Origin of the sequence: Streptomyces sp. FIT100, assembly GCF_024584805.1 — a bacterium.
Classification (GTDB): Bacteria; Actinomycetota; Actinomycetes; order Streptomycetales; family Streptomycetaceae; genus Streptomyces.
The window spans coordinates 5,981,197-6,038,867 of sequence record NZ_CP075715.1; the positions used below are offsets into that span (position 1 = coordinate 5,981,197).

39 protein-coding genes and 1 pseudogene (2 of these 40 only partly in view) are annotated in these 57,671 nt (G+C 70.8%); 30 read left to right on the forward strand and 10 right to left on the reverse strand.

Features of this window, described 5'->3' with window-relative positions:
* Nucleotides 1-1,359 carry the 3' portion of a GTPase HflX gene (gene hflX, locus KK483_RS27005; protein ID WP_262007809.1) on the forward strand. Its footprint begins 135 nt before the window's first position, so the window shows 1,359 of its 1,494 coding nt (coding positions 136-1,494); its start codon lies beyond the left edge, outside the window; the stop codon is at nucleotides 1,357-1,359.
* Nucleotides 1,360-1,466: 107 nt separating this feature from the next.
* Here the strand turns inward: hflX and KK483_RS27010 are convergent, their stop codons facing one another.
* On the reverse strand, nucleotides 1,467-2,633 hold the full coding sequence (locus KK483_RS27010) for a serine protease (protein ID WP_262007810.1): 1,167 nt from the start codon (nucleotides 2,631-2,633) through the stop codon (nucleotides 1,467-1,469).
* A gap of 294 nt (nucleotides 2,634-2,927) precedes the next feature.
* Nucleotides 2,928-4,139: a serine protease gene (locus tag KK483_RS27015; RefSeq protein ID WP_262007811.1), complete on the reverse strand. Its 1,212-nt coding sequence runs from the start codon at nucleotides 4,137-4,139 to the stop codon at nucleotides 2,928-2,930.
* A gap of 348 nt (nucleotides 4,140-4,487) precedes the next feature.
* On the opposite strand from KK483_RS27015, the gene KK483_RS27020 reads away from it, so the two are divergent.
* From KK483_RS27020 to KK483_RS27040, 5 genes are all read left to right on the forward strand, one after another.
* Nucleotides 4,488-5,864, forward strand: a complete 1,377-nt coding sequence (locus KK483_RS27020; RefSeq protein WP_262007812.1) for a diaminobutyrate--2-oxoglutarate transaminase family protein — start codon at nucleotides 4,488-4,490, stop codon at nucleotides 5,862-5,864.
* 29 nt (nucleotides 5,865-5,893) lie between these two features.
* Complete coding sequence (locus KK483_RS27025) at nucleotides 5,894-7,978, forward strand: IucA/IucC family protein (protein WP_262007813.1); 2,085 nt, start codon at nucleotides 5,894-5,896, stop codon at nucleotides 7,976-7,978.
* Nucleotides 7,979-8,022: 44 nt separating this feature from the next.
* Nucleotides 8,023-8,820, forward strand: a complete 798-nt coding sequence (locus tag KK483_RS27030; protein ID WP_262007814.1) for a GNAT family N-acetyltransferase — start codon at nucleotides 8,023-8,025, stop codon at nucleotides 8,818-8,820.
* 59 nt (nucleotides 8,821-8,879) lie between these two features.
* On the forward strand, nucleotides 8,880-10,715 hold the full coding sequence (locus KK483_RS27035; RefSeq protein WP_262007815.1) for an IucA/IucC family siderophore biosynthesis protein: 1,836 nt from the start codon (nucleotides 8,880-8,882) through the stop codon (nucleotides 10,713-10,715).
* A 157-nt stretch (nucleotides 10,716-10,872) separates the two neighbouring features.
* Nucleotides 10,873-12,846, forward strand: coding sequence for an ATP-dependent DNA helicase (locus KK483_RS27040; RefSeq protein ID WP_262007816.1), 1,974 nt, complete (start codon nucleotides 10,873-10,875; stop codon nucleotides 12,844-12,846).
* A gap of 165 nt (nucleotides 12,847-13,011) precedes the next feature.
* Here the strand turns inward: KK483_RS27040 and lexA are convergent, their stop codons facing one another.
* Nucleotides 13,012-13,800, reverse strand: a complete 789-nt coding sequence (gene lexA, locus KK483_RS27045) for a transcriptional repressor LexA (protein ID WP_262007817.1) — start codon at nucleotides 13,798-13,800, stop codon at nucleotides 13,012-13,014.
* Nucleotides 13,801-14,373: 573 nt separating this feature from the next.
* Between lexA and nrdR the strand changes: the two genes are divergently transcribed.
* Nucleotides 14,374-14,886: a transcriptional regulator NrdR gene (nrdR, locus tag KK483_RS27050; protein ID WP_262007818.1), complete on the forward strand. Its 513-nt coding sequence runs from the start codon at nucleotides 14,374-14,376 to the stop codon at nucleotides 14,884-14,886.
* Nucleotides 14,887-15,046: 160 nt separating this feature from the next.
* Complete coding sequence (locus KK483_RS27055) at nucleotides 15,047-17,956, forward strand: vitamin B12-dependent ribonucleotide reductase (protein WP_262007819.1); 2,910 nt, start codon at nucleotides 15,047-15,049, stop codon at nucleotides 17,954-17,956.
* Between the two features lie 191 nt (nucleotides 17,957-18,147).
* On the opposite strand, the gene KK483_RS27060 is transcribed toward KK483_RS27055, so the two are convergent.
* The gene (locus tag KK483_RS27060; RefSeq protein WP_262007820.1) at nucleotides 18,148-18,678 is read right to left on the reverse strand and encodes a TerD family protein; all 531 of its coding nucleotides are present in this window, start codon (nucleotides 18,676-18,678) and stop codon (nucleotides 18,148-18,150) included.
* Between the two features lie 266 nt (nucleotides 18,679-18,944).
* On the opposite strand from KK483_RS27060, the gene KK483_RS27065 reads away from it, so the two are divergent.
* The 4 genes from KK483_RS27065 (at nucleotide 18,945) to KK483_RS27080 (ending at nucleotide 23,586) form a co-directional block, all read left to right on the forward strand.
* Complete coding sequence (locus KK483_RS27065; protein ID WP_262007821.1) at nucleotides 18,945-19,550, forward strand: YdbC family protein; 606 nt, start codon at nucleotides 18,945-18,947, stop codon at nucleotides 19,548-19,550.
* A gap of 152 nt (nucleotides 19,551-19,702) precedes the next feature.
* Nucleotides 19,703-20,362: a histidine phosphatase family protein gene (locus KK483_RS27070; RefSeq protein ID WP_262007822.1), complete on the forward strand. Its 660-nt coding sequence runs from the start codon at nucleotides 19,703-19,705 to the stop codon at nucleotides 20,360-20,362.
* A gap of 12 nt (nucleotides 20,363-20,374) precedes the next feature.
* Nucleotides 20,375-21,319, forward strand: coding sequence for an ADP-ribosylglycohydrolase family protein (locus tag KK483_RS27075; protein ID WP_262007823.1), 945 nt, complete (start codon nucleotides 20,375-20,377; stop codon nucleotides 21,317-21,319).
* A 212-nt stretch (nucleotides 21,320-21,531) separates the two neighbouring features.
* Nucleotides 21,532-23,586, forward strand: coding sequence for a DUF4153 domain-containing protein (locus tag KK483_RS27080; RefSeq protein WP_399015034.1), 2,055 nt, complete (start codon nucleotides 21,532-21,534; stop codon nucleotides 23,584-23,586).
* Nucleotides 23,587-23,762: 176 nt separating this feature from the next.
* On the opposite strand, the gene KK483_RS27085 is transcribed toward KK483_RS27080, so the two are convergent.
* A complete protein-coding gene (locus KK483_RS27085; protein ID WP_262007824.1) occupies nucleotides 23,763-23,888 on the reverse strand; it encodes a hypothetical protein in 126 nt (41 codons plus the stop codon).
* 7 nt (nucleotides 23,889-23,895) lie between these two features.
* On the opposite strand from KK483_RS27085, the pseudogene KK483_RS27090 reads away from it, so the two are divergent.
* The 3 genes and pseudogenes from KK483_RS27090 to KK483_RS27100 form a co-directional block, all read left to right on the forward strand.
* Nucleotides 23,896-24,042, forward strand: a pseudogene (locus KK483_RS27090) (TetR family transcriptional regulator); the annotation flags it as partial.
* Between the two features lie 85 nt (nucleotides 24,043-24,127).
* On the forward strand, nucleotides 24,128-24,835 hold the full coding sequence (locus tag KK483_RS27095) for a ribonuclease HII (RefSeq protein WP_262007825.1): 708 nt from the start codon (nucleotides 24,128-24,130) through the stop codon (nucleotides 24,833-24,835).
* Between the two features lie 155 nt (nucleotides 24,836-24,990).
* Nucleotides 24,991-25,611, forward strand: a complete 621-nt coding sequence (locus KK483_RS27100; RefSeq protein WP_262007826.1) for a hypothetical protein — start codon at nucleotides 24,991-24,993, stop codon at nucleotides 25,609-25,611.
* A 216-nt stretch (nucleotides 25,612-25,827) separates the two neighbouring features.
* Here the strand turns inward: KK483_RS27100 and KK483_RS27105 are convergent, their stop codons facing one another.
* Both KK483_RS27105 and KK483_RS27110 read right to left on the reverse strand, forming a co-directional pair.
* Complete coding sequence (locus KK483_RS27105; protein ID WP_262007827.1) at nucleotides 25,828-26,457, reverse strand: hypothetical protein; 630 nt, start codon at nucleotides 26,455-26,457, stop codon at nucleotides 25,828-25,830.
* Between the two features lie 214 nt (nucleotides 26,458-26,671).
* Nucleotides 26,672-28,843, reverse strand: coding sequence for a RecQ family ATP-dependent DNA helicase (locus KK483_RS27110; protein WP_262007828.1), 2,172 nt, complete (start codon nucleotides 28,841-28,843; stop codon nucleotides 26,672-26,674).
* A 110-nt stretch (nucleotides 28,844-28,953) separates the two neighbouring features.
* Between KK483_RS27110 and KK483_RS27115 the strand changes: the two genes are divergently transcribed.
* The 5 genes from KK483_RS27115 (at nucleotide 28,954) to KK483_RS27135 (ending at nucleotide 36,246) form a co-directional block, all read left to right on the forward strand.
* Nucleotides 28,954-30,744, forward strand: a complete 1,791-nt coding sequence (locus tag KK483_RS27115) for a DUF4192 domain-containing protein (protein WP_262007829.1) — start codon at nucleotides 28,954-28,956, stop codon at nucleotides 30,742-30,744.
* 190 nt (nucleotides 30,745-30,934) lie between these two features.
* The gene (locus tag KK483_RS27120; RefSeq protein WP_262007830.1) at nucleotides 30,935-31,696 is read left to right on the forward strand and encodes an NUDIX domain-containing protein; all 762 of its coding nucleotides are present in this window, start codon (nucleotides 30,935-30,937) and stop codon (nucleotides 31,694-31,696) included.
* 625 nt (nucleotides 31,697-32,321) lie between these two features.
* Nucleotides 32,322-33,221, forward strand: a complete 900-nt coding sequence (locus KK483_RS27125) for a FadR/GntR family transcriptional regulator (RefSeq protein ID WP_262007831.1) — start codon at nucleotides 32,322-32,324, stop codon at nucleotides 33,219-33,221.
* Nucleotides 33,222-33,675: 454 nt separating this feature from the next.
* Complete coding sequence (locus tag KK483_RS27130; protein WP_262007832.1) at nucleotides 33,676-35,247, forward strand: RNA polymerase sigma factor; 1,572 nt, start codon at nucleotides 33,676-33,678, stop codon at nucleotides 35,245-35,247.
* Nucleotides 35,248-35,403: 156 nt separating this feature from the next.
* A complete protein-coding gene (locus KK483_RS27135; RefSeq protein ID WP_262007833.1) occupies nucleotides 35,404-36,246 on the forward strand; it encodes a serine protease in 843 nt (280 codons plus the stop codon).
* A gap of 212 nt (nucleotides 36,247-36,458) precedes the next feature.
* Here KK483_RS27135 and KK483_RS27140 read toward each other — a convergent pair whose 3' ends face one another.
* Nucleotides 36,459-36,689: a hypothetical protein gene (locus KK483_RS27140; protein WP_242330288.1), complete on the reverse strand. Its 231-nt coding sequence runs from the start codon at nucleotides 36,687-36,689 to the stop codon at nucleotides 36,459-36,461.
* Nucleotides 36,690-37,125: 436 nt separating this feature from the next.
* Here KK483_RS27140 and KK483_RS27145 point away from each other — a divergent pair, with 436 nt between their 5' ends.
* The 3 genes from KK483_RS27145 (at nucleotide 37,126) to KK483_RS27155 (ending at nucleotide 41,472) form a co-directional block, all read left to right on the forward strand.
* Complete coding sequence (locus tag KK483_RS27145) at nucleotides 37,126-39,243, forward strand: type IIA DNA topoisomerase subunit B (RefSeq protein ID WP_262007834.1); 2,118 nt, start codon at nucleotides 37,126-37,128, stop codon at nucleotides 39,241-39,243.
* 145 nt (nucleotides 39,244-39,388) lie between these two features.
* Nucleotides 39,389-39,883 (forward strand): DUF485 domain-containing protein, encoded by a 495-nt coding sequence (locus tag KK483_RS27150; protein WP_262007835.1) that lies wholly within the window; start codon nucleotides 39,389-39,391, stop codon nucleotides 39,881-39,883.
* The gene (locus KK483_RS27155) at nucleotides 39,880-41,472 is read left to right on the forward strand and encodes a cation acetate symporter (RefSeq protein ID WP_262007836.1); all 1,593 of its coding nucleotides are present in this window, start codon (nucleotides 39,880-39,882) and stop codon (nucleotides 41,470-41,472) included. Before KK483_RS27150 ends, KK483_RS27155 begins: the two co-directional genes overlap by 4 nt.
* A 104-nt stretch (nucleotides 41,473-41,576) precedes the next feature.
* Here KK483_RS27155 and KK483_RS27160 read toward each other — a convergent pair whose 3' ends face one another.
* Nucleotides 41,577-43,235 (reverse strand): sensor histidine kinase, encoded by a 1,659-nt coding sequence (locus tag KK483_RS27160; RefSeq protein ID WP_262007837.1) that lies wholly within the window; start codon nucleotides 43,233-43,235, stop codon nucleotides 41,577-41,579.
* Between the two features lie 301 nt (nucleotides 43,236-43,536).
* Between KK483_RS27160 and KK483_RS27165 the strand changes: the two genes are divergently transcribed.
* The 7 genes from KK483_RS27165 (at nucleotide 43,537) to KK483_RS27195 (ending at nucleotide 55,263) form a co-directional block, all read left to right on the forward strand.
* A complete protein-coding gene (locus KK483_RS27165) occupies nucleotides 43,537-47,829 on the forward strand; it encodes a discoidin domain-containing protein (RefSeq protein WP_262007838.1) in 4,293 nt (1,430 codons plus the stop codon).
* 88 nt (nucleotides 47,830-47,917) lie between these two features.
* A complete protein-coding gene (locus KK483_RS27170) occupies nucleotides 47,918-48,925 on the forward strand; it encodes a LacI family DNA-binding transcriptional regulator (protein WP_262007839.1) in 1,008 nt (335 codons plus the stop codon).
* Nucleotides 48,926-49,119: 194 nt separating this feature from the next.
* Complete coding sequence (locus tag KK483_RS27175) at nucleotides 49,120-50,541, forward strand: extracellular solute-binding protein (protein WP_262007840.1); 1,422 nt, start codon at nucleotides 49,120-49,122, stop codon at nucleotides 50,539-50,541.
* A 5-nt stretch (nucleotides 50,542-50,546) separates the two neighbouring features.
* Complete coding sequence (locus tag KK483_RS27180; protein ID WP_262007841.1) at nucleotides 50,547-51,521, forward strand: carbohydrate ABC transporter permease; 975 nt, start codon at nucleotides 50,547-50,549, stop codon at nucleotides 51,519-51,521.
* A 19-nt stretch (nucleotides 51,522-51,540) separates the two neighbouring features.
* Complete coding sequence (locus KK483_RS27185; RefSeq protein WP_262007842.1) at nucleotides 51,541-52,416, forward strand: carbohydrate ABC transporter permease; 876 nt, start codon at nucleotides 51,541-51,543, stop codon at nucleotides 52,414-52,416.
* A 77-nt stretch (nucleotides 52,417-52,493) separates the two neighbouring features.
* A complete protein-coding gene (locus KK483_RS27190; protein WP_262007843.1) occupies nucleotides 52,494-54,113 on the forward strand; it encodes a glycoside hydrolase family 13 protein in 1,620 nt (539 codons plus the stop codon).
* 13 nt (nucleotides 54,114-54,126) lie between these two features.
* The gene (locus tag KK483_RS27195) at nucleotides 54,127-55,263 is read left to right on the forward strand and encodes a GTP-binding protein (protein ID WP_262007844.1); all 1,137 of its coding nucleotides are present in this window, start codon (nucleotides 54,127-54,129) and stop codon (nucleotides 55,261-55,263) included.
* A gap of 66 nt (nucleotides 55,264-55,329) precedes the next feature.
* On the opposite strand, the gene KK483_RS27200 is transcribed toward KK483_RS27195, so the two are convergent.
* Nucleotides 55,330-57,671 carry the 3' portion of a DNA topoisomerase (ATP-hydrolyzing) subunit A gene (locus KK483_RS27200; protein ID WP_262007845.1) on the reverse strand. It continues 109 nt past the right edge of the window, so 2,342 of the gene's 2,451 nt are visible here — the last part of the coding sequence; its start codon lies beyond the right edge, outside the window; its stop codon occupies nucleotides 55,330-55,332.

The following is a 57,671-nucleotide window of genomic DNA, read 5'->3' on the forward strand; positions in this document are numbered from 1 at the left end:
GAGCAGTTCGACCGCTCCGAGCGCGCGGCGCTGCGGCGTGTGGCGGGCCTCTCCACCGAGCTCGAGGACGTCACCGAGGTCGAGTACCGGCAGCTGCGACTGGAGCGCGTGGTCCTCGTCGGCGTGTGGACGTCCGGGACCGTGCAGGACGCGGAGAACTCCCTCGCGGAGCTCGCCGCGCTCGCCGAGACGGCCGGTGCGCTCGTGCTCGACGGCGTCATCCAGCGCCGTGACAAGCCGGACCCGGCGACGTACATCGGCTCGGGCAAGGCGACCGAGCTGCGCGACATCGTGCTGGAGTCCGGAGCCGACACCGTGGTCTGCGACGGTGAGCTGAGCCCCGGCCAGCTGATCCACCTCGAGGACGTCGTCAAGGTCAAGGTGGTCGACCGCACCGCCCTGATCCTCGACATCTTCGCGCAGCACGCCAAGTCCCGTGAGGGCAAGGCTCAGGTGGCGCTGGCACAGATGCAGTACATGCTGCCCCGGCTGCGCGGCTGGGGTCGGTCGCTGTCCCGGCAGATGGGTGGCGGCGGCAGTGGCGGCATGGCCACCCGAGGCCCCGGTGAGACCAAGATCGAGACGGACCGGCGCCGGATCCGCGAGAAGATGGCGAAGATGCGCCGGGAGATCGCGGAGATGAAGACCGGCCGCGAGATCAAGCGGCAGGAGCGCCGGCGGCACAAGGTCCCGTCGGTCGCCATCGCCGGGTACACCAACGCGGGCAAGTCCTCGCTGCTCAACCGTCTGACCGGCGCCGGAGTCCTGGTGGAGAACGCGCTGTTCGCCACCCTGGACCCGACCGTGCGCCGGGCCGAGACCCCGAGCGGCAGGCTGTACACGCTGGCGGACACCGTCGGATTCGTCCGGCATCTGCCGCACCACCTGGTCGAGGCGTTCCGGTCCACCATGGAGGAGGTCGGCGAGTCCGATCTGATCCTGCATGTCGTGGACGGCTCGCACCCGGCGCCCGAGGAGCAGCTCGCCGCCGTGCGCGAGGTGATCCGCGATGTCGGCGCGGTGGAGGTGCCCGAGATCGTCGTGATCAACAAGGCGGACGCGGCCGATCCGCTGGTGCTCCAGCGGCTGCTGCGGATCGAGCGGCACGCGATCGCCGTCTCCGCCCGCACCGGCAGCGGTATCGGTGAGCTGCTCGCGCTGATCGACGCCGAACTGCCGCGGCCCGAGGTCGAGATCGAGGCCCTCGTGCCCTACACGCAGGGGGCACTGGTCTCGCGGGTCCACGCAGAGGGCGAGGTCCTCTCCGAGGAGCACACCTCCGAGGGCACGCTGCTCAAGGCGCGTGTCCACGAGGAACTCGCCGCGGCTCTCGGTCCGTACGTGCCGGCGACGCGCTGACACCGAGCTCCCCAGAGGCTCCCAAGAGCTCTCCGGAACAGCCCGAAGGCCCGCCCCCTCGCGTGGAGGGGGCGGGCCTTCGGGCATGTGCGGTACGGCTCCGGGCCTTACCGGGCAGCGAACTTGCCGCTCATCGACGTGTAGATCTCCCGGGCACCCGCGCCGAGGCGCGGTCCTGCGAGCCAGCCCGCCGTCACCGGTCCGATGGAGGTGTTGGAGACCAGCGCCAGCTTGCCGTTCGGCTGCTCGGCGAACCAGCCGCCGCCGGAGGAGCCGCCGGTCATGGTGCAGCCGATGCGCCACATCGTCGGTGTGCCCGGGCTGATGGACAACCGGCCCGGACGGTCGACGCACTTGTGCATGATCAGCCCGTCGAACGGCGGCGCCGCCGGATAACCCCAGGCGCCCATCGCGTCGATGTCCTTCGCCTCGGGGGCGTCGAAGTCGACGTCGAGAGCGACACCGACCGTCTCCTCCAGCGACTTGGTGCCCTTCTCCGGCCGTACGTGCATCACGGCGTAGTCGTACGGGGCGCCCGCGCCGCCCGTCGGGCCGCCCTGGGTGATCCACTCACCGGAGGTCGAGACCCAGTCCGCCCAGTAGACGCCGTACGGGGCGATCTCCTGCGGCTGCGCGTTCTGGAGCTGCTCGGGGGACTTGCCCAGGTCGTTGTAGGCGGGCACGAAGGCGATGTTGCGGTACCAGCCGCCTTGCGCACCGGCGTGCACACAGTGACCCGCGGTCCAGACGAGGTTGGACCTGCCCGGGTTGGCGGGGTCCTTGACGACGGTCGCCGAGCAGACCATCGAACCCTCGGGGGCGTCGAAGAACACCTTGCCGACCGGCGCCGCGTTCTTGTGGTACGGCTTGTCCTCCGGCTCGGCCTGGACGGGCCTCGGCTCCGGGTCGGTGACGCCCTGGTCGCCCGAGATGTCACCCGCGGCCATCGTCTTCTGCGGAGACTCGGCCTCCTTCATCCGCTCGGGCTTCCACAGGCCCTCGATCATCGGGTTGACGAAGTCCTTGGCCTCACGCAGCCACTTGTCCTTGTCCCAGTTCTTCCACTCGCCGTTCTTCCACTTGTCCGGGTCGACGCCGTGCTCCCGGAGCTTGTCGGCGAGGTCCGCGGGAAGGGCGGCGCCGCCGGTGTCCCCGGCGGCGGAGGCGGCGGGCTTGTCGGCCGCGTCGGTCTCACCGGGGCCGCAGGCCGTGGCCGTCAGCGAGAGGGCCGCGGCAAGACCGGTCGCGGCCAGCAGCGGACGTATGGATCGCATGGAACAAGTCCCCCTGAAGTGAATTGCCGTGAAGATGAACTGCCATGAACGTGTCACGCGCATGGGCGTGCGAAAGGGCGGTCCTCCGGTGGACCGCCCGTTCGGTGTCCCCACTCTAGGCCCCGGGCGCGGACGGGCATCGGCACGTGATCTCACCTGCACGGAGTCTCCACGCGTGCCGCCCCGGGCCGGAGCGGGGGAGCGAGAGGGGCCTCCGGCTCACTCCGGAGGCCCTCAAGGCCCTTGTGAGGGCCGGGAGTCGGGCGCCGAGCACCCGGCCGTCGGCCGCGGCGGCTACCGGCCCGCGAACTTCTTGCTGACCGCCTCGTAGATGCCCTTCGCCTCCGCACCGAGCCGCGGGCCGGCCAGCCAGCCCGCCGTCACCGGGCCGATGGAGGTGTTCGACACCAGCGCCGGCTTGCCGTCCCGGCCCGCCGCGACCCAACCGCCGCCGGAGGAGCCGCCGGTCATGGTGCAGCCGATGCGGTACATCGTCGGGTCGTTCGCCTTGAGTGACAGCCGGCCCGGCTGGTCCTCGCACTGGAACATCCGCTCACCGTCGAACGGCGGTGCGGCGGGGTATCCGGTGGCCTTCATGCTCTCGATCTCCGGCACGGCCGGGGCGTCGAAGTCCACCGGGAGGGCCGAACCGACCGTCTCCTCCAGGGACTTGCCGTTGCCGCCCTTCTCCGGGGTCACATGGATCACCGCGAAGTCGTACGGCGCCCCCTGGCCGCCGGTCGCGGCGCCCTGGGAGATCCACTGCTCGGACGTCTGCGCCCAGTCGCCCCACCAGACACCGTAGGGAGCGATCTCGTCCTTCGTCGCGCTCCGGCTGGGCGGCTCGGCACCGTTGTTGTACGAGGGCACGAACGCGATGTTGCGGTACCAGCCGCCCTCCTTGCCCGCGTGCACACAATGGCCCGCGGTCCACACCATGTTGGACCTGCCGGGGTTCGCCGGGTCCTGGACGACGGTGGCGGAGCAGACCATCGAACCCTTCGGGCCGTCGAAGAACACCTTCCCGGCCTCGGGGACGCTGTCGTGGTACGGCGCGGCGACCGCCCGGGCCTCGACCGGCCGCGGCGTCGGGTCGGTGACACCCTCGTCACCGGAGATGTCCTCCTCCGCGACGGGCTTGTCGGGCTGCTCGGCCTCCCGCATCCGGTCCGGGTCCCAGAGGTCCTCGATGATCGGGTTGACGTAGTCCTGCGCCTCACGCAGCCACTTGTCCCGGTCCCAGTTCTTCCACTCGCCGTTCCGCCACTTGTCCAGATCGATCCCGTGCTCCTTGAGCCGGTCCTTGAGATCGTCCGGAATCGTGATCTTGCCGTCCGCGGACGGGACGCTCGGGGTGGGCAGGCCGCCCGCGTCGTCCTCGCTCGGGCCGCAGGCCGTCGCGGTCAGCGCGAGCGCCGCGGCGACAGCGGCCGCCGCGAGCACCGGAGTTCTGCGACCGGCGCTCCTCCCACGGCGTGCGGCGAAGGTCGGGCGGTTGAGTCGCATGTCGTGATCCCCCTGGGACTTCATGAGTTCCGTTGCTGCTCGGACGAACTGCCGCCGGGCACTTCGAACCGACCGGGTCCGTCACCCGGCCCGCGGACGGTGCCGGTGCCGGTGCCCGAATGCGGCCCTCCACTATGCCGGTGCCGATGGGGACGGTGCGCGGCAGGGCTCCGGTTCCCGCCGCAAGATCTTCCGGAATGACCGTGATCCTCCGCTTCCGGCGTCGTTGGTTCGTACGGGGGACGGAGGGGCGGCGTTCACCCCCGAGGGCTGGGGAGACGAGCGCCCCACCGAGGTGCAACACGCCTGTGACACCTGTGACATCCGTGAGCGGGAGGACCGAGATCCGTGGCCGTGACCGAACCTGCCCCCCTGGCGCAGCCCGCCGCGCACGAAGGGATCCTGCGGCGGCAGTCGCTCCGTGAATCGGCGGCGAGGACCTATGCGCGGTCGCTCCCGATCGTCCCGGTCCGCGCGCGCGGGCTGACCATCGAGGGGGCCGACGGGCGCCGCTACCTCGACTGTCTCTCGGGTGCGGGAACCCTGGCCCTCGGGCACAACCATCCCGTCGTGCTGGAGGCCATCAAGAAGGTCATCGCCTCGGGGGCCCCGCTGCACGTCCTCGACCTGGCCACCCCGGTCAAGGACGCCTTCACCACCGAGCTGTTCGCCACCCTGCCGCGGTCGCTCGCCGACGACGCCCGGATCCAGTTCTGCGGACCCGCGGGCACGGACGCGGTCGAGGCGGCGCTCAAACTCGTGCGCACCGCCACGGGCCGCACCGGGCTGCTCGCCTTCACCGGCGCGTACCACGGCATGACCGCCGGCGCGCTCGCCGCCTCGGGCGGGGCCACCGATGTGCGCGTAACCCGGCTGCCGTACCCGCAGGACTACCGCTGCCCCTTCGGGATCGGCGGCGACCGCGGAGCCGAACTCGCCGCCCGCTGGACCGAGAGCCTCCTCGACGACCCCAAGAGCGGAGTCCCCGCCCCGGCCGGGATGATCGTGGAGCCCGTGCAGGGGGAGGGGGGAGTGATCCCGGCCCCCGACGCCTGGATGCGCCGGATGCGTGCCCTCACCGAGGACCGCTCGATCCCGCTGATCGCCGACGAGGTGCAGACCGGGGTCGGCCGCACCGGCACCTTCTGGGCGGTCGAGCACAGCGGGATCGTTCCCGATGTGATGGTCCTGTCCAAGGCCATCGGCGGCTCCCTTCCCCTGGCCGTCGTCGTCTACCGCTCCGAGCTCGACGCCTGGCAGCCCGGCGCCCACGCCGGTACCTTCCGCGGGAACCAGCTCGCCATGGCCGCGGGCGCCGCCACCCTCGCGTTCGTCCGCGAGAACCGCCTGGCCGAACGTGCCGCCACCCTCGGCGCCCGGATGCTCGGCCGCCTCCAGGGACTCGCGGCGAGCCACCACTGCATCGGCGACGTACGCGGTCGCGGCCTCATGATCGGCGTCGAACTCGTCGACCCGGAGACCGACGACCCCAGGGCGGACGTGCCACCGCCCGCCCCCGGCCTCGCCGCCGCCGTGCAGCAGGAATGCCTCCGCCGCGGCCTCATCGTCGAACTCGGCGGACGCCACTCGGGTGTCGTCCGGCTGCTGCCTCCCCTCACTCTCACCGACGAACAGGCCGCCGCGGTCCTCGACCGCTTCGCCGACGCCCTGGCCGCCGCCGCACGTTCCCCCTACCGCCGGACCCACACCAGCCCGGCGCACTGATCCCGGACGACATCACAAGGAAGTCCCCCGTGAACCCCACCCCCACAGCTGACGCTCCCGAGCCCGACGGCCGTCCCGCCGCCCGCCCCGCAGGGCACAACGGGACGTGCGGCCCCCTCACGGTCGAGCAGGCGACGGTGCCGCGGCAGCTGTCGGGGTGCCCCGACAAGCGGTCCTCTCCCGTCCCCACGCCAGGCGCCGCGATGCCACCCGCCGCCGTGGGCGTCCGGCCCGGCGCCGAGGCACCGGATCCGCTGGACCATCCCGATCCGCACAGCGTGGCGGACGCGGCCGCGACCGAGAACCTGCTGCGCTGCTGGGTCCGGGAGAACGATCTCGCCCGGCCGGCAGGCCAGACGCTGCGCATTCCCCTGGACGCCAGCGGCACAGCCCTGCTCGTCCCCGTCCGCTACTGGTCGACCGCCGGCTGGCACCGCTTCGGCCCGCCCGCCCTCGAGGGCGCGCCCCACGGCGCCCCGGCCGCCGACGCCGTCACCGTCGCCGCGCTCCTCACCCGCGAGCAGAACGCCGAGGGTCCGGCCTCCTACGGTCCGGCCGCCGAGGGTCCGGCCACCTACGGTTCGGCCGCCGCCGGGATCGCGAACGTCCCCGACGAGTACGCCCGGGACGAGGCCGGCCAGGAGGAGCCCGGCCTGGACGAGCCCCGCCGTGCGCGCCATTCCGAGGGAGCCGATCTCGTCGGCAGGGTTGCCGACTCCGTTCGGCGGACGGCCGACTTCATCACCGACCGCCGACGGCACCCCGCCCCGCCCGCCCACGCCGACCTGTTCCTCACCGCCGAACAGTCGCTGCTCCTCGGGCACCCGCTCCACCCCACACCCAAGAGCCGCGAAGGACTCTCCGAGGCCGAGGCCCGTCTCTACTCACCCGAGTTGTACGGCTCCTTCCCGCTCCACTGGCTGGCCGCCGACCGCAGGGTCCTTGCCACCGACTCGGCCTGGACGGAGGAAGGGCGTCCCGTCCCCGCCGAGCTGCTCGCGCTCCGTCTCAGTGACGGGCTCCAACTGCCCCCCGGCACCGTGCCGTTGCCGCTCCACCCATGGCAGGCCAGGGAACTCTCCCACCGGCCCGCGGTCGCCGCCCTCCTCGACGCCGGCCTTCTCCACGACCTCGGTCCCGGCGGCGCCCCCTGGCACCCCACCTCGTCGGTCCGCACCGTCCACCGGCCCGGCACCCCCGCCATGCTCAAGCTCTCGCTCGGCGTACGCATCACCAACTCCCGTCGGGAGAACCTCCGCAAGGAACTCCACCGGGGCGTGGAGGTCCACCGTCTGCTGCGCAGCGGACTGGCCGACCAGTGGCGCGCCGCCCACCCCCGCTTCGACATCGTCCGCGACCCCGCCTGGCTCGCTGTCGACACCCCCGACGGGACGCCCGTACCGGGACTGGACGTCATGGTGCGCCACAACCCGTTCGCCCCGGGCGACGACGCCGTGTGCATCGCCGGGCTCACCGCCCCCAGGCCCTGGCCCGGCCGGTCCCGGATGCACTCGCGCCTCGCCGACATCGTGAACCGGCTGGCCGTCCGCACCGGCCGGCCCGGCGGGGCCGTCGCCGCCGAGTGGTTCCTGCGCTACCTCGACCAGGTCGTGCGCCCGGTGCTCTGGCTGGACGGCACGGCCGGAGTCGCCCTCGAAGCCCACCAGCAGAACACGCTGGTGATCCTCGACCCCGACGGCTGGCCGGTCGGCGGCCGCTACCGCGACAACCAGGGCTACTACTACCGCGAGTCCCACCGCGCCGCCCTCGAACTCCGGCTCCCCGGCATCGGCTCCGCCAGCGACACCTTCGTCCCCGACACCGTCACCGACGAGCGCTTCGCCTACTACCTCGGCATCAACAACGTCCTTGGCCTGATCGGCGCCTTCGGCTCCCAGCGCCTCGCCGACGAGCGCGTACTCATCGCGGCCTTCCGCCAGTTCCTCACCTCCGCCACGCCGCTCGGCTCCCCCTTGCCGGCCCTGCTCCTGGACGCCCCGACCCTGCGCTGCAAGGCCAATCTGCTCACCCGGCTCCACGGCCTCGACGAACTCGTCGGCCCCGTGGACACCCAGTCCGTCTACGTCACCATCGCCAATCCCCTCCACTCCTGACCGGCTTCGGTCCTTCCGAACCGCTGAGAGGAGCGCGCCATCCCATGCCTCCCACCGAATCCGGCACCGAATCGAGCACTGACTCGGGCACCGACGCGGGAGCGTCTCCCGGCACCCCTTCCGACGGGGACGCCGAAGACACACTGGACCTGCGGCTGCCGGACGAGTTCATCGCACTGTTCGGAGAGGACGCCGACCAGGCCGGCCTCCCCGCCGCCGGTGCGGGCGCCGGGCTGCTCGCCGCGGTCGCCGGTGAGGCAGTCGACCGTGAGGGCCTCCTCGACGCCCCGGCCGACTGGGGTGCGGTCACCACCCCCCTCGGCGCCTTCCAGCTCGTCCCCGTCCGCATCGAGCGGGACCTCCAACTGATCAGCCGCTGGATGAACGACCCCGCCGTCGCAGCCTTCTGGCAGCTGGCCGGACCCGAGTCGGTCGCCGAGACCCATCTCCGCTCCCAGCTCGACGGGGACGGCCGCAGCGCACCCTGCCTCGGCGTACTCGACGGCGTGCCCATGAGCTACTTCGAGATCTACCGCGCCGACCTCGACCCTCTCGCCCGTCACTACCCGGCCCGTCCCCACGACACCGGCATCCACCTCCTCATCGGCGGTGTCGCCGACCGCGGCCACGGCGTCGGCACCGCACTGCTCAGGGCCGTCGCCGACCTCGTCCTCGACCAGCGCCCCCGCTGCTCACGCGTCGTCGCCGAACCCGACCTGCGCAACACCCCCTCCGTGTCCGCCTTTCTGAGCGCCGGCTTCCGCTTCTCCGCGGAAGTCGATCTCCCCGACAAGCGAGCCGCGCTCATGGTCCGCGACCGTGCGCTGAGCAATCTGCTCTGAACGACCCGCTGACTCACCTACACCGCTCGCCCCGCATCGGTTCCATTCGAGGAGTCCCCGTGCCGAAGCCCCCTTCCAGCCCAGACTCCGACGAGCCGCCCGCCCAGCCCGAGACCCCGGCGGCCCAACCCGCCCAGCTGCTCACCCCGGCCGAGCTGAATCCGGAGACCTGGCGCCGAGCGGCCGCCCGCCTCCTCGCCAAGACGATCGGCGAGTTCGCGTACGAGGAACTGGTCGAGCCGGTCCCGCAGGGCCCCGGCGACCGCTACACCCTCCGCCTCGACGACGGCGAGACCCTGACCTTCCGGGCCCGGCGAGGCGCGTACGGCAGCTGGCAGGTCGTACCGGACTCGATCGAGAGGGAGGGCGAGCCCTTCGCCGACCCGCTGGACTTCCTCGTCGGGGCCCGCCGCCTCCTCGCCCTCGACGGAGCGACCCTCGGCCACCTCATCCGCGAGCTCAACACCACACTCGCCGCCGACTGCAGGCTCGACCACACCGCCCTCCCCGCCGCCAGGCTCGCCGACCTCGACTACGCCGCGCTCGAAGGGCACCAGACGGGCCACCCCTGGCTCGTCCCCAACAAAGGCCGCATCGGTCTCTCCGCCCGCGACACCGCCCGCTGGGCGCCGGAGGCCCGCACTCCGGCCCGTTTCCCGTGGATCGCCGTCAACAGCACGCTCGCCAGCTACCGCGGAGTCCCCGGACTCGACACCCCCCACCGGCTCTACGCGCGGGAACTCGACCCCGGCACCCGTGACGCCTTCGCGGCCCGACTGCGCTCCCGCGGCCTCGACCCGGCCGGCTACCTCCTCCTCCCCGTGCACCCCTGGCAGTGGGACCAGGTGCTGCTTCCTCTCTACGCCGAGTCGATCGCCCGCGGCGACATCGTCCCGCTGGGCCAGGACGGCGACCTCCGGACCCCTCAGCAGTCGGTCCGCACCTTCCTCAACACCAGCCGGCCCGACCGGCACACCGTCAAGCTCCCGCTGTCCGTGCTCAACACCCTCGTCTGGCGCGGGCTGCCCACGGAACGCACCCTCGCGGCCCCGGCCGTCACCGCATGGGTGCAGGGCCTGCGCGACGCGGACCCCTTCCTGCGCGACGAGTGCGGTGTGATCCTGCTCGGCGAGGTCGCCTCCGTCACGGTCCAGCACCCGCACTACGACCGACTCCCCGAGGTCCCGTACCAGTACAGGGAGCTCCTCGGCGCGATCTGGCGCGAACCCCTGCGGCTGCCCCCGGGAGAGCGGGCACGTACGCTCGCCTCGCTCCTGCACACCGACCCGGACGGGCGCGCCTTCACGGCCGAGCTGGTCGAGCGCTCGGGACTCGCCCCCACCGCGTGGCTGCGGCACCTCTTCGCCGCACTGCTGCCGCCGCTGCTGCGTTTCCTCTACCGCCACGGCACCGTGTTCTCCCCCCACGGAGAGAACGCCATCGTCGTCTTCGACGCCCACGACGTGCCCGTACGGCTCGCGATCAAGGACTTCGTCGACGATGTGAACGTCAGCGCCCGGCCGCTCCCGGACCACGACTCCATGCCCGACGACGTACGGGCGGTCCTGCTCACCGAGGAGCCCGCCTTCCTCACCCAGTTCATCCACTCCGGGCTCTTCGTCGGCGTCTTCCGCTTCCTGGCCCCGCTGTGCGAGCAGCAACTGGGTGTACCCGAAGGCGACTTCTGGTCCCTCGTACGGGCGGAGATCCTGCGCCACCAGGCCAGGTTCCCCGACCTCAAGGACCGCTACGAGATGTTCGACCTGCTCACCCCGCGGATCGAGCGGCTCTGCCTCAACCGCAACCGGCTGCATCTCGACGGCTACCGGGACCGCTCCGAACGTCCGCACGCCGCCGTCCACGGCACGGTCCCCAATCCGCTCGGCTCGGTCTGACGCCTGCCCTCGGCCCGCCTTCCACCTGCCTCCCACCTGCTTCCCATCTGCCTTCGACCGGGACACCCTCGACCTCCTTGTGACCGGATCGAACAGCGCGTAACAAGATCTCGACCCGTCCGGGGCTGTCAGTGCGACGGATTAGGGTGGACGGCCTATGACGAAGCCATCCCTCCCCGAGCTCCTCCACGCCGCCGTCACAGCCGTCGGCGGGGTGGAAAGGCCTGGCCAGGTCGCCATGGCCGAGTCGGTGGCAGCAGCCATCGACGACAGCTCCCATCTGCTCGTCCAGGCCGGCACCGGCACCGGAAAGTCCCTCGGATATCTGGTGCCCGCCCTGGCCCACGGGGAGCGCGTCGTCGTGGCCACGGCGACGCTCGCACTGCAGCGCCAGCTCGTGGAGCGGGACCTTCCGAGAACGGTGGAGGCACTGCATCCGCAGCTGCGCCGCCGCCCGCAGTTCGCCATGCTCAAGGGCCGGTCGAACTACCTCTGCCTCCACCGGCTCCACGAGGGCGTTCCGCAGGAAGAGGAGGAAGGGCTCTTCGACCCCTTCGAGTCGGCGACGCCCACGAGCAAGCTCGGCCAGGACCTGCTGCGCATGCGGGACTGGGCGGACGAGACGGAGACCGGCGACCGCGACGACCTCACCCCCGGCGTCTCCGACCGGGCGTGGTCGCAGGTTTCCGTGTCCTCCCGTGAGTGTCTGGGCGCGAGCAAGTGCGCCTACGGGGCGGAATGCTTCGCGGAGATGGCCAGGGAGCGCGCCAAGCTGTCCGACGTGGTGGTCACCAACCACGCGCTGCTCGCCATCGACGCGATCGAGGGCGCTCCGGTGCTGCCGCAGCACGAGGTGCTGATCGTCGACGAGGCGCATGAGCTGGTCTCCCGGGTCACCGGAGTCGCCACGGGTGAGCTCACGCCCCACCAGGTCAACCGTGCGGTGCGCCGCGGCGCCAAGCTGGTCAACGAGAAGGCCGCCGACCAGCTCCAGACTGCCGCCGAGGGCTTCGAGCGGCTGATGGAGCTCGCACTCCCCGGCCGCCTGGAGGAGATCCCGGAGGACCTCGGGTACGCACTGCTGGCGTTGCGCGACGCGGCCCGTACGGTCATCTCCGCGCTCGGGGCCACCCGCGACAAGTCGGTCCAGGACGAGGACGCGGTGCGCAAGCAGGCGCTCGCCTCGATCGAGAGCATCCACGACGTGTCCGAGCGGATCACCAACGGCTCGGAGTACGACGTCGTCTGGTACGAGCGCCACGACCGCTTCGGCGCCTCGCTGCGGGTCGCGCCGCTCTCCGTCTCCGGGCTGCTCCGCGAGAAGCTCTTCGCCGACCGGTCGGTGGTCCTGACGTCGGCGACGCTCAAGCTCGGCGGCGACTTCAACGGGGTCGGTGCCTCGCTCGGACTCGCCCCGGAGGGCACCGAGGGCGAGGACCTGCCCGTGTGGACGGGCCTCGATGTGGGTTCGCCCTTCGACTATCCGAAGCAGGGGATCCTGTACGTCGCGAAGCATCTGGCCCGCCCGGCGCGCGACGGCGACCGCGGCGACATGCTGGATGAGCTCACCGAGCTGATCCAGGCCGCCGGTGGACGCACACTCGGCCTGTTCTCCTCGATGCGGGCCGCTCAGCTGGCCGCCGAGGAACTGCGCTCGCGCATTCCGGAGTTCCCCATCCTGCTCCAGGGCGAGGAGACGCTCGGCGAGCTGATCAAGAACTTCGCGGCCGATCCGAAGACCTGTCTGTTCGGCACGCTCTCGCTCTGGCAGGGCGTCGATGTCCCGGGTGCGAGCTGCCAGCTGGTCGTCATGGACAAGATCCCCTTCCCGCGCCCCGACGATCCGCTGATGAGCGCTCGCCAGAAGGCGGTCGAGGATGCCGGGGGGAACGGCTTCATGGCCGTCGCCGCGACGCACGCGGCGCTGCTGATGGCCCAGGGGGCGGGGCGTCTCGTCAGGGCGACGGGCGACCGGGGCGTGGTCGCCGTGCTGGATCAGCGACTGGCCACCGCCCGCTACGGCAACTATCTGCGGGCGTCACTGCCCGACTTCTGGTACACGACGGACCGTAATCAGGTGCGCCGCTCACTGGCCGCGATCGATGCCGCGGCGAAGAAGGACGAGGCATAAGGGGCTGGAGCGTTCCTGGCCTGCGTCCGTCTGCGAGATGTGGGCATGCGGGATGTGGGCATGGCGGGCCAGGCCGTAGGCACAGCAGGGCCCCGGGACCGGCGCAGTGGGTCCCGGGGCCCGGTCAGAGCCGACGAGGTGAGGCGACGAGGTGAGGCCGCGAGGTCACACCCGCCGAAGCACCGCCACCACCTTGCCGAGGATCGTCGCCTCATCGCCGGGGATCGGCTGGTAGGCCGCGTTGTGCGGAAGCAGCCAGACGTGGCCGTCCTCCCGCTTGAAGCGCTTGACCGTGGCCTCGCCGTCGAGCATGGCCGCGACGATGTCACCGTTCTCGGCGACCGGCTGACGGCGGACCGTCACCCAGTCGCCGTCACAGATGGCGGCCTCGATCATCGAGTCACCGACGACCTTCAGCACGAAGAGCTCACCGTCGCCGACCAGCTGCCGAGGGAGAGGGAAGACGTCCTCGACCGACTCCTCGGCGAGGATCGGGCCACCGGCCGCGATCCGGCCGACCAGCGGCACATACGAGGCGGCGGGCTTGCCGCTCGTGTCGGTCGGCTGCGTGGTCGGCTGGTCGGAGCCGCGCACCTCGTAGGCGCGCGGCCGGTGCGGGTCGCGGCGCAGGAAGCCCTTGCGCTCCAGGGCCATCAGCTGGTGGGCGACCGACGACGTGCTCGACAGGCCCACCGCCTGGCCGATCTCGCGCATCGACGGCGGGTAACCCCGACGCTGGACGGAGTCGCGAATGACCTCGATGACCCTCCGCTGCCGGTCCGTGAGCCCCGAGCTGTCCGCGCGGATCCCTGGAGGTCGGCCGGGCAGCGAGCGCGTGGGCTTCGGCCCCTCCGGGTTCGTGACTGCGTCATTCATGGCATGCACCGGCTCGAATCGGGTCTGGGAGCGGTCCTGGGCAGTGATGGTGGCGGCACTGTCTGCGGTGGTGGTCACGTCGGCCCCTCTCGAAATGGTCTCCCTAGCTGGACAACGGTAGTGGGTTTCGAAAGGTTGCGCCAAACACACGTTCGAGTGAAAAATCGCAGATCGCCTGACTTCTGCGTGTGACGGGTGTATAGGCGGGTCGCTGAGGGTGGGGGCGGGCTCGGGGGAGAGGTCTCGACGGCTACGGTACCTGCGCGCCGCCGCGCGGGCCCCACCTCGTCGCCGAAATGGTCGCCACCGAGTCGGGGCCGCGTGCCGCCGGTGGACGCGTACCGCGCTGTCCGTGGGCGTGCCCCTCCAGTGTGTCACCCAGGACCCCCGGAATCCCGTCTGCGGCGCGTCTCCCGTACCCTCGTGGCCGACCCGGAACGGCCGCGCCTGGCCGCGCCACGCGACACGCGCTGGGGAGGGTCTTGGCAACCAAACCCCAGATCTAGTGGTTGGATTGTCGAAGCCACCCACAAGTTGTGGTCCCGGTCCATCAAGACCGTGGCCATCGCCTATGCTTGTGGCTGCCGCGAGGGGGGCCGGATCGCCCTTCTCGGGGCTATTCAGTCGTGCTGTGAAGGAGGGTTGGGAGCCATGCACTGCCCCTTCTGCAGGCACCCCGACAGCCGTGTCGTCGACAGTCGGACCACCGATGACGGTACGTCGATCAGGCGTCGCCGCCAGTGCCCCGACTGCTCCCGTCGCTTCACGACGGTGGAGACCGCCTCGCTGATGGTGATCAAACGCAGCGGGGTGACCGAACCCTTCAGCCGTACCAAGGTCATCTCCGGCGTGCGCAAGGCATGCCAGGGGCGACCGGTCACCGAGGACGCTCTCGCTCAGCTCGGCCAGCGGGTCGAGGAAGCGGTGCGCGCCACCGGCAGCGCCGAGCTGACCACCCACGACGTGGGGCTGGCCATACTCGGCCCGTTGCAGGAGCTCGACCTCGTCGCGTACCTGCGCTTCGCGTCCGTGTACCGAGCGTTCGACTCGCTCGAAGACTTCGAGGCCGCCATCGCGGAGCTCCGCGAGCGGCGGCCGACCGCAGAGGAAGGCGGGCCCGGTGTGACCCACGAGGTCCCCGTGCCCGCCAGAGCCGCCGACTGACCGACCGGCCCGGCGAGCGGGCCGACCGGTCGAGTGCAGAGCGGCAGGAGACCTGTCACGGGCGCGGCGCGCGGCGCGGCGCCCGGGGCATCAGACAGAGACTGTGCCACGGGAAGAACTGGGCACTTCAGGGCGTTTTTGCCCGTATATGGGAGGCGGCATGACAGAGACGACGAGCGGCCCGGCACGGGGGTCCCGCGCCAAGGGGTCCAAGGCCGCGGCGGTCCGGCAGGGCCTGCGTATCGAGCGCGTCCACACCACGCCCGGCGTACACCCGTACGACGAGGTCGTCTGGGAGCGCCGTGACGTCGTCATGACCAACTGGCGCGACGGCTCGGTCAACTTCGAGCAGCGCGGCGTCGAGTTCCCCGACTTCTGGTCGGTGAACGCGGTCAACATCGTCACCAGCAAGTACTTCCGGGGTGCCGTCGGTACCCCGCAGCGCGAGACGGGCCTCAAGCAGCTCATCGACCGCATCGTGAAGACGTACCGCAAGGCGGGAGAGGACTACAACTACTTCGCCTCGCCCGCCGACGCGGAGATCTTCGAGCACGAGCTGGCGTACGCCCTCCTGCACCAGATCTTCAGCTTCAACTCGCCGGTGTGGTTCAACGTCGGCACGCCCCAGCCGCAGCAGGTCTCCGCCTGCTTCATCCTGTCCGTCGACGACTCCATGGAGTCGATCCTCGACTGGTACAAGGAAGAGGGCATGATCTTCAAGGGCGGCTCCGGCGCCGGCCTGAACCTCTCCCGCATCCGCTCCTCCAAGGAGCTGCTGTCCTCCGGCGGCAACGCCTCCGGCCCGGTCTCCTTCATGCGCGGCGCCGACGCCTCCGCAGGAACGATCAAGTCGGGTGGTGCGACGCGCCGCGCCGCCAAGATGGTCATCCTCGACGTCGACCACCCCGACATCGAGGACTTCATCGAGACCAAGGTCAAGGAAGAGGAGAAGATCCGCGCGCTGCGCGACGCGGGCTTCGACATGGACCTGGGCGGCGACGACATCACGTCCGTCCAGTACCAGAACGCCAACAACTCGGTCCGCGTGAACGACGAGTTCATGAAGGCCGTCGAGTCCGGCGGCAAGTTCGGCCTGCGCGCCCGCATGACCGGTGACGTCATCGAAGAGGTCGACGCCAAGGCCCTCTTCCGCAAGATGGCCGAGGCCGCCTGGGCCTGCGCCGACCCCGGCATCCAGTACGACGACACCATCAACCACTGGCACACCTGCCCCGAGTCCGGCCGGATCAACGGCTCGAACCCGTGCAGCGAGTACATGCACCTGGACAACACGTCCTGCAACCTCGCCTCGCTGAACCTGATGAAGTTCCTGAAGGACGACGGCGAGGGCAACCAGTCCTTCGACGCCGAGCGCTTCCAGAAGGTCGTCGAGCTCGTCATCACGGCGATGGACATCTCCATCTGCTTCGCCGACTTCCCGACCGAGAAGATCGGCGAGAACACCCGCGCCTTCCGCCAGCTCGGCATCGGCTACGCCAACCTCGGCGCCCTGCTGATGGCGACCGGCCACGCGTACGACTCCGACGGCGGCCGCGCCCTGGCGGGCGCGATCACCTCGCTGATGACGGGCACGTCCTACCGGCGCTCCGCCGAACTCGCCGCGGTCGTCGGCCCGTACGACGGCTACGCCCGCAACGCCGAGCCGCACCAGCGCGTCATGAAGCAGCACTCCGACGCCAACGCCACGGCCGTCCGCATGGACGACCTGGACTCCCCGATCTGGGCCGCCGCGACGGAGGCCTGGCAGGACGTGATCCGCCTCGGCGCGAAGAACGGCTTCCGCAACGCCCAGGCGTCCGTCATCGCCCCGACCGGCACCATCGGTCTCGCGATGTCCTGCGACACCACCGGCCTTGAGCCCGACCTCGCCCTGGTCAAGTTCAAGAAGCTGGTCGGCGGCGGCTCGATGCAGATCGTCAACGGCACCGTGCCGCAGGCGCTGCGCCGCCTCGGCTACCAGCCGGAGCAGATCGAGGCGATCGTCGCCCACATCGCCGACCACGGCAACGTGGTCGACGCCCCTGGCCTGAAGCCGGAGCACTACGAGGTCTTCGACTGCGCCATGGGCGAGCGCTCCATCTCCGCGATGGGCCACGTCCGCATGATGGCCGCGATCCAGCCGTGGATCTCCGGCGCCCTGTCCAAGACGGTCAACATGCCGGAGTCGGCGGCCGTCGAGGAGGTCGAGGAGATCTACTTCGAGGCGTGGAAGATGGGCGTCAAGGCGCTCGCGATCTACCGCGACAACTGCAAGGTCGGACAGCCCCTCTCCGCGAAGAAGAAGGACACCGACGCTGCGGCGAAGGCCGAGATCACCGAGAAGGCCGAGGAGACCATCCGTACCGCGGTCGAGAAGGTCGTCGAGTACCGACCGGTCCGCAAGCGCCTCCCGAAGGGCCGCCCCGGCATCACCACGTCCTTCACGGTCGGCGGCGCCGAGGGCTACATGACCGCCAACTCCTACCCGGACGACGGTCTCGGCGAGGTCTTCCTGAAGATGTCCAAGCAGGGCTCCACCCTCGCGGGCATGATGGACGCCTTCTCGATCGCCGTCTCGGTCGGTCTCCAGTACGGCGTGCCGCTGGAGACGTACGTCTCGAAGTTCACCAACATGCGCTTCGAGCCGGCCGGTATGACCGACGACCCGGATGTGCGGATGGCGCAGTCGATCGTCGACTACATCTTCCGCCGCCTGGCGCTGGACTTCCTGCCGTTCGAGACCCGCTCGGCGCTCGGCATCCACTCCGCCGAGGAGCGCCAGCGCCACCTGGAGACCGGCTCGTACGAGCAGTCCATGGACGAGTCCGAGGTCGACGTCGAGGGCCTGGCCCAGTCCGCCCCGCGCCAGCAGGAGACCCTGAAGGCGGTCGCCGCCCCGAAGGCCGAGGTCCCGGCCCCGAAGCAGGCGCACACCTCGGCCGAGCTGGTCGAGATGCAGCTCGGTATCAGCGCGGACGCGCCGCTGTGTTTCTCCTGCGGGACGAAGATGCAGCGCGCGGGCTCCTGCTACATCTGCGAGGGCTGCGGCTCGACGAGCGGCTGCAGCTGACACTCGGCGGCACCGCGTCGGATGCCAGGTCCGACGTAGGTCCCGCGAGGAGCTGAACGGCAGCTCACGAAGGGGACCGACCCTGGGTCGGTCCCCTTCGTCGTTCCCGTGACCGGGCCTGCTACTGGCCGGGCCTGTTACGGGCCGAGGGCAGCCGATGGCTGCGGGCGCGGTTCGGGAGATGCCGCGGCTCAGGAGGACGCGGAGCCCATCAGCTCGGCGAACTCCGCAGGGTCGGCGGCGAAGCCGCGGACGCCGGTGCGCAGTTGCCATGAACCGGCGGCGTCGCGGGTGAACTCCGCGACTGTCGCCGCGGTGGCGTCGGGCACGGCCGCGAGGTCGTCGTTCGCGAGCTCTACGGGGCCTTCGAGTATCCGGACGCCCATGTTCTTGATGTCCGAGAACGTCAGGGCGTCATCGCGCTGCTGGATGACGACGCCGACGACGACGCGGGCGTAACCCTCCGACAGCCGGTCGAGCTCCAGCGTCATGACCTCGTCCGCGCCGAAGCCCTGACCGGTGCGGCTGTCCCGGTTGAGGGTGATCGTCCCGTCGGGGGAGCGGCTGCCGAAATGGACCAGATAGGCGGGTTTGCCGTGCGGGGCGTCGGCGAGGTACACCGCAGCGACGATATCGAGGTCGGTGGCGGGGGCACCGACCGGGCTGGGGTCCCACCTGAGCGTGACCTGGACCTTCCGGAGTCCCTTGCTGAGACTGCTCACCGTGCTTCCCTCGCTTCCCTGCTCGCGGACGGCCCCTGCGCACGGCCCGTGCGGATGGCCCTCGCGGACGGCCCTCGCGGACCTCAACGCCCCTGCGGAAAGCCCATGTTGTCACGCGGGGGAGTCCGCGATCCGCCGACTTTCGGTCGTATGGCGCCCGGATGACGCCCTGATCACTGCGGCAGTCCCGCCGCGGGCGTCACCGGGGGGTGCCGCCTTCTGCCGGAGAGTGACCATGGCCTCGTCCCGGGCCGTACGATGGCGCGGTGCTAGTCAAGTGGATTCGCTGCACCGTCGTGGACCGTCGAGGTTTCGAGCGTGGGCAGCGGAGGTGGGCGGGGCTGCTGGGTGAGCCGGGATTCCGGGGACAGGGCGGAGGGTGGAGCCGCGGACGGCATGACGTCGCGCATGTCTTCGCGTTCTGGGAGACCCGGGCGTTCTACGACTCGTTCATGGCGCGCTCGCACGACCGCCTGGCGGCCGCGCAGTCGGGTACGTACAAGAACCACCAGGTCAAGCTCTTCGACCACCGCTTCGATGTGAAGACGGGCTTCGAGCCCCGCTTCACTGACGCCGATGTCGTGCGCGTCGCGCACTGCAGGGTGCACGAGCACAGGGTCGAGCACTTCTCGCTGATGCAGGAGAAGGTCTGGAACCCGGCCATGGCGGGATCGCCGGGGATGGTGCGAGGGCTCTTAGGAGAGGCGCCCGGCAATGAGTTCATGATCCTTTCCATGTGGCGGTCCGCCGCTGAGCACGGCAAATACCGCGTGGAGCGCGTGGAGCGGCTGTCGCTGCGCGCGCAGACGGAGGCCGACGTCGCCGCGCTCACGGGCGATGTCGTGGAGCTCGAACCCTCCTGGACGGTGTGACCCGAACGGCAGCGCCCGGTGGCCGCGGCGCGGCGAGGCCACGCGCCCGCGGGGGCGCCCTCGCCGCGGGAATCAGTCCCGCGCAGGACACGCCGGGTGAGAGAGGGGGCCGCGTTGCTCGGTCGCACGTCACCCGATCTAGTGTTTGTCGTATGGCACGACCGCGGCGCATCGTCCTTGTCCGGCACGGCGAGTCGGTGGGCAACGCCGACGACTCGGTGTACGAGCGTGAGCCCGACCACGCACTGCGGCTGACCGAGCGCGGATGGCGGCAGGCCGAGGAGACCGGGGAGCAGCTGCGCGGACTGTTCGGGCGGGAGCGGGTCAGTGTCTACGTCTCGCCCTACCGCCGCACCCACGACACCTACCGCGCGTTCCACCTGGACCCGGCGCTCGTACGGGTGAGGGAGGAACCGAGGCTGCGCGAGCAGGACTGGGGGAACTGGCAGGACCGCGATGACGTACGGCTCCAGAAGACCTACCGCGACGCCTACGGGCACTTCTTCTACCGGCTGCCACAGGGTGAGTCGGGCGCCGATGTGTACGACAGGGTGGGGGCGTTCCTGGAGAGCCTCTACCGGAGCTTCGAGGCGCCGGACCATCCGCCGAACGTGCTCATCGTCACCCATGGGCTGACGATGCGGCTCTTCTGCATGCGCTGGTTCCACTGGACGGTGGCCGAATTCGAGTCGCTGTCGAATCCCGACAACGGTGAGTCGAGAACGCTGCTGCTCGGGGACGATGGCCGATATCGATTGGACAGGCCGTTCGAGCGCTGGTGTACCCCCGAGTCCTATGGGGTCACCGGATAGAGTGGCCGTGCGATGACCGCTGATTCCTCTGCCGGCTCCTCCGGCTCTCCGGGTGCGCCCGGCTTTGTCGACCGGCGCCTCGAACGCGCCCTGGCCAGCCTGCGCGGGCTGGCCGTGGGAGACGCCCTGGGCTCCCAGTACTTCGTACCTGTGAACTATCCACTGCTGAAGCGGCGGGACGTACCGTCCGGACCGTGGCAGTGGACCGACGACACCGAGATGGCCTGTTCCGTGCTGGCCGTCCTCGTCGCCCACGGCAGGATCGACCAGGACGCGCTCGCCCGCTCCTTCGCCGACCACCACGACTTCGACCGCGGCTACGGGCCGGCGGTGAACCGGATGCTCCGGCTCATCCGCGAGGGCGGCGACTGGCGCGAACTCGCCTCGGGCCTCTTCAACGGCCAGGGCTCGTGGGGCAACGGTGCGGCGATGCGGATCGCCCCCCTCGGCGCCTGGTACGCGGACGATCCGGAACAGGCCGTGCACCAGGCCGAGATCTCCTCGTACACGACGCACCAGCACCGTGAGGCCGTGGTGGGAACCATGGCCGTCGCGGCGGCCGCGGCGCTCGTCGCCTCCCCGGACGGGCCGCCGGCCCCCGGGGCGCTGCTCGACGGCGTCGTCGCACTCGTGCCGCGCAGCGCGGTGGGGGCGGGGCTGCGGCGGGCGCGGGACATGCTCGACTACGGCGACGCGGCGACGGTCGCCGCGGTGCTCGGCAGCGGGCGGCGGACCAGCGCGCACGACACCGTGCCCTTCGCCTTGTGGTCGGCCGCCAGGGCGCTCGACGACTTCGAGCGGGTCTTCTGGACGACCGCCCAGGTGGGCGGGGACGTGGACACGACGTGCGCGATCGCCGGGGGAGTCGTCGCGGCGGCGGAGGGCGGGGCTCCGCCTGCTGCATGGCTCGAACGGACCGAGGAACTGCCGGACTGGGTGCCCACGCGGGCCCTCTGACCGACAAAGCCGGGACGGGGTCCCCTGCGGTCACGGTCCTGACTGTCACGGTCCTGCCACAGCGTGGCCTCGTCCGACCGCACCGCAGGGCGGAGAGCTACCCTTTCGGCCACACCGCCGCCCTTGATCATGACGGGTGGGGTGCCGACGAGACGCCGGGACCGACGCGTGGCCGCATGGCCGGCCCGGGGACCCGGCCGGGAGGGGGTCCCGTGTCCGATGCACCATCCGCACCGCCAGGCCGCGAGCCGGAGCCGGAGGACCGGCGCCGGAGTGATCCGAAGGGCTCGGCCGAGGGCGGACCGGAGCGTTCCGCGGCCGAGCCGGGGGGCCCGACGGCCGAACGGGAGCAATCGGAGGCCGAGCCGGAACGTTCTACGGCCGAGCCGGAGTCCGAGGGCCGAGCTCAGGAGGCGGAGGCCGAGGGCCGCCCTCATGAGCCAGAGGCCGAGGGCCGAACTCAGGAGGCGGAGTCCGAGGGGAAGCCGCACGACCCGGAGCCCGAGGCGCTGCGCCAGGCGGCCGTGCCGGCGGGCTCGGCCGGATCGCCGCACCCGGCGGAGCCGCCCCCACCCGGGCAGGTGACGGGGCCCGGGCACGCATCGTCGTCGCCTTGGCCGCAGCACGCGCCGCAGTACGCGCACCACCACGCGCCGCAGTACGCGCCGCCGCCCTGGCGAGGGCCCGCCCCGCCGTCCGAGTCCTGGCTCGACGGGATACGTCCGGAGCCACCCGCCCCCGTGCGTATGGCCACGCTCTGGTCCACTATCGCCGCCGCACTGCTCAGCGCCCTGCTGCTCGGCGACGGACTCGGTGTGAACCTGCTGATCGTGGCCGTACCGGCCGCCCTCGCCGCGTTCTTCGCCGCGCGGGCGGCGGACCGCCGGCTCAGGCCCTGGACGGCGGTATGGGCGATCGGCGCCCTGGCCCTGCTCCTCGTGCCCGCGCTCTCCGACGCGAGCTGGCCGACCTTCCTCGCTGTCGTCGCGGCGCTCGCGGCCGGTTCGCTCGCCCTGCACGGTGGCCGCACCTGGCCCGGCGTGGTCTTCGGTTCGGTCGGCATCCTCGACTCCCTCGTCACCGGACCGGCATGGGGCTGGCGAGGGCTGCGCGAGCGCGCGGACGGCTCCCGCGGCCGCTGGGGACCGGTGGTCCGGACGGTCGCCGTGGCGGCGGGCCTGCTCGTCGTGTTCGGAGCGTTGTTCGCGGGCGCCGACGCCGCCTTCGCCGATCTGCTCGGCGAGTTGATCCCCGACGTCTCGCTCGTCGACGGCCCCTGGCGGTTCTTCCTCTTCCTCCTCGCACTCGCCGGCACGCTCGCCGCGGCGCGCACCGCCGCCGCCCCGCTGCGCTGGGACCGCCTCGCCCGGGGGAGCGGCAAGGCCAGAGGCCGCGTCGAATGGGCGCTTCCGCTGATCGTCCTCAACCTGCTCTTCGCCGCCTTCATCGCGGTGCAGCTCGCCGTCCTCTTCGGCGGATACGACAAGGTCCTGAGCGAGACCGGCCTGAGCTACGCCGAGTACGCCCGGCAGGGTTTCTGGCAGCTCCTCTGGGCGACGCTGCTCACCCTGATCGTCATCGGGCTCGCGCTGCGCTGGGCCCCGCGTGACGGCGCCCGCGACCGCTCGCTCGTACGCGCGGTGCTCGGCACACTGTGCGTGCTCACCCTGGTCGTCGTGGCCTCCGCGCTGCGCAGGATGGACCTCTACGTCGACGCGTACGGGCTGACCCGGCTGCGTATCTCCGTGGCCGCGATGGAGCTGTGGCTCGGCCTGGTGATCGTGCTGATCATCGCCGCCGGACTGCTCGGGAGCCGCTGGCTGCCGCGGGCCGTCGCGGGCAGCGCGGCGGCTGCCGTGCTGGTCTTCGGCCTGGCGTCGCCGGACGCGCTGATAGCGGAGCGGAACGTGCAGCGCTACGAGAGGACCGGCAAGATCGACGTCGACTACCTGCGTGATCTCTCGGCGGACGCCGTACCGGCTCTCGACCGGCTGCGCGAGCCGCTGCGTTCCTGCGTCCTGAGGACGGTCCAGGACGATTTCGCGATGACCGACAGCCCTTGGTACGCCACCAGTTGGGCCGAAGTGCGTGCCCGGTCGATCCTGGAGGAGCGGCCCGCGGACACCGACCGGGCGGGCTGCCCGCGGAGCGAGCTGTACGGGGACGAGCGCGACGAGTACGACGGGGACGCCGAGTTCGACATCCCCGTCGGGCCCGACGGCACGGACGACACCGACGGCTACGACCCGGGCACCGGCATGGACTGAGCGGATGTGTCGAGCGAGCCGGACCTGCTGCCGCCAGCCCGCGGGTCCGGCCGCCCCCGCCTTGCCGCTCAGCGACTCCAGATCGCTCTTGCGGACCCGTACCACCACGACGGCTGTGATGAGCGCCAGCAGCACCATCCCCACGGCCGCCAGGAACGAGGTCGCGATCCCTTCGGTCAGCACCTCGCGTCCCCCGAGGCGGCGGCCGGCGTCAGCGTCACGAAGGTGAAGCCCATGCCGAAGCCGAAGAGGACCATCTGCCGGAACAGGCCGACGCCCGTCAGCACGGAACCCGTGACCATGACCGGCGACGCCGTCGACGACCTCGTCCTCGATGTGATCCCGGCCATGATGATGTACCGCTCCAAGGTGTGCGGAAGCGAATGGCGCGATGCGGATATCGCGGCGATGATCGATCGGATCATGCAGCCGCTGCTGCGCCCGCGGACCGGCTGAACGCCGGATTCCGCCCGGGTCCGGGGGCGGGTCCCGGGATCCGGGGTGTTGTGGCCTGCCGGAGCGGCGTAATCTGTCAGGCGCCATGGCGTACGAACCACCCACCCACACCGTCGAGCGCTCCCTCCGGGCGACCACCGGTGCCAAGATCATTGCCGGAGTCGACGAGGTCGGGCGAGGGGCGTGGGCCGGTCCCGTCACGGTGTGTGCCGCCGTCACAGGGCTGCGCAGACCTCCCGCCGGGCTCACCGACTCCAAGCTGATCCCTCCTCAGCGCCGTACGGAGCTGGCGGGTGCGCTGGAGGAATGGGTCACGTCGCACGCCCTCGGGCACGCCTCTCCGGAGGAGATCGACGAGCTCGGCATGACCGCGGCACTGCGGCTGGCGGCCGTACGTGCGCTGAGCGCACTGCCGGTCCAGCCGGACGCGGTCATCCTCGACGGCAAGCACGACTATCTCGGTCGGCCCTGGCGCGTTCGCACGGTCATCAAGGGCGACCAGTCCTGTGTCGCGGTCGCCGCCGCCTCGGTGATCGCCAAGGTGCACAGGGACCGGCTCATGGCCGAGCTGGGGCTGGAGCCGGTGTGCGAGCCCTTCGGGTTCGGCGACAACGCCGGCTACCCCTCGCCCGTGCACAAGTCCGCGCTGCGGGAGTTGGGGCCCACGCCGTACCACCGGCTCTCCTGGGCCTTCCTGGACACACTGCCGCAATGGCGGCATCTCAAGAAGGTCCGGATCCCAGTGGAGGCGGCCGAACTCGAAAGCGGGGGCCAACTCGGCTTCGACTTCTGATCCGATCCGCCGCCTTGTCCGCCGGTCTGCCGGTCTGCCGGTCCACCGGCCTCCCGTCCCTCTGACCGACGAAGCGCAGGGGCCGAGCAGTCCCGTCGCACTTATGTGCCCACCCGCCGATGCCAGACGCACCGGCGTTTGATAGATATCCACCCATGCCTCTCATCCCCGAGGAGCCTCAGATTCACGAGAGTGCCCAGGGTCCCCGCGCCACGCCGGCCGCCGGCCGCACCGCGCCGACCCCCCGCCCCGTACCCGGTCCGCGCACCGCGGCAGCGCCCCGTCCCGGACGTCCGGGCCCCGGCCCGGCCCGGCCGACGCCTTCTGCACAGCGCAGCCACACCTCCGCCGGGCAGGCCGCGCCGCCCCGGCCGGAGAATCGTTCCGTTCCGCAGATCCAGCTGATCCCCGCCCCGGTGGAAGGCGCGCTCGACGCCGCCGACGAGGCCGTCGACCTGCTGCTCGACTCCGGTGGGGCGCCCGGCGACGTCCTGGTCCTCACCACCGGCGAACAGCACCCCTGGGCGGCACACGAACTGTCCTTCGGCGAGACCGCCTACTGGGCGCAGCACGAAGCCGGTGACGACGTCTTCTACGCGGACGCCGTCTCGGCAGGCCGAGCTTCGGTCCGTCCGGTGGTCGTCGTCGCCGTCAACGGCGGCAGCGACGAGGACGCGGCACAGGCCCTGCCATTGGCCATGAGCCGTGCCCGGTCGCTGCTCATCGTGTGCGGCGACCCCCAGCGCATCAACGCCGTTCTCGGCGCGGGCGTCTGAGCCCACCTCCGCCGAGTCCGCGCCGCGCCGGACCGCGGCGCCGCCCACGCCCCGGGTGTGGTGCGGCAGTCGCGCCAGGCCGGCCGCGCACCACGCGGCCGGTCGCTCCGACGTACCCGCGGAGGTATACGGGGGAGACGCGGGAAGCCGGGCTCGCGGAACCACCGGCCGACTGTCTTGCCCGGACGTCCCTGGTTGGTGTCGCCGCCCGGTGGTTCAGCGCGCCGCCGTGCGGCGCAGCACCTCGGCCGCCCCGCTCGCCGTACGCAGCGGAAGCACCGCCGGATCGGCCACGACGTCGCCGAGACCTTCGGGCTGGGACTGGGAGCTGGGCCGACGTCCGCCACGTCCCTCGCCGAACACCTGCCAACCGGCCTTCGTGAGCGTGATGTACGCGCCGCAGCGCAGCCCGTGCAGTGTGCAGGCGTCACGCAGGCCCCACATCCACGCCCCGTCCTCCTCCGTCCAGCGCTCGTCGCCCTCACGGCAGTAGAGGAGCACGGCGGTGCGGACGGGGGTGCGGCGGCGCAGATCATGGGGGATGACCCGGCGCAGGCTCGCCAGCAGGGCGTTGCGGAACTCCCAGCCGTCGGCAGGGGTGGCCCGTCGGGCGAACGACGCGCTGGCCGCGAGCCGTTCCTCGTGGTCGAGCACGGCGATCACAGCCGTTGAGGGGGTGGGCCGGTGGCGTGTGTGCAGACCGCTGACGACCTCACGGGGGTTGCGCAGCAAGGGAATTCCGGCTGCTGCCCACTCGGCTGGTTCGAGCATCCGGGCGAGACGGCTGGCGGAATCTGCCGGACCGTTGATCGAAGCGGCTGCGGACGAAGCGGATCCGAAGGTCACGTTCCTCCCTTCGCATACGCGCCCACTGAGCGGGCAGGGTCGGTGGGCGCACCGCGGCACGACCCTTCCGAACCCAGAACGGGCCGTGCGGGGGGGCGTGCCCAATTCTTGCGGGCACGCGGGCGGGCGGCAACGAGCAATTGAGCACGCTGACTGGAATGGGCAGGTATGACGCTCATATCCCTGCCCAATCGGGCCAACTGTCACGCGCGCTTCATGCGGATACGGCGAGCACCAGCGGAAACACCCCCTCGGCTCCGGCTCGGCGCAGCAGCCGTGACGCGACGGCGAGTGTCCAGCCACTGTCCGAGAGGTCGTCGACGAGCAGCACGGGTCCGCCAGCCGACGCGACCGCGGCGGCCAGCTCGGGTGGCACGGTCAGCGCGTCGTGCAGTCCGCGCACTCGTTGGGCGCTGTTCGTGCGGGAGAGGTGTCCGTCCTCCCACCCCGGCGCGTACTCCACCGCACCGAGCAGGGGCATACGCCCGACCTCGGCGATCCGCGAACCGAGTGACGCGACGAGCCGGGGCTTGGTGCGTGAGGCGACCGTGATCACCCCGGCCGGGCGGGGCGGTGCGTCTGCGCTCCCCGAGGCCCAGCCGCCCGGCCCTCTGGCCCAGTCCGCCAGCACGCTCACCACGGCGTTCACCACATCGTCCGGAATTGGCCCGTCGGGAGCCTGCGGGGCGAGCATCGGACGCAGCCGGTTGCCCCACCCGATATCGGAGAGCCGCCCGAGCGCGCGGCCGGCGAACGACTGCTCCCCAACCGGAATACGGCCTTTCAGATCGACGCCGACCGCGGGCAGTCCGGTGGGCCACATCTTGCGCGGCTCCACCTCCACGCCGGGCCGGCCGAGCTCCCCGCGCGCCGCGTCCAGCGCCGCTGCCGTCACCCCCGAGTCGAAGCGGGCGCCGGTGCAGTTGTCACAGCGGCCGCAAGGGGCGGCCTCCTCGTCGTCGAGCTGGCGCCTCAGGAACTCCATCCGGCAGCCGACCGCCGACGCGTAGTCGCGCATCGCCTGCTGCTCGGTCTCCCGCTGACGTGCCACCCACGCATAGCGCTCGGAGTCGTACACCCAGGGCTGGCCGGTCGTGGTCCAGCCGCCCTTCACGCGGCGCACGGCGCCGTCCACATCGAGGACCTTGAGCATGGTCTCCAGGCGCGTACGCCGCAGCTCGACCAGGGGCTCCAGGGCGGGCAGCGAGAGCGGTCGGTCCGCCTGCGCCAGCACATCAAGGGTGCGGCGCACAAGCTCCTCCGGAGGAAAGGCGACCGACGCGAAGTACTGCCAGATCGCCTCGTCCTCCTTGCCGGGCAGGAGAAGCACCTCGGCATGGTCCACGCCGCGACCGGCACGGCCCACCTGCTGGTAGTAGGCGATGGGGGAGGACGGGGAACCGAGGTGAACCACGAATCCGAGGTCGGGCTTGTCGAACCCCATGCCCAGCGCGGACGTGGCCACGAGTGCCTTGACACGGTTGGCGAGGAGGTCGTCCTCGGCCTGCTGGCGGTCCGCGTTCTCCGTGCGTCCCGTGTAGGACAGCACGGTGTGTCCGCAGTGCCGAAGGTAGGCCGTGACCTCCTCGGCCGCCGCGACCGTCAGCGTGTAGATGATCCCGGAGCCGGGCAGGTCGCCGAGGTGGTCGGCGAGCCAGGCCAGGCGGTGTGCGGCGTCCGGGAGCTGAACGACGCCGAGACTCAGGCTCTCCCGGTCGAGGGGGCCGCGCAGCACCAGTGCGTCGGTGCCCGCACCGGTGCCCAACTGCTCGGCGACATCCGCGGTCACGCGGGCATTGGCGGTGGCAGTGGTCGCCAGCACCGGCACACCCGCGGGCAGATCGGCGAGCATGGTCCGCAGCCGCCGGTAGTCGGGCCGGAAGTCATGGCCCCAGTCGGAAATACAGTGCGCCTCGTCGACGACGAGAAGCCCGGTCGCCGCGGCGAGCTTGGGCAGCACCTGGTCGCGGAAGTCCGGGTTGTTGAGCCGCTCGGGGCTGACGAGCAGCACGTCGACCTCGCCCGCGGCGACCTCGGCCTGGACCGTGTCCCACTCCTCCGTGTTGGACGAATTGATCGTCCGGGCCCTGATGCCCGCGCGGGCGGCGGCATCCACCTGATTGCGCATCAGCGCAAGCAGCGGCGAGACGATCACCGTCGGACCGCTGCCGCGCTCACGCAGCAGCGAGGTCGCGACGAAGTACACGGCGGACTTGCCCCACCCGGTCCGCTGCACCACCAGCGCCCTGCGTCTGTCGGCGACCAGCGCCTCGATGGCACGCCACTGGTCCTCGCGCAGCCTGGCGGCGCCGGAGGCGTCCTCGACGAGGCGGGCGAGGACGGCGTCGGCCGAAGCCCTCAGATCTGTGTGGTCTGCCTTGGTCATGCCCCCATGCAACCCGATGGCACGGACATCGCGCGAACGAGCCCGCCAGCCTGTGGATAACGTTATCCACAGGGCTGGTGCGGATGTCTTGATCACGGGACCGTCGAGACATGCGAGACAGCAACGAACACCACGAGTCCCCTGAGCCCCACGAGTCCCGCGGCTGGGCCGACGAGCCGCCGGGCTGGTATGACGAGGAATGCGAGCAGACCGCTCCACCGCACGACCGGCCGCAGCGGCCCGGCGACGCGGCGGGCCATCGCAGCGCCGGTCTGATCGGCGCCGATCGGACCAGTGCCGATCAGACCGGCGCCGGCGCCGGCGGCGGGACCGGTGAGACCGTCGGTGAGACCGGTCGGATCAGCGAGGCCCGCGACCGGGATGAGGTTTCCCGCAATCAGTCCGACGAGGCCCACGATCGGTCCGATGGGGTCCGCAGCCGGGCGGACGCGGCCGTGGCCCGCGACCGGGGTGACGAGCCGTCGATCACGCTGCGCGGGCCGGCCGAGCTCGTGGACGCCCTTCCCTATCTGATGGGCTTTCATCCGACCGACTCGGTGGTCATGGTCGCGCTCCATGGCCCGCGCGGCCGCTTCGGCGGACGGCTCAGGGTCGGCATCCCCGCATCGCAGCGGGAGTGGCTGCCCGTGGCCGAGCAGCTCGCCGAGTGCCTCGTCGAGGCCGGCGAGCGGCGCGGAGCGAGGCCCGACGGCATCGTCGTCTTCCTCTGCCAGGACCCGGTGGAGGGCGAGGCGGGGCTGACGGTCATGAACCGGCTTCGTCCGCTCGCTCAACGGCTGAGGACGGCCTGCGGCTCGCTGGATGTGCCGGTGTACGAGGCGCTGTGCATCTCGGATGGCCGCTTCTGGTCGTATTGCTGTCCGGATTCGCGCTGCTGTCCGGCGGAGGGGACGGTCATGGCGATGCACGGCACCTCGGTGATGGCCGCCGCCGCGGCATACGCGGGTATTCAGGTGCGCGGGACGTTGCGGGAAATGGAGGCGCGCCTGGAGCCCCTGGGTGCTCCTGTCGCTGCTGGACAGCAGCAGGCGCTGGACGGCGCGGCTTCGGGGCTGGTCCACAGGATTCTGGACCAGGGGAGCCGGGAGCAGGTCGGCAGGGAGACACTGCGGCTCGCCCAGCGGCTGATGAAGCGGCTCGGAGAGCGGGCGACCCTGGGCGTCGGTCGGACGGAGGCGGATGCGAAGGACGACAGGCTGATCTCGCACGACGAGGCTGCCGCCGTGATCCTCGGGCTCCAGGACCGGGACACCCGGGACCGGGCAGCGGCGTGGATGGAGGGGCCGGACGCCGGCCATGCGCTCCGGCTCTGGCGGGCGCTGGCCCGGCGCTGTGTCGGGCCTTACGCGGAGCACGCGGCCGCACCGCTGGCACTGGCCGGCTGGGTCTCTTGGTCGACGGGCGACGAGCCGGGGGCACGGGTCGCACTCAGCCTCTCTTTGCGTGCCGATCCGGAGTACGTCTTCGCGCGCTTGCTGCATCAGGCGTGCAACGACGGGCTGGACCCGGAGGAGCTGCGCCGCTGTCTGCGCCGGGAGCACGCCGCACGGAAGGCCGAAGCGGCCGAGGTCGAGCAGGAGGCCCGGGCCGAGCACGTGATCGGGACCGGCCCCGGCGTCGCGATCGGCACCGGTTCCGGTGCCACTGCCGGCGGCGGCGGTTCAGGCGGCGGTAGCGCGCCCCGGCGGCAGCGGTCACCGCGGGCGGGGAGGCCGACCGGCACGGGCGGATCGAAGAACGGCACGCCCCGGGCGTCGGCTCCGGGCGCAGGTCCTGCTTCCCGGCGCCGCCCCGCGCCCGGGACGCGCACCGCGGCGGTGCGGGGCCGGTCGCGCACGACGGACCAGGGCGGACAGTGCGGCACAGGGAGCGGACGATGACGGGCGTGACCCTCCCGGAGCCGCCGACGTTCACGTCTCAGGCGGCGACGTACGACCGGTGCCGCCGCGCCCCGGGCTTCAGCTGGGAGGTGGGAGCGAGATGGCGGAGACGGTCCGAGCCGGTCAAGAAGTCGTGGTTCTGGATCAGGAAGGGAGTGTTTATCGTCAGGAAGACGACTATGATCGCGGCATGTCGCCCTACGACCCGTCGGCCTTCCCGCCCTTCGCAGTCACCGTCGACCTGGTCGTGCTCACCGTGCGCCGACATGCGCTGTGCGCGCTGGTCGTCCGCCGCGGAGAAGCGCCGTTCCAGGGGCGCTGGGCGCTGCCCGGAGGCTTCGTACGGGCCGATGAGGATCTTGCCGCGGCAGCGGCGCGGGAGCTGGTCGAGGAGACGGGCCTGTGCGTCCACGATCCGGGCTCGCCCGAGCCCGACAACGGTGCCCATCTGGAGCAGCTCGCCACCTACGGGGATCCGAAGCGCGACCCCCGTATGCGGGTGGTGAGCGTCGCGCATCTCGCGCTCGCCCCGGATCTCCCGGCACCGAAGGCAGGCGGTGATGCGAACAGCGCACGGTGGGCGCCCGTCGAGTCGCTGATGAGCCAGGAGAGCGGCGGACGGGAGGACGAGCCGCCGGCGCCGCTCGCCTTCGATCATGCGCAGATCCTGGCCGACGGTGTGGAGCGGGCCAGGTCCAAGATCGAGTACTCGTCGCTGGCGACGGCGTTCTGTCCGCCCGAATTCACCGTCGGCGAGCTGAGGCGGGTGTACGAGGCGGTCTGGGGGGTCGCACTGGACCCACGGAACTTCCACCGGAAGGTCACCGGCACTCCGGGGTTCCTGGTCCCCGCGGGCGGAACCACGACCCGTCAGGGCGGCAGGCCCGCCCAGCTGTTCCGCGCCGGCGGGGCGACCCTGCTCAATCCGCCCATGCTTCGCCCCGAGATCTGACTCCATGGCGGCGGGGCTGGTCGCCCGCACCGGAGCGACCGCCCTCCGGCGCCTCCTCGCCGCCTGACCCCGACCTGCTCCCGCTGCCGCTCGCCGTCTCGGTGCCGGACTGCTCGGCGCACGGACGCCCAGGCGCTCCGCCTCGTGTGCGGGGGTGACTTGGCGCACCTGTCCGAGAACTGACCAGCGCTGGCTGGCAGTTGGTCGGGCTGCTGGTGGAGTGCGCCTGGTTCCGGACTCCTGGCCGCCGGGATCTTCCGGCTCAAGGCGGCAGCGGTGGCGGCGATGATCGCCGTACCCGTGTTCGTCGTACCGATCATGGATGCGGTCGTATGAGGCGGACCACTGACTGCTCGCGACGTTGCGTGCGTTCGCCCAACCCATGGGCGCGGCACCGGTGTTGTCGCCGGCCGCCCTGCGCCCCGGGTGCCTGTTCACCGGGCCGCGGCACAGGGTCCGTTGGTGATCAAATGAGGCCTTGGGTCGACGGAAGCCGCTTAACTCCCCGGAGAATGACCGTTTCTTCCCGATAAGTCGTCAATTGCGGCGAGGGCGGCGATCACCCTTTCGTGTGCTTTTCACCAAAGACCTCAAGGGCCGCCTGGGCCGCGCCGACAAAGGATGCGTGAGTACCCTTGCGCACACCATGATGACCGTCGCCCGCCCCGCCGAGTCCGGCCTCGCCGGCCCGGGCGAACTCGACCGATACCCCTACGTGGAGGCGCCCGGCGTCGACCGCGTGGACCGTGTCGGACCCCCGGCCTGGGACACCCCGGAGGCCGACCTGGGCCGGGCGGCGGGCCGCCGCGCGGCGGGCAGCCGGGGCCGCGGACTGCACGGCCAACTCGTCCAGCAGCTGGGTCAGATGATCGTCTCCGGCGATCTCGGCGCGGACCGTCCGCTCGTACCCGAGGAGATCGGCCAGCGCTTCGAGGTCTCCCGCACCGTGGTCCGGGAGTCCCTGCGCGTCCTCGAGGCGAAGGGCCTCGTCAGCGCCCGTCCGAACGTCGGCACCCGGGTCCGTCCGGTCAGTGACTGGAATCTGCTGGACCCCGACATCATCGAATGGCGGGCGTTCGGCCCGCAGCGGGACGATCAGCGGCGTGAGCTCACCGAGCTCCGCTGGACGATCGAGCCGCTCGCCGCCCGCCTCGCGGCCGGCCACGGCAGGGAGGACGTGCAGCAGCGCCTCGGTGACATGGTCGAGATCATGGGGCATGCGCTCACTCAGGGTGACGGGATCACCTTCGCGCGTGCCGATGCCGAGTTCCACTCCCTCCTCATCCAGGTCGCCGGCAACCGCATGCTGGAGCACCTGTCCGGCATCGTCGCCGCCGCCCTTCAGGTGTCGGGCGGGCCCGCCGCCGGATGCGAGCGCCCTTCCGAGGCGTCCCTGGCCCATCACGCCCGGATCGTCGACGCCCTTGCCGCCGGCGACGCCAACGGCGCCGAGGCGGCCATGCGCCAACTGCTCACCGCCCACCCGGAGGTGGAGCGCGTCGTGCCCGCCCCGCGCGAGCACTGACCGCGAACACGGCCGAGGCGTTTCGAGGCGTTCCAGGGCGCTCTCCCTCGTGTGTCGCCGGACCGCAGGGTCCGGCGACACGACTGTGGAAGCCCCCGCGAGCGACCGGCGCGTCGACCTCCGTCCGGAGGGTGTCCGCGGTCGTCGCGGTCGGCGATCGTCCGGTCACGACCTTCGCAAGGATCGCAACGATTTGTGGGGCGGAATCGCCATCTGGTCGTTTAGTCGCAAATGAGGTGTGACTCGGGCCACGTGGATTGGGCGTAACACTCCTCGAAACAGTGCGATGACCAAAGAGGTGACAGCCGAGGAGGGAATACAGACGCCGTTCGCGGCGCTGTGCAGCTCCGAGGTCCAGCCCGCGCCGTCGGTACATCCCCAGCCGACGGTCGTCGGCTCCGGCCCGATCATGGGCGGGGCCGGAAGCCGTTTCCATCGTTCCGAGAGGTTGTTCGTGTCGGCCAGCACATCCCGTACGCTCCCGCCGGAGATCGCCGAGTCCGAGTCTGTGATGGCGCTCATCGAGCGGGGAAAGGCTGATGGGCAGATCGCCGGCGATGACGTGCGTCGGGCCTTCGAGGCTGACCAGATTCCGCCAACCCAGTGGAAGAATGTTCTGCGCAGCCTCAACCAGATCCTCGAGGAAGAGGGTGTGACGCTGATGGTCAGTGCCGCGGAGTCGCCGAAGCGCGCCCGCAAGAGCGTCGCAGCGAAGAGCCCGGCAAAGCGCACCGCCACCAAGACCGTCGCGGCGAAGACGGCCACGGCGAAGACCGTCGCGGCCGCCACCGCAGCACCGGCGGCCACGGCCGACGAGACCGTCGAGACCGCGGTCGACGAGACCGCGGCGCCCGCGAAGAAGGCGGCTGCGAAGAAGACCGCGGCCAAGAAGACGACGGCGGCCAAGAAGACCGCCGCCAAGAAGACGACGGCGGCCAAGAAGACCGCCGCCAAGAAGGACACCGAAGAGCCGCTCGAGGGCGGCGAAGAGGTGATCGAGGAGGCGCAGCCCGGCAAGGGCGGCGCCGACGAGCCCGAGGGCACCGAGAGCGCCGGCTTCGTCCTCTCCGACGAGGACGAGGACGACGCGCCCGCGCAGCAGGTCGCCGCGGCAGGCGCCACCGCCGACCCGGTCAAGGACTACCTCAAGCAGATCGGCAAGGTCCCCCTGCTCAACGCCGAGCAGGAGGTCGAGCTGGCCAAGCGCATCGAGGCGGGTCTCTTCGCCGAGGACAAGCTGGCGAACTCGGACAAGATCGCCCCGAAGCTCAAGCGCGAGCTGGAGATCATCGCAGAGGACGGCCGACGCGCCAAGAACCACCTGCTGGAGGCCAACCTCCGCCTGGTCGTCTCGCTCGCCAAGCGCTACACCGGCCGCGGAATGCTCTTCCTGGACCTGATCCAGGAGGGCAACCTCGGTCTGATCCGCGCCGTCGAGAAGTTCGACTACACCAAGGGCTACAAGTTCTCCACGTACGCCACCTGGTGGATCCGGCAGGCGATCACCCGCGCCATGGCCGACCAGGCCCGCACCATCCGTATCCCGGTGCACATGGTCGAGGTCATCAACAAGCTGGCGCGCGTGCAGCGCCAGATGCTCCAGGACCTGGGCCGCGAGCCCACCCCGGAGGAGCTGGCCAAGGAGCTCGACATGACCCCCGAGAAGGTCATCGAGGTCCAGAAGTACGGCCGTGAGCCGATCTCCCTCCACACCCCGCTGGGTGAGGACGGCGACAGCGAGTTCGGTGATCTGATCGAGGACTCCGAGGCGGTCGTCCCGGCCGACGCGGTCAGCTTCACGCTCCTCCAGGAGCAGCTGCACTCCGTCCTCGACACCCTGTCGGAGCGTGAGGCGGGCGTCGTCTCCATGCGCTTCGGTCTCACCGACGGTCAGCCGAAGACGCTCGACGAGATCGGCAAGGTCTACGGCGTGACGCGTGAGCGGATCCGTCAGATCGAATCCAAGACCATGTCGAAGCTGCGTCACCCGTCGCGTTCGCAGGTGCTGCGCGACTACCTCGACTAGGTCGCGGAGAGTACGCAGCAAGCCTGCGGAAGTACACGGCCGAGGGCCCGGTTCTCCTGAGGGAGCCGGGCCCTCGGCCGTGGTGCAGCGGGTGCGGGGCGGCCCGCGCTGGCTGACTCTGAGTGGACGGAGTCCATCGGAGAGTCAGGAGACCGCATGCGCCGCACCATCGCCCGAGCACTCACGGGGCCCTTGGCAGCCCCCTTGGCCCTGGTGGCGGCCGCGGCCCTGGTGCCCCTCGCCCAGCCGGCCCCGGCGTCCGCCGACAGCGTCGTCATCGGCGGCCGTCCGGTGCGGTCGGTGGACAGCCCGTGGGTCGTCGCCGTGTCCAGCCGTGACCGGTTCGGAGGTATGCGGGCCGGACAGTTCTGCGGCGGCGTGGTCGTCGCCCCGACCAAGGTGCTCACCGCGGCCCACTGCCTCAGCCGGGAAGTGCTGGGGGCGCCCGCCGAACAGGTCCGTGATCTGCAGGTCATCGCGGGCCGGGAGCAGTTGCTGGGCTCCGGCGGCCAGGAGATCCCCGTACAGGAGGCCAAGGTCGCGCCCACGTACGACCCGCGCACGAACTCCGGTGACCTGGCCGTCCTCACTCTGTCGAAGGCGCTTCCCGCGAGCCAGGTGATCGGGACGGCGGGTCAGGGGGACACGGCGTACCGGACGGGCACCGCCGCCGAGGTCTACGGCTGGGGTGACACGACCGGAGCCGGGACATACGCATATGCACTGCGCGTCGCGCCCGTGCAGGTGCTGGCCGACGACGTGTGCGCGCGGGCGTATCCGGGCGGGGTCGGAGGGCGATACGAGCCTGCCACCATGCTGTGCGCCGGGGATGAGAAAGGCGGGCACGACGCCTGTCAGGGGGACAGTGGCGGCCCGCTGGTGGCGGGGGGACGGCTGATCGGGATCGTCTCCTGGGGCAGCGGATGCGGCCGGGCGGACAGCCCCGGAGTGTACACGCGCGTGTCCGCGGTGCTCCGGTCGATGGGCGACAAGCTCTGACGGACCGGCAGTTGGTGACCCATCGCATGTGCCCGGTCACGATGCGAAGCCCCTCGTCCCGCCGTGGTGGCGACGGTCGGGCGCCCGAACGGCGCGGACGGTGACGGTCCGCTTGCGCTGTGCCAATGAGAACGGGCGGCCGCCCCTTCAGGAGGGGCGGCCGCCCATCAGCCGGTCAGGAACCGGCCCTTGGCTCGTCGTCGGATCGAGAGTCAGCGTTCGTCTTCGACAGCGCTTTCCGGTACGGCCGTCAGCCGGTCCGTCTCATCCTGTATCTCCACGGCGATCTTCTTGAGTTCCGGCTCGAACTTGCGCCCGTGGTGGGCGCAGAAGAGCAGCTCACCGCCGCTGGTCAGGACGACACGAAGGTACGCCTGGGCTCCGCAGCGGTCGCAGCGGTCAGCGGCCGTCAGGGGGCTCGCGGGGGTCAGAACAGTAGTCACGTCGCCTCTTCTCTAGCTCGACGAGCTGTCGTACCAGGGTCAACATCCAACCAGCCCGAAAACGTTCCCGCTCGGGCCTTTCCCTCGAAACTTCCTCTCGAGGAGGCTGGCTGCTGCCGGTTGGCGGCGAATGTGCCGTATTGCTTCGCTTTACGGTTTCGCTTTGCTTGTCATCTTGCTCGATCCTCCCGGCGGGGTTGCCGGTTTGTTCATGAGGACGTGCCCGGAGCCTAAATGGTTCATGCCCGGAAGGGAACGTGATGTGCGCGTCACTCCATCGAGGGATCGAACATGCATGCGACTCTGGACTAGCATGAGGAATCACGAGGGTGGCGTTACATCGGCTCTACCAGGCCTCGGTACCCTCTGAGCGGCGACCGACGCCGGGCCTTTACCCCACAGGGGCCAGATTCAAATTCAGCGAGGAGCGAACCGCGTGACCGCCGAAACGTCCGTGCCGTCGAGTGCGCTGCTGACCGCAGACCGTGACGGTTCCAACTACACCGCGCGGCACTTGCTGGTTCTCGAAGGGCTCGAAGCTGTCCGCAAGCGGCCCGGTATGTACATCGGGTCCACCGACAGCCGCGGTCTGATGCACTGCCTCTGGGAGATCATCGACAACTCGGTCGACGAAGCCCTGGGCGGGTACTGCGACCACATCGAGGTGATCCTCCACGAGGACGGCTCGGTGGAGGTCCGGGACAACGGCCGCGGCATCCCCGTGGACGTCGAGCCGAAGACCGGCCTGTCGGGCATCGAGGTCGTGATGACCAAGCTGCACGCCGGCGGCAAGTTCGGCGGCGGCTCGTACGCGGCGTCCGGCGGTCTGCACGGCGTGGGCGCCTCCGTCGTCAACGCCCTCTCGGCCCGTCTCGACGTCGAGGTCGACCGGAGCGGCGCGACCCACTCGATCAGCTTCCGCCGCGGCGTCCCCGGCATCTTCACCGAGTCGGGCCCCGACGCGCCCTTCGACCCGGCCAACGGGCTGATCAAGGGCAAGCGGGTGCCGAAGACCCGCACCGGCACGCGCGTGCGCTACTGGGCGGACCGCCAGATCTTCCTCAAGGACGCCAAGCTCTTCCTGGAGACGCTGCACCAGCGCGCCCGCCAGACCGCCTTCCTCGTCCCGGGCCTCACGATCGTCGTCCGCGACGAGCGCGACCTGGAGGGCGAGGGCAAGTCGCAGGAGATCTTCCGCTTCGACGGCGGCATCAGCGAGTTCTGTGAGTACCTCGCCCAGGACAAGGCCGTCTGTGACGTACTGCGACTGTCCGGCAACGGCACGTTCAAGGAGACCGTCCCGGTCCTCGACGACCGCGGCCACATGACCCCCACCGAGGTCACCCGCGACCTCGCCGTCGACATCGCGCTGCGCTGGGGCACCGGCTACGACACCCTGGTCCGGTCGTTCGTCAACATCATCGCCACGCCCAAGGGCGGCACCCACGTCACCGGCTTCGAGCGCTCCATCACCAAGACGGTCAACGAGGTGCTGCGCTCCGCGAAGCTGCTGCGCGTCGCCGAGGACGACATCGTGAAGGACGACGCCCTCGAAGGTCTCACGGCCGTCGTGACGGTGCGGCTCGCCGAGCCCCAGTTCGAGGGCCAGACCAAGGAGGTCCTCGGCACCTCGGCGGCCAACAGGATCGTCGCCAATGTCGTCGCCAAGGAGCTCAAGGAGTTCCTGACGTCGACCAAGCGCGATGCCAAGGCGCAGGCCAGGGCCGTCCTGGAGAAGACCGTCGCCGCGGCCCGTACGCGCATCGCGGCCCGCCAGCACAAGGACGCCCAGCGTCGCAAGACGGCCCTGGAGTCCTCGTCCCTGCCGGCCAAGCTCGCCGACTGCCGCAGCGACGACGTCGAGCGCAGCGAGCTCTTCATCGTCGAGGGGGACTCCGCGCTCGGTACGGCCAAGCTCGCGCGGAACTCCGAGTTCCAGGCGCTGCTCCCGATCCGGGGCAAGATCCTCAACGTTCAGAAGGCGTCCGTCTCGGACATGCTGAAGAACGCCGAGTGCGGCGCCATCATCCAGGTCATAGGGGCCGGGTCGGGCCGGACCTTCGACATCGACGCGGCGCGCTACGGGAAGATTGTCCTGCTGGTGGACGCCGATGTCGACGGCGCTCACATCCGCATTCTGCTGCTCACGCTCTTCCAGCGGTACATGCGGCCCATGGTCGAGGCGGGCCGGGTCTACGCCGCTGTGCCGCCGCTGCACCGGATCGAGCTCATCCAGCCGAAGAAGGGCCAGGACAAGTACGTCTACACGTACTCGGACAACGAACTGCGCTCCACGCTGCTGGAGTTCCAGCGCAAGGGAGTCCGTTTCAAGGACTCGATCCAGCGCTACAAGGGCCTCGGTGAGATGGACGCCGACCAGCTGGCGGAGACCACGATGGATCCGCGGTACCGCACGCTGCGCCGGATCAACATCGGTGATCTGGAGGCCGCGGAGCAGGTCTTCGACCTGCTGATGGGCAACGAGGTCGCGCCGCGCAAGGAGTTCATCACCAGCTCCGCGGCGACGCTGGACCGCTCGCGCATCGACGCCTGAGTACGTCTGTCGGCACCTCTGGGTGGAAACTTGGGCTTTCGTCACCTGATGGGGTGAAGACAGGAAGAGAAGAGTCCTGGATCTCCCCGTTCTGTCCATCCTTGGGCACGCGGCCGAAAAGGTTCGCTGACAAGGAGAACAGAGCGTGGAGAAGCAGGAAGGCCGGGACGCCGGGGAGGTGCGACTCGACGACCCGTGGTACGACGCGCTGGCCTCCGGCTGGGGCGAACTGGACGGGAGGGGCGTGCCCGCGCCCGCGGCGTCCCCGTCGGGTGCCGGCGGCGGGCAGCGCCACAGCCCGGCGGACATCTACCTGGAAGTGCACCGCAGCCCGGCCTTCCAGGAAGTCCGCAGCCGCTACCGGCGGTTCGTCGTCCCCGCCGTCCTCGCCTTCTTCCTCTGGTACGTGGCGTACGTCATCGCGGCCATCGCCGCACCCGGGCTGATGGCCAGGCCCGTCGCCGGCGCGGTGAACGTGGCGATGGTGGCCGGGCTCGGACAGTTCCTCAGCACCTTCCTGCTGACCTGGGCGTACGCCCGGCACGCACGGCTCCGCAGGGACCGCGCGGCACTCGATCTGCGGTGGACGGTCTTCGACCAGACCCGGGGTGCGGAGCCGGCACGGGGGAGCGAGCGGTGAGCGGCGACCACCAGACCCTCGCGCTGCTGCTGTTCAGCGCCTTCATCGCGGTGACCCTGGCCATCACCACATGGGTCGGCCGCAACCGGCACGGTTCCGCCGAGGAGTTCTACGCGGGCGGGCGGCTCTTCTCGCCCATGGAGAACGGGTTCGCCATCGCGGGTGACTACATGTCAGCCGCGTCGTTCCTCGGGATCTCCGGCGTCATCGCCCTCTACGGCTACGACGGAATGCTCTATTCCGTCGGGTTTCTCGTCGCGTGGCTGGTCGTTCTCCTCCTCGTCGCCGAACTCGTGCGCAACTGCGGGCGGTTCACACTCGCCGACGTCGTCGCCGCCCGGATGACCGAACGGCCGGTGCGCATCGCCGCGGGAACTTCCTCGGTCACCGTGTCCGTTCTCTATCTGGTGGCGCAGATGGTGGGGGCGGGCAGCCTGGTCGCCCTCCTCCTCGGCGGGACGAGCGAAGCCACGCGCTCGTGGACCGTCGTCGGGGTGGGCGCCCTGATGGTGATCTATGTGACGTTGGGGGGGATGCGAGCCACTACGTGGATCCAGATCGTGAAAGCCGTGCTGCTGATGGCGGGCGCGACCGCGCTCACCGTGCTCGTCCTCGTGCGCTTCCACGGCGACATCAACGAACTGCTCAACTCCGCTGCCGAGCACAGCGGCCACGGCAAGGACTTCCTCTCGCCGGGGCTGCGGTACGGCGGGGACTGGACCGCGCGCCTCGACTTCATCAGTCTCGGGCTCGCACTCGTGCTGGGCACCGCCGGCCTGCCGCACATCCTCTCCCGCTTCTACACCGTGCCGACCGCGCGGGCCGCCCGCCGCTCGGTCGTCTGGTCCATCGGACTCATCGGCAGCTTCTACCTCATGACGATCGTGCTCGGCTTCGGCGCCGCGGCCATCCTCGGTACGGACGAGGTCCGGGCGTCGAACGCCGCCGGGAACACGGCGGTTCCGCTGCTCGCCCTCGACCTCGGCGGGGGCGCGGGGTCGACCGGGGGCACGGTGCTGTTCGCCGTCGTGGCGGCGGTGGCCTTCGCGACGATCCTGGCCGTCGTCGCGGGGATCACGCTCGCCTCATCGGCCTCGGTCGCCCACGATCTGTACGCCTCGCTCAGGCGCCGCCACGCGAAGCCGTACCGCGAGGTGACGGTGGCACGCGTCGCGGCGGTCGGGATCGGCGCGGCCGCGATCGGGCTCGGCCTGCTCGCCCGCGATCTGAACGTGGCGTTCCTGGTCGGCCTGGCCTTCGCGGTCGCCGCCTCGGCCAATCTGCCCGTGCTGCTCTACTCCCTGTTCTGGAGGAACTTCACGACGCGCGGGGCGGTGTGGTCGGTGTACGGCGGACTCATCCCGGCGGTGCTCTTGGTGGCGTTCTCGCCCGTGGTGTCCGGGAGCCCTGAAGCGCTGTTCCCGGGGGTGGACTTCCATGTCTTCCCGCTCCAGAACCCGGGAGTGGTCTCCATTCCGCTGGGCTTCCTTGCCGGCTGGATCGGCACGGTGACCTCCTCCGAGCCGCCGGACGCGGCCAAGCACGCGGAAACGGAGGTACGGGCGCTCACGGGCGCGGGCGCGGTCTGAGAGCGGGCGCGTTCCGAGCCGCCCTCGCAGCCCGCAGCCCGCAGCCCGCAGCCCGCAGCCCGCAGCCCGCAGCCCGCAGTCCGCGGCCCGCGGCAGCCAGGGCGTCAGCGTTCCGCGGGAGCGAGATCCGGTGCCGTCAGGGCCTCGGGGAGCACGACGGTGAACTCGGCTCCGCCGCCCCGGGACGGGGGCGCTTCGGTCACACGGGCGGTGCCGCCCTGGCGCTCGGCGAGGCGGCGGACGAGGGCAAGACCGATGCCGCGCCTGCCGTGAGCCGGCGGCTTCTTCGTGGACCAGCCCTCGGTGAAGATCAGTTCACGCCGCTCGGCCGGGACACCCGGGCCGTTGTCGGAGACCCGGAGCACGACCGCGCGGCCCTCGCCGCTCAGCTCGATCTCGACGCGGGGATCTTCGGAGCCGACGGCCGCATCCAGTGCGTTGTCGACGAGATTGCCGACGACCGTGACCAGCCCGCGCGGGTCGACCAGTCGGTCGGGGAGCAGCGTCCCCGGTGCGATGCGCAGCGAGACGCCCCGCTCGGCGGCGACCGTCGCCTTGCCGACCAGCAGCGACGCCAGCAGGGGGTCGTGGATCTTCTCCGTGACCTGCTCCGCGGTCGACCGGTGCACGCCCACGACCTCGGTCACGAACTCCACGGCCTCCTCGTGCATCCCCAGCTCGAGCAGGCCGAGCAGGGTGTGCATCCGGTTCGCGTGCTCGTGGTCCTGCGCGCGCAGCGCGTCGATCAGCCCGCGCGTGGAGTCCAGCTCGCGGCCGAGCCGCTCCAGTTCGGTGCGGTCGCGCAGGGTCGCCACGGCGCCCCCGTCGTCGGTCGGCATCCGGTTGGCGATCAGCACGCGGTGGCCGCGCACGGTCACCAGGTCCTCGCCGGTGACCCGCCCGGCCAGCACATCCGTTGTACGCCCCGTGCCGAGCACCTCGTCGAGCGGCCGCCCCGCGGCCTCGGGGCCGACCCCGAGGAGGCGCTGCGCCTCGTCGTTCAGGAGCCGGACCCTGCCCGACCCGTCGAGGGCGACGACGCCCTCCCGGATGCCGTGCAGCATGGCCTCGCGCTCCGCGAGCAGCGCCGCGATGTCGGAGAACGCCAGATCCCGGGTCTGCCGCTGGAGCCGGCGGGAGATCGCGTACGCGGCGACGGCACCGACGGCCAGGGCGCCGCCCGCGTAGGCGAGCAGCCCGGGGATCGCGGCCAGCAGCCGGTCACGGACGCTGTCGTACTCGATGCCGACCGAGACCGCGCCGATGATCCTGCCCTGTCCGTCGCGGAGCGGGACCTTGCCGCGGGCCGAGCGGCCGAGCGTACCGCTGTCGATCTCCATGATGTGCCTGCCCGCGAGGGCCTCGCTCGGGTCGGTGGAGACGACCCGTCCGATCTGCCCGGGATCGGTGTGCGACCAGCGCACGCCCCGGATGTCCATGACGACGACGTACTCGGCGCCCGCGGCCCGCCGGATGCGTTCGGCCTCCCGCTGCACCGGGCCGTTGAGGGAGGGGTCGGAGCCCAGGAGGTCCTCCGCGACCCGGGGCGAGGCCGCGGTCTCGGCGATCGCCAGGGCACGCCGCATCGCCTGGTCGTCGAGCTGTGCGCTGAGCGGGGCCAGGAAGAGGCCGGTGGCCAGGACGGTGACGCCGGCGGCGATCGCCAGCTGCATCAGCAGGATCTGGGCGAAGGCCCGCCGTGGCCAGCCCAGCCGCCGCCTTCTCGCGGGTGCGTCCGCGGGGCCGGTCGGTGCGGGGTTCATGCATATGCACGGTAGAGGGCTGGACGCCCTTCGAGAAATCCCCGCATCGCGCCCGACGCAATGCACGCAAGTGGCTTGCGTGCATTGCAAGCCACTTTCCCGTTGGCGCGGAGGGCCGTGAAAACGCCCAGGTGCGGCCCGGAGCCAACCAGGCAGCGCCCCAACGCAGGTGCCACACAGGGCACTTGGTGGCCGCCGCAGGCGTAGACGGTTTGGCAGTTCTCTGCAACTCTCCAACCTCAGAGCGCAAATAGCTCAGTTTCTCAGTGCAGAAAGCATGTCGACCCAGGATCGGGGACAGATGAGAAACCCACGCTCACCACGGCGGGTCCTGACCGCCGTGATCGCCGCCTGTCTGCTGCTGCTCGGCCTGCCACTGACCGGAGCCTCCGCGGCCGGCGGCCCCGATATCGCCGCCGGACGGCCGGCCACCGCCAGCAGTGCCCACGTCGAGTACGGAGCCGCCAACCTGACCGACGGTGACCCGGCCAGCTACTGGCAGAGCGCCGGCACCGCCTTCCCCCAGTGGGCCCAGGCCGATCTCGGCGCCGCCACCCGCATCGACCAGGTGGTGCTCCGGCTCCCCGCCGGCTGGGAGAGCCGCAGCCAGACCCTTTCCGTGCAGGGCAGCACCGACGGCACCGCGTTCGCGACCCTCAAGACCTCGGCCGCGTACACCTTCGCACCGGGCAGCGGGAACGCGGTGACCATCGCCTTCCCTGCCACCGAGGCCCGGTACGTTCGCGTCCACATCACCGCCAACACCGGTTGGCAGGCCGCCCAGCTCTCCGAGCTGGAGGCGTACGCGGCCGGTGAGGGCGGTGAGAACCTCGCGCGCGGCAGCACGCTGACGGCCAGCAGCCACACCCAGACCTACGCGGCCGCCCATGCCAACGACGGCAGCAAGGCCAGCTACTGGGAGAGCGAGAACAACGCGCTGCCCCAGTGGATACGGGCCGACCTCGGCGCCTCCGTCGGCATCGACCGCGCCGTGCTCCGCCTCCCCGACGGCTGGGGAGCGAGGACTCAGACGCTGAAGCTCCAGACCAGCACGAACGGCACGGACTACACCGACCTCACGGCGGCCACCGGATACGCGTTCAACGCGGCCAACAGCCAGTCCGTGACGATCTCCTTCGGCGCGGTCACCACCCGCTATCTGCGGGTCCTCTTCACGGCCAACACCGAGCAGCCCGCCGGACAGCTCTCCGAGCTGGAGATCTACGGACCGGCCGGCGGTGACACCCAGGCGCCGACGGCTCCCGCGAACCTCGCCTTCACCGAGCCCGCCACCGGCCAGATCCGGCTGACCTGGACCGCCGCCTCCGACAACGTGGGCGTGACCGGCTACGACATCTACGCCGACGGCGTGCTGCGCACCAGCGTCGCCGGCAACGTGACCACGTACACGGACACCCAGCCCGAGAGCGCCACCGTCTCGTACTACGTACGCGCGAGGGACGCGGCCGGGAACCAGTCGGCGAACAGCAACACCGTCACCCGCACGGGGAGCACCGGGGACACCCAGGCGCCGACCGCTCCCGCGAACCTCGCCTTCACCGAGCCCGCCGCCGACCAGATCCGGCTGACCTGGACCGCCGCCTCCGACAACGTGGGCGTCACCGGCTACGAGGTCTACGCCAACAACGTCCTGCGCACGACCGTCGGCGGCACTGTGACCGCGTACACGGACACCCAGCCGGCGAGCGCGACGGTCACGTACCACGTGCGCGCGAAGGACGCCGCAGGGAACAGGTCGGGCAACAGCAACGGCGTCACCCGCAACGGCAGCCCGGGATCGGAGTCGAACCTCGCGGTCGGCAAGCCGATCACCGCCTCGTCCGTGGTGCACACCTTCGTCGCGGAGAACGCCAACGACAACAGCCTGACCACCTACTGGGAGGGCGCGGGCGGCAGCTACCCGAACACGCTCACCGTGAAGCTGGGCGCCAACGCCGATGTCAGCGGCGTCGTCCTCAAGCTCAACCCCGACAGCGCCTGGGGCGCGCGCACCCAGAACATCCAGGTGCTCGGCCGGGAGCAGAACGCGTCGGGCTTCACGAGTCTGGTCGCGGCCAGGGACTACGCCTTCGACCCGGCGGGCGGGAACACCGTGACCGTGCCCCTCACCGCGCGCGTCGCCGACGTGCAGCTGAGGTTCAACTCCAACACCGGCGCCCCGGCAGGCCAGTTGGCCGAGTTCCAGGTCCTGGGCAGCCCGGCGCCCAACCCCGATCTGGAGATCACCGGAGTCACGGCCTCCCCCGCGTCGCCTGTCGAGTCCGACTCCATCAGCCTCACCGCCACCGTCCGCAACAGCGGATCCCTCGCCTCCACCGCCACCGACGTCGCCTTCCGTCTCGGTGGTACGAAGGTGGCGACCGGCTCGCTCGGAGCGCTGGCAGCCGGAGCGACCGCCACCGTCAGCGCCTCGATCGGGACGCGCGACGCGGGCTCCTACCAGATCGGTGCGACGGCCGACGAAGCCGGCAATGTGATCGAGCAGAACGAGACCAACAACAGCTTCACGAACCCCACCGCACTCGTCGTGCGGCCGGTCGACAGCTCCGACCTGGTCGCATCCGCAGTCACCTGGTCACCGACCGCGCCTGCGGCCGGCGACACCGTCGCCTTCTCCGTCGCGCTGAAGAACCAGGGCACGGTGGCCTCGGCGGGCGGCAGCCACGGCATCACGCTGTCCGTCGTCAACGCGGCGGGCTCGACCGTGCGGACCCTGACCGGTGCGCACAGCGGAACCCTCGCGCCCGGAGCGAGCGCCCCGTCCGTGAACCTGGGCACCTGGCCCGCCGCCGACGGCACGTACACGGTCAGGGTGGTGGTCGCGGACGACGCCAACGAACTGCCGGTGAAGCGCGCGAACAACACCAGCACCAAGCCCCTCTTCGTCGGGCGCGGTGCGAACATGCCGTACGAGATGTACGAGGCGGAGGACGGCGTCGCGGGCGGCGGTGCCCAGGTCGTCGGGCCGAACCGGACCATCGGCGACCTCGCGGGGGAGGCGTCCGGCCGCAGGGCCGTGACCCTCAACAGCACCGGCAACTACGTCGAGTTCACGACCAGGGCCCCGACGAACACCCTGGTCACCCGCTTCTCGATCCCCGACGCGCCCGGCGGCGGAGGGATCGACTCCACGCTCAACATCTACGTCGACGGGACCTTCCGCAAGGCGATCGACCTCACCTCCACGTACATGTGGCAGTACGGAGCCGAGGCCAGCCCGGGCAACTCGCCGGGCGCGGGAGCACCCCGCCACATCTACGACGAGGCGAACGTGATGCTGGGCGAGACCGTCCCGGAAGGCAGCAGGATCAGGCTGCAGAAGGACTCGGCCAACCCGCACACGTACGCGATCGACTTCGTCAACCTGGAGCAGGCCACGGCGGCGCCCAACCCGGATCCGGCGGCGTACACCGTCCCGGCGGGCACCAGCCACCAGGACGTGCAGAACGCCCTTGACCGGGTCCGGATGGACACGACGGGCACGCTCGTCGGCGTCTATCTGCCGCCGGGCACCTATCAGACGGCCAACAAGTTCCAGGTGTACGGAAAACCGGTCAAGGTCCTCGGGGCGGGCCCGTGGTTCAGCCGCTTCGCCACCCCGGCCGGCCAGGAGAACACGGACGCGGGCTTCGCCGTCCAGGCGACCGCGAACGGCTCGTCGTTCTCCGGGTTCGCCTTCTTCGGCAACTACACGTCACGCAACGACGGTCCGGGCAAGGTCTTCGACTGGGCCAAGGTCTCGGACATGACCATCGACAATGTGTGGGTCGAGCACATGATGTGCCTCTACTGGGGCACGGACACGGACCGGATCACCATCAAGAACTCCCGGATCCGCGACCTGTACGCCGACGGTCTCAACTTCACCAACGGCAGCAGCGACAACCTGGTCAGCAATGTCGAGGCCCGCACGACGGGGGACGACGCCTTCGCCCTCTTCCCGGCCGTGGACATCGTCAACGCGAACCAGACCGGCAACGTGTACGAGAACATCACCTCACTGCTGACGTGGCGGGCCGCCGGCATCGCCATCTACGGCGGCAGCGACAACACCGTGCGCAACGCCTATGTCGCGGACACACTCACCTATCCCGGACTGACCATCGCCACGCTGAAGTTCGGTTCCATCCCCGCGCTGGGCTTCGGCACGACACCGACGGTGTTCGAGAACATCACGCTGGAGCGGAGCGGTGGCCACTTCTGGGGCAACCAGGCGTTCCCGGCGCTGTGGATGTACTCGGCGGAGTACGAGTACCGGGGCATCCGGATCAACGGTCTCGACATCACCGATCCCACCTACTCGGGGATCATGTTCCAGACGAAGTACAGCGGCAGCCAGTCGCTGAACCCCGTCACGGACAGCATCCTCACCGATGTCTCGATCAGCGGGGCGAGGAAGAGCGGCGACGCCTTCGACGCCAAGTCGGGCTTCGGGCTCTGGGTGAACGAGATGCCGGAGCCGGGCCAGGGCCCCGCGGTCGGTGAGGTCACCTTCAACGGGCTGAGGTTCAGCGACAACGCCCAGGACGTCAGGAACACCACCTCCACCTTCAGGATCAACGTCAACCCGTAGCGGCAATCCGAGAAGCACGCCGCAGGGCGGGCGCAGCGCATCGAGACTGGCGCAAGCCGCTTGCATGGCTTGCGCTAGTCTTGCGTTCATGACGCGACGACTTGCTCAGGTGGCAAAGAAGGTAGGAGTCAGCGAGGCCACGGTCAGCCGGGTCCTCAACGGCAAGCCCGGCGTCTCCGACGCCACCCGGCAGGCCGTGCTGACCGCTCTGGACGTGCTCGGCTACGAGCGCCCCACCCAGCTGCGCGGCGAGCGGGCGCGCCTCGTCGGACTCGTCCTTCCCGAGCTGCAGAACCCGATCTTCCCCGCCTTCGCCGAGGTCATCGGGGGTGCGCTGGCCCAGCAGGGGCTCACCCCGGTCCTGTGCACCCAGACCAAGGGCGGGGTCTCCGAGGCGGACTACGTCGACCTGCTGCTCCAGCAGCAGGTGTCGGGAGTCGTCTTCGCCGGCGGTCTCTTCGCGCAGGCCGACGCGCCCCACGACCACTACCGCAGGCTGGCCGATCGCAGGATCCCGGTCGTCCTCATCAACGCCTCCATCGACCGTCTCGACTTCCCCTGTATCGCCTGCGACGACACCGTCGCCGTCGAGCAGGCGTGGCGCCATCTGGCCTCGCTCGGGCACGAGCGGATCGGGTTCGTCCTCGGCCCGCCCGACCATGTGCCCTCGCGGCGCAAGCGCGCCGCCGCGCAGGCCGCCGCCGCGGCCGCCGGGCGCGAGCTGCCCGAGGAGTTCCTGGAGTGCTCCATGTTCTCCCTGGAGGGCGGGCAGGCGGCCGCGAGCCGGCTGATCGAACGGGGGGTCACGGGCATCATCTGCGCGAGCGACCCGCTCGCCCTGGGCGCCGTGCGGGCCGCCCGCAGGCGCGGGCTCACCGTCCCCGGTGATGTGTCGGTCGTCGGCTATGACGACTCGGCGTTCATGAACTGCACGGAGCCGCCGCTGACCACCGTCCGCCAGCCCATCGAGGCGATGGGGCGGGCGGCCGTCGAGCTGCTCTGCGCCCAGATCCAGGGCGGTGTGGTGCCCCCCGACGAGCTGCTCTTCGAGCCCGAGCTCGTCGTGCGCGGCTCCACCGCGCAGCCGCCTCGTTGATCCGCACACCTTCTCGCACCCGGCTCGCACCCAGCTTGCACCCGCGTCTGGACCCACATCTGCACATCACTGTCGAACTTTTACGAGATCTGCGCGACATATTGCGGTTGCCTGTTGACGGTGGTTGAGTGAACGACGCCCCGGCAGCGTGTCTGCCGAGGGCCTCCCGCGCTCATGCCCGAAGGGGACCACCGATGAGAAGTGCCCGGTTCCGTCGTACGTGTCGTGCTCGCCGCACCTCCGCGGCCGCTCTCCTCTCCGCCCTCGCGCTGACCGCGCTCGCCGCCTGCGGCACGAGCAGCAGCGACAACGGCAGTGACTCCGAAGGCGGCGGTTCGTCCGATCCGTCGGCGCCGCTTGACCCCAAGGCCAAGGTGACGCTGACGATCGACTGCATGCCGCCGGCGGCCAAGGCCGCCGAGCTCAAGGAGTGGAACGAGGACGTCAATACGTTCAACAAGACGTATCCGAACGTCAGGATCGAGGGGAAGTCGACGCCCGGGCAGTGCCTGGAGCCGCCCCGCTTCACCGCGATGCTCAAGGCCAAGTCCCAGCCCGACGTCTTCTACACCTACTTCACCGACCTGGAGCAGGTCCTCGACAACGACGGCGCCGCGGACATCACCGCCTACGTCACCGGCAAGACCGTCCCGGCCCTCAAGAACATCGACCCGGACGTCATGAACTCGCTGACCAAGGACGGCAAGCTCTACGGCCTCCCGACCAGCAACTACACCATGGGGCTGCTGATCAACCGGAAGCTGTTCCGGCAGGCCGGGCTCGACCCCGACAACCCGCCGCGCACCTGGGCCGATGTCCGCACCGCCGCCAAGGCCATCGCGGGCCTCGGCAAGGGCATCGCCGGATTCGGCGAGTACAGCGCGGGCAACACCGGCGGCTGGCACTTCACCGCCACCACCTACGGCCTCGGCGGCGACGTCGTCGACGCGAGCGGCACCAAGGCCGCGTTCAACAACGAGCTGGGCCGGGAGATCGTCCAGAACCTCCGCGCCATGCGCTGGGAGGACGACAGCATGGGCCGGACCCAGCTGCTCAAGTGGGGTGATCTGCAGAAGCAGATCGCCTCCGACAAGCTCGGCATGTTCCTCGCCGCGCCCGACGACATCACGTACATGGTCCAGCAACTCGGCGCCGCGTACGAGAACTTCGGGATGGGCCCGATCCCCGGTGAGCAGGCCACCCTCTTCGGCGGCAACAACTACATGATCAAGAAGGGGAGTTCCCCGGACAAGATCAAGGCCGCGATCGCCTGGCTCGACTTCAAGAACCTCACGGTCGGCAAGGGCCAGTTCGACTGGGCCCGCACCAAGGCGGACGGCCTCCCCGTCGGTCTCCCGCAGCCGAACTTCTGGCTGAACGACAGCAAGACCGCGGACGACGCCCAGCGCACCCAGCACGCCACCATGCCGGTCGCCAACTTCAAGACCTTCATGGACAACCCGGTCAAGGGCAAGGCCGAACCGCCCAAGGCCCAGGAGATCTACAAGGTCCTCGACAACGTGATGTCCGGGGTCCTCACCAACGAGGACGCCGACGTCGACAAACTGCTGGCCACCGCGGAGCAGCAGGTGAACCAGATCCTGGCGAACCAGTAGCCGCCATGTCCGCACCCGCCCTCCCCACGAGCGAGCAGCCGGAGGCGCGCACCCGCCGCGCCTCCGGAGGCCGCCGCCCCCGTACGACGGCCGGGCGCCGCGAGGCGTACGTACGGGCCTTCCGGCGCAACCTCTCCGCGCACACGTTCCTGATCGGGGCCGTCCTCTGCTTCGGCTTCTTCTCCTGGTACCCGATGGTCAGGGAGTTCCTGCTGGCCTTCCAGAAGACCGAGGACGGACGCACCAGCTGGGCCGGCTGGGAGAATCTGCGCACGGTCTTCGCCGACCCCGCCTTCTGGCAGGCGTGGCGCGGCACGCTCCTCTTCACCGGCCTCGCCCTGGTCCTCGGTTTCGCGGTGCCCTTCGTCGTCGCCCTCGTCATCAACGAGTTCCGGCACGCCCGGGCGTATCTGCGGCTGCTGGTCTATCTGCCCGTGATGCTGCCGCCGGTCGCCTCGGTCCTGCTCTTCAAGTACCTGTACGACCCCGGGTACGGGCTCTTCAACTCCGTCCTCGACGCCCTCCACCTGCCCCAGCAGCAGTGGCTCCAGGACCCGGACACCGCGATGCTCTCCGTCGTCATCGCCGCCACCTGGATGAACATGGGCGGCGCCACGCTCATCTACCTCGCCGCGCTCCAGTCCGTCCCCGGCGAGCTCTACGAGGCGGCCGAACTGGACGGCGCGGGGCTGCTCCGCAAGGTCTGGCACGTCACCGTCCCGCAGACCCGGCTCATCCTCTCGCTGATGCTGCTGATGCAGATCATCGCGACGATGCAGGTCTTCACCGAGCCGTTCCTGCTGACCAACGGCGCGGGGCCCGAGGGGTCCACGACGACCGTCGTCTATCTGATCTACCAGTACGCCTTCAACTTCAACAACTACGGGGCCGCGGCGGCGCTCGGCCTGGTCCTGCTCGTGCTGCTCGCCGGCTTCTCGGCCGCGTACGTACGGCTGAGCCGGACCGCCGGCGACGAATGAACGGGGGAGCGCGACGCGCATGACCACCAGGACGCTCATCTCACCCGCACAACTGGCAAGGCCGCGGGCCCGGTACGTCTACTGGGCCGTCCTCGCCCTCGTCCTCGTCCTCTTCACGCTCGTCTTCCTCGGACCGCTCTACTGGATGGTCACCGGCGGGCTCAAGAGCACCCAGGAGGTGGTGCAGTCGCCGCCGACCCTCGTGCCCGGCTCGCTGCACCCGGAGACATACGCCAGGGCCTGGGAGGTGATGGACCTGGCCCGGCTGCTCTTCAACACGCTGTACTACGCCCTCGGGGCGCTCGCCTTCCAACTCGTCCTCGACGTCACCGCCGCCTACTCGCTCTCCAAGCTCCGGCCCGTCCTCGGCAAGGCGATCCTCGGGATGATGCTCGCCACCCTGATGATCCCGGCGACGGTGCTCGTCGTACCGCAGTATCTGACCGTCCTGGACGTGCCGATCGTCGAGCGGAACCTCCTCAACTCGCCGTGGGCGATCTGGCTGCCCTCCGTCACCAACGCCTTCAACATCTTCCTGCTCAAACGGTTCTTCGACTCGATCCCGCAGGAGCTCCTCGACGCCTCCTCGATCGACGGCGCATCACGGCTGCGCACCCTGTGGTCGGTGGTGCTGCCGATCTCACGGCCCATCCTCGGCGTCGTCTCCATCTTCGCGGTGGTCGGCGTCTGGAAGGACTTCCTCTGGCCGATGCTCACGCTGCCCGACCCGACCAAGCAGACGCTCAACGTCGGCATCTACTCCCTCGCCAGCGGAGTGCCGGAGAACGTCCTCATCGCGGCCCTCACCATCGCGTCCGTGCCCACGCTGCTGATCTTCCTGATCTTCCAGCGGAACATCATGAGCGGCCTCACGGCAGGCGGGCTCAAGGGCTGACATCGAGCGCTCCCCCCGACGGCCGGCGTCTCTCCCACCCGCTCACCTGCCCACCCGCCCACCCCGAAAGGATCAACGTGCCCGCATCGGATCCGGACTCTTCGGACTGGTGGCGCTCCGCCGCCATCTACCAGGTGTACGTACGCAGTTTCGCCGACGGCGACGGGGACGGCACGGGCGACCTCGCCGGGGTCCGGGCGAACCTGCCCTACCTCGCCGAACTGGGCATCGACGCGCTCTGGTTCACACCCTGGTACCTCTCGCCGCTCGCGGACGGCGGGTACGACGTCGCCGACTACCGCTGCATCGACCCGGCCTTCGGCACCCTCGCCGAGGCCGAGAAGCTCATCGCCGAGGCCCGCCGGTCCGGTATCCGCACCATCGTCGACATCGTCCCGAACCACGTCTCCGACCAGCACGTCTGGTTCAGGGCCGCCCGCGCGGCCCGCCCCGGCAGCCCCGAACGGGCCCTCTTCCACTTCCGGCGCGGACGGGGAGCGGACGGCGAACTCCCGCCCAACGACTGGGAGTCGGAGTTCGGCGGGCCCGCCTGGACCCGGCTGCCCGACGGCGAGTGGTACCTCCATCTCTTCGCGCCCGAACAGCCGGACCTGAACTGGGCACACCCCGCGGTGCGGCGCGAACACGAGGAGATCCTGCACTTCTGGTTCGAGCGCGGCGTCGCGGGCGTACGGATCGACTCGGCGGCCCTGCTCGCCAAGGACCCCCGCCTGCCCGACTTCACCGCGGGCACCGATCCGCACCCGTACGTCGACCGTGACGAACTCCACGCCATCTACCGCTCCTGGCGGGCGGTCGCCGACGCGTACGACGGGATCTTCGTCGGCGAGGTCTGGCTCCCGGACTCCGAACGCTTCGCCCGCTATCTGCGCCCCGACGAGCTGCACACGGCGTTCAACCTGAGCTTCCTCGCCTGCCCCTGGGACGCGCAGAAGCTGCGCCGCACGATCGACGAGACCCTCGCCGAGCACGCGCCCGTCGGCGCACCGGCGACCTGGGTGCTGTGCAACCACGACGTGACCCGGACGGTCACACGGTACGGACGCGAGGACACCGGCTTCGACTTCGCGGCCAAGGCGTTCGGCACCCCGACCGACCTCGCGCTCGGCACCCGGCGCGCCCGCGCCGCGGCCCTGCTCTCACTGGCGCTGCCCGGCTCCGTCTACGTCTACCAGGGCGAGGAGCTGGGACTTCCGGAGGCGGAGATCCCGCGGGACCGGATCCAGGACCCCATGCACTTCCGCTCGGGCGGCACGGACCCGGGGCGCGACGGCTGCCGGGTGCCGCTGCCGTGGAACGGCGCGCTCCCCGACACCGAACCGTGGCTGCCGCGGCCGGCGGACTGGCCCGCGTACGCCGCCGACCGCCAGGCCCGCGATCCCGGCTCGATGCTCAGCCTCTACCGGACCGCCCTGCGGCTGCGCCGCACGGTGCCGGGGTTCGGCGACGGCCCGATGACCTGGCTGCCGCCGTCCGGGCCGGAGGTGCTGGCCTTCGCCCGCCCGGACGGACTGGTGTGCGTCGCCAACCTGGGCCCGCAGCCGGCCTGCCTGCCGGCGTACGAGACCGTCCTGCTCGCCAGCGGGCCGCTCGACGAGGACGGGCGACTGCCCAGGGACACGGCGGTGTGGCTGCGCGCCCCGCATATTCTGGGACGGTCCCCCATGCCGTCGTAGACCGGAAGGTGCCGTGTTGAGCACGCAGATCCCCGTCATCGTCCTCGCGGGATTTCTGGGATCCGGAAAGACCACATTGCTCAACCATCTGCTGCGGGCGAGCCGCGGGACCAGGATCGGCGCGATCGTCAACGACTTCGGCTCGATCGAGATCGACGCCATGACCGTCGCGGGGCAGCTCGGCGACTCCACGGTGTCCCTCGGAAACGGCTGTCTGTGCTGCGCCGTCGACGCGAGCGAGCTGGACGTCTTCCTGGAGAGGCTCACCCGGCCCGCCGCCCGGCTCGATGTGATCGTGATCGAGGCCAGCGGCCTCGCCGAGCCGCAGGAACTCGTCCGGATGCTCCTGGCGAGCGAGAACGAACGGATCGTGTACGGGGGCCTCGTCGAGGTCGTCGACGCCGCCGAGTTCGACGCGACACGGGAGAGGCATCCCGAGATCGAGCGGCATCTCGGCATCGCCGACCTCATCGTGCTCAACAAGGCGGACCGGGCCGGGGACGGGGCGGCGGGGGAGCGGCTGCGGCAGCGGATCGCGGGCCTCGCCGACGGGGCGGCGGTGATCCCGGCGACGTACGGGCGGATCGATCCCGAGCTGCTCTTCGCATGCCGCCCGCGCGGCGAACGTGTCGGCCAGCTGTCCTTCGACGACCTCCACACGGGCGACGAGGGCGCCGTGTGCGACGTGGGCGCCGTGTGTGACGAGCACGGTCACGGCCATGGTCACCACGACCATCTGCACGCCGCCTACGAGGCCGTCTCGTTCACCGCCGCGGAGCCCCTCCACCCGCGCAGGCTGCTGGACTTCCTCGACTCGCGGCCCCAAGGGCTCTACCGGATCAAGGGCTTCGTCGACTTCGGTGACGCCGACCCCCGCAACCGGTACACCGTCCACGCCGTCGGCCGCTTCCTCCGCTTCTACCCGGAGCCCTGGCCACCGGGCCGGGAGCGGGGCACCCAGCTGGTCCTCATCGGCTCCGGCACCGACGGCGAGGCGCTGCTCAAGGCGCTCGACGCCGCCCGGGTGGCCGGCCCGCACGACGCCCCCGAGGAGCACAGCATGTGGGGCGTGCTGCGGTACGTGCCCGAACCGGCCGCCGCGGAACCGGCCGCCGGGGACCTCGCCGAGGAACCGGACGACCGGAGCTGAACGAGGCTGCCCCCGCACCGGTGGAGGGTGCGGGGGCAGCCGTCGTGTCCGTCCGGGAAGACCCCGCTACGACGCGGGGCCCGCCAGCGCGTCCACCGGCTTCGCCGGCGGTGTGCCCGAGCCGTCGCGCCGGGGGTCGAGCTCCGGCAGCTCCGACGGGGTGCCGTTCTTCTGCGCGGCACGCGCCGGGGCGGCGCCCGCCCAGGCCAGGAGCAGCACGTCCTCGCCCTTCAGGAACCGCTGGCAGCGGACGCCGCCGGTCGCCCGGCCCTTGCGCGGGTACTGGTCGAAGGGCGTCAGCTTCGACGTCGTGACCGAGTCGTCGAGTGCCCCGGTGGAACCCGCGGCCGTGAAGACCACCGCGTCCGCCGCCGGGTCGATCGCGGTGAACGAGATCACCTCCGCGCCCTCCGTGAGCTTGATACCGGCCATGCCGCCCGCCGGCCGCCCCTGCGGCCTCACCTGAGCGGCCTGGAAGCGCAGCAACTGGGCGTCGGAGGTGATGAAGACCAGGTCCTCCTCGCCGGTGCGCAGCTCGGCGCCGCCCACGATCCGGTCGCCCTCCTTGAGGGTGATGACCTCCAGCTCCTCCTTGTTGGCAGGGAAGTCCGGCACCACCCGCTTCACCACGCCCTGGAGCGTCCCGAGCGCGAGGCCCGGCGAGGACTCGTCCAGGGTCGTCAGACACACCACCGTCTCGTCCGCCTCCAGGGAGAGGAACTCCGACAGCTGCGCCCCGCCCGACAGGTTCGGCGCCGCGGCCGTCTCCGGCAGCTGGGGGAGATCGATCACCGCGAGCCGCAGCAGCCGCCCGGTCGAGGTGACCGCACCCACCTCGCCGCGGGCCGTCGCGGGCACCGCCGAGACGATCACATCGTGCTTGGCGCGCTTGCCGTCGTCCTCCGGCAGCGGCTCCCCGGTGACCGTGCGCGCCAGGAGCCCCGTCGAGGACAGCAGGACGCGGCACGGGTCGTCCGCGACCTGGAGCGACTCGGCGGGAACGGGCGTGCCCGCGGACTCCAGCAGCACGGTGCGCCGGTCGGTGCCGAACTTCTTGGCCACCGCGGCCAGTTCGGAGGAGACGAGCTTGCGCAGCTCCGCGTCCGAATCCAGGATCCGGGTCAGCTCCGCGATCTCCGCGGTGAGCCGGTCGCGCTCACTCTCCAGCTCCAGCCGGTCGAACTTGGTGAGCCGGCGCAGCGGGGTGTCCAGGATGTACTGCGTCTGGACCTCGCTGAGCGAGAAGTGGGCGATGAGCCGCTCCTTCGCCTGCGCCGAGTTCTCACTGGACCGGATCAGGCGGATGACCTCGTCGATGTCGAGGAGCGCGACGAGCAGGCCCTCGACGAGATGCAGCCGGTCGCTCTTCTTGCCGCGGCGGAACTCGCTGCGGCGCCGGACGACGTCGAAACGGTGGTCGAGATAGACCTCAAGGAGCTCCTTGAGGCCCAGCGTCAGCGGCTGGCCGTCGACCAGCGCCACGTTGTTGATGCCGAAGGACTCCTCCATCGGCGTCAGCTTGTACAGCTGCTCCAGGACGGCCTCCGGGATGAAGCCGTTCTTGATCTCGATGACCAGGCGCAGCCCGTGCTCACGGTCGGTGAGGTCCTTGACGTCCGCGATGCCCTGGAGCTTCTTCGCGCCGACCAGGTCCTTGATCTTTGCGATCACCTTCTCCGGGCCGACGGTGAAGGGCAGCTCGGTGACGACGAGGCCCTTGCGGCGCGCCGTCACGTTCTCCACCGCCACGGTGGCGCGGATCTTGAACGTGCCGCGGCCGGTCTCGTACGCGTCCTTGATCCCGGCCAGGCCCACGATCCGGCCGCCCGTGGGCAGGTCGGGACCCGGGACGTACCGCATCAGGGTCTCCAGGTCGGCGCCCGGGTGCCTGATCAGATGGCGGGCGGCGGCGATGACCTCGCCCAGGTTGTGCGGCGGCATGTTGGTCGCCATACCGACGGCAATGCCGGAGGCGCCGTTGACCAGCAGATTCGGGAAGGCCGCGGGCAGCGCGACCGGTTCCCGTTCCTGCCCGTCGTAGTTCGGCGAGAAATCGACCGTGTCCTCGTCGATCGACTCGGTCATCAGGCTCGTGGCGTCGGCCATGCGGCATTCCGTGTACCGCATGGCGGCCGGAGGGTCGTCGTTGCCGAGCGAGCCGAAGTTCCCGTGGCCGTCCACCAGCGGCAGGCGCATCGAGAAGGGCTGCGCCATGCGCACCAGCGCGTCGTAGATCGACGCGTCACCGTGCGGGTGGAGCTTGCCCATGACCTCGCCGACGACGCGCGCGCACTTCACATAGCCGCGGTCGGGGCGCAGGCCCATCTCGTTCATCTGGTACACGATCCGGCGATGGACGGGTTTCATGCCGTCCCGGGCGTCCGGCAGCGCCCGTGAGTAGATCACCG

Excerpts from the sequence above, each read along its gene's own strand:
- KK483_RS27100 (WP_262007826.1), top strand. The coding sequence starts at position 24,991 with ATGCCTCTCATCCCCGAGGAGCCTCAGATTCACGAGAGTGCCCAGGGT.
- KK483_RS27070 (WP_262007822.1), top strand. The coding sequence starts at position 19,703 with ATGGCACGACCGCGGCGCATCGTCCTTGTCCGGCACGGCGAGTCGGTG.
- KK483_RS27185 (WP_262007842.1), top strand. The coding sequence starts at position 51,541 with ATGACCACCAGGACGCTCATCTCACCCGCACAACTGGCAAGGCCGCGG.
- KK483_RS27110 (WP_262007828.1), bottom strand. The coding sequence starts at position 28,843 with ATGACCAAGGCAGACCACACAGATCTGAGGGCTTCGGCCGACGCCGTC.
- KK483_RS27170 (WP_262007839.1), top strand. The coding sequence starts at position 47,918 with ATGACGCGACGACTTGCTCAGGTGGCAAAGAAGGTAGGAGTCAGCGAG.
- KK483_RS27120 (WP_262007830.1), top strand. The coding sequence starts at position 30,935 with ATGTCGCCCTACGACCCGTCGGCCTTCCCGCCCTTCGCAGTCACCGTC.
- KK483_RS27160 (WP_262007837.1), bottom strand. The coding sequence starts at position 43,235 with ATGAACCCCGCACCGACCGGCCCCGCGGACGCACCCGCGAGAAGGCGG.
- KK483_RS27175 (WP_262007840.1), top strand. The coding sequence starts at position 49,120 with ATGAGAAGTGCCCGGTTCCGTCGTACGTGTCGTGCTCGCCGCACCTCC.
- KK483_RS27040 (WP_262007816.1), top strand. The coding sequence starts at position 10,873 with ATGACGAAGCCATCCCTCCCCGAGCTCCTCCACGCCGCCGTCACAGCC.
- KK483_RS27165 (WP_262007838.1), top strand. The coding sequence starts at position 43,537 with ATGAGAAACCCACGCTCACCACGGCGGGTCCTGACCGCCGTGATCGCC.
- KK483_RS27085 (WP_262007824.1), bottom strand. The coding sequence starts at position 23,888 with ATGGTCACGGGTTCCGTGCTGACGGGCGTCGGCCTGTTCCGGCAGATG.
- KK483_RS27075 (WP_262007823.1), top strand. The coding sequence starts at position 20,375 with ATGACCGCTGATTCCTCTGCCGGCTCCTCCGGCTCTCCGGGTGCGCCC.
- KK483_RS27115 (WP_262007829.1), top strand. The coding sequence starts at position 28,954 with ATGCGAGACAGCAACGAACACCACGAGTCCCCTGAGCCCCACGAGTCC.
- KK483_RS27055 (WP_262007819.1), top strand. The coding sequence starts at position 15,047 with ATGACAGAGACGACGAGCGGCCCGGCACGGGGGTCCCGCGCCAAGGGG.
- KK483_RS27015 (WP_262007811.1), bottom strand. The coding sequence starts at position 4,139 with ATGCGACTCAACCGCCCGACCTTCGCCGCACGCCGTGGGAGGAGCGCC.
- nrdR (WP_262007818.1), top strand. The coding sequence starts at position 14,374 with ATGCACTGCCCCTTCTGCAGGCACCCCGACAGCCGTGTCGTCGACAGT.
- KK483_RS27010 (WP_262007810.1), bottom strand. The coding sequence starts at position 2,633 with ATGCGATCCATACGTCCGCTGCTGGCCGCGACCGGTCTTGCCGCGGCC.
- KK483_RS27030 (WP_262007814.1), top strand. The coding sequence starts at position 8,023 with ATGCCTCCCACCGAATCCGGCACCGAATCGAGCACTGACTCGGGCACC.
- KK483_RS27180 (WP_262007841.1), top strand. The coding sequence starts at position 50,547 with ATGTCCGCACCCGCCCTCCCCACGAGCGAGCAGCCGGAGGCGCGCACC.
- KK483_RS27095 (WP_262007825.1), top strand. The coding sequence starts at position 24,128 with ATGGCGTACGAACCACCCACCCACACCGTCGAGCGCTCCCTCCGGGCG.
- KK483_RS27135 (WP_262007833.1), top strand. The coding sequence starts at position 35,404 with ATGCGCCGCACCATCGCCCGAGCACTCACGGGGCCCTTGGCAGCCCCC.